We start from the raw sequence: 56,480 nt of genomic DNA on the forward strand, positions 1-56,480 counted from the left end.
ACATCGCATGCGGCATCAATGCTTCGCCCAGCGCGGTCAACTGCATCCCTTTGGTGTGACGCTCGAAAAGCGGCGCCCCGACGGACTCCTCGAGCCGCTTGATCGATCTGCTCAGCGCCGGCTGGGTCATGTTCAGCATGGCCGCGGCCCGTCCCAGGCTACCCGCGGACACGATCGTGGTGAACATCATCAGCTGCTGCAGATTGAAACTCATCGTGGCGGACCAGATTGAAAGGAGTGAAGGGGGCGAACGGGATTCCGGGCCGCCCGGCGCCTGCTAGGTGTCTTCCCTGCCAGGGACCGCGGCGCCCGCTCCTTGCGGCGACCGCCGAGCCCCGATGACGGCGAACAGCCTTGTCCGACAAGGCATCCGGGCGGAATGGGCCGCTCCGGCGATCCCACAGACTCATGCCTGAATGTAATGACTTTGAGCCTTTTTGGCAATTTTCAAACAAGGTGCCGAATCCCATACTGCGGCTCATCCCATCACCGCCAGCCTGAGTGGCGAACCGCAGAGGATTCGAGATGCAACGAAACACAAGTGGGCAGCCGACCGTTCGCGATGCCGTCGTGGACTTGATGCGGCGCCTCGAATTGACGTCCGTGTTTGCCAATCCCGGCTCGACCGAGCTACCGATGTTCCGCGACTTCCCTGAGGACTTCCGGTACGTGCTCGGGTTGCAGGAAGCAGTGGTGGTCGGTATGGCGGACGGGTATGCCCAAGCCACCGGCAATGCCGCGCTGGTCAACCTGCATTCGGCGGCCGGTGTCGGCAACGCGATGGGCAACATCTTCACGGCTTTCAAGAACCGGACGCCGCTGATCATCACGGCCGGCCAGCAGGCCCGTTCGATTCTGCCGTTCGATCCGTTTCTGTCGGCATCGCAAGCCACCGAGCTGCCGCGGCCCTATGTGAAGTGGAGCATCGAACCGGCTCGTGCCGCGGATGTTCCGCTGGCGCTCGCCCGGGCTTACCACGTGGCGATGCAGGAGCCGCGCGGCCCGGTGTTCGTGTCCGTTCCGGTCGACGACTGGGATCAGCCGGCCGAGTTCGTCGAGGCGACCCGGGTCAGCACCCGGTTCCGCCCCGATCCGGTACGGATCGCGGAGATCGGCGACGCGCTGGACGACTGCAAACGGCCGGCCATCGTCGTCGGCGCGGAACTCGATCGTGCCGATGCGTGGAGCGAGGCCATCCAGCTGGCCGAGCGCCACAACGCGCGGGTTTATGTTGCGCCGATGTCGTCACGCTGCAGCTTCCCTGAAGATCATCGGCTTTTCGCCGGCTTCCTGCCGGCGATGCGCGAAAAAATCGTTCGGATGCTGAACGGGCATGACCTGATCTTCGTCGTCGGCGCGCCGGCTTTTGCGTATCACGTCGAAGGCAGCGGCCCGCATGTGCCCGACGGCGCGGCGTTGTACCAGCTCATCGACGATCCGGCTACCGCTGCGTGGACCCCGGTCGGCACGTCGGTGGTGGCGAACATTCGCCTGGGGCTGGCGGACCTGCTCGCCCGTCCGGCGCCGCGAGGCAGGCCGCTGCCGGCGCCGCGCGAGGCGGTCGAGCGAGCCGAGCCCACGGCGGTGATGTCGGTCGCCTTTGCGTTGCAGACGCTGTCCGAGGTCCGCAACGCAGCCGATATCGTGGTCGAGGAGGCGCCCAGTTCGCGCCCCGTCATGCAACGTTATCTGCCGTTCACGCGCAGTCGGACGTTCTACACGATGGCAAGCGGCGGTCTGGGCTACGGCATGCCCGCCGCGGTGGGCGTGGCGTTGGCCAAACCCGGTAGCCGCGTGATCGGCCTCATCGGCGACGGCTCGACGATGTATTCGCCGCAAGCGATCTATAGCGCGGTCCTGCTCGATCTTCCGATCACATTCGTGATCCTCAATAACTCGCGCTACGCCGCCTTGCAGGAATTCGCGCCCGTGTTCGGCTTCGCCGCGTCGGAGCCGGTACAGGGCACCGACCTGCCAGGGCTGGATTTCGTTTCCTTGGCCAACGGCATGGGGTGCGAAGGCGTTCGAGTGAACGACGCGCTGTCGCTGAAGCCCGCGCTGGAAGACGCGTTGTCTTCGGGAAAAACACGCGTCGTCGAAATTGTCGTGGCCTGACCGCGAGTCGGTGATTCGGCAGGCCGGTTTTTCAATAATATTCCAGGAGACGGTAATGAATCAGGTAACGATGTTGATCAACGGCGAGCGTGCGATGGCTCGCGATGGCGCGACATTCGAGCGCCGCAACCCACTCGATGACACGGTTGCCTCGACGGCGCCGGCCGCGACCGTCGCCGATGCACAAGCGGCGGTGCATGCGGCGGCCGCCGCGTTTCCCGCATGGTCGGCGATGGGCCCCGGCGAACGACGCGCGCTACTGAATCGGGCCGCGGATGCGCTCGAAGAAAAAGGCGACGCTTTCGCGCTGGCCATGGCAACCGAAACGGGCGCGTCCCGCCTGTGGGCGAATTTCAATGTCAAGCTTGCGGCCGACGGGCTGCGTGAAGCGGCTGCGATGACCACGCAGATTTCGGGCGAGGTGACTCCGTCGGACGTGCCGGGCAGTCTCGCGCTCGGCGTGAGGCAGGCCGCCGGCGTCGTGCTCGGCATCGCACCGTGGAACGCGCCCGTCATCCTCGGCGTGCGTGCCATCGCGTTGCCGCTGGCGTGCGGCAATACCGTCGTGCTCAAAGGCTCCGAAACCTGCCCCGCGACCCACGGCCTCATCATCGAGTCGTTGCAGGACGCCGGACTGCCGCGCGGTGTCGTGAACTTCGTCACGAACGCGCCAGCGAATGCGGGCGACATCGTCGAAGCGATCATTGCCGAACCGGCGGTCAGACGGGTGAACTTCACGGGTTCGACGCGCGTCGGCCGCATCGTCGCGACCCGGTGCGCGAAATATCTGAAGCCTTCGGTCCTCGAACTCGGCGGAAAGGCGCCGTTTCTGGTGCTCCACGATGCCGATATCGACGCTGCCGTTCAAGGCGCGGCATTCGGGGCATTCGCCAATTCCGGCCAGATCTGCATGTCGACCGAACGCATCGTCGTCGACACGAAGATCGCCGATGAATTCGTCGCGCGACTGGCGCAAAAGGCCCGGAGCCTGCCGCTTGGCGATCCGAGAAAGGGGCCGACCGTGCTCGGCTCCGTCGTGGACATGGCGACCGTCAGGAGATGCAACGACCTGATCGACGACGCGCTGGCGAAAGGCGCGACTCTGGTATGCGGAGGGAAAGCCGAGACCACGCTCATGCCGGCCACGTTGCTCGATCACGTGACGGCGGACATGCAGATCTACCGGGAGGAATCGTTCGGGCCCGTCAAGGCGATCGTTCGTGTCAATGGCGACGAAGAGGCCGTCGCATGTGCAAACAACAACGAATATGGTCTGTCGGCGGCAGTCTTCAGCCGTGACGTCGCGCGGGCGTTGACGGTAGCGAAGCGTATCGAGTCCGGGCTTTGCCACGTCAATGGCCCGACGGTTCACGACGAGGCGCAAATGCCGTTTGGCGGGATGAAGTCCAGTGGTTTCGGGCATTTCGGCGGCAAGGCAGGAGTCGCGGAATTTACCGATTTGCGCTGGATCACCGTGCAAACGACGCCTCGTCACTATCCGTTCTGATCGTTGCCGCGGCCAGCGCGCGTGTTTCGCCGTGGAAGCGATGAGCTTCCTGACGGTGGGCGCGAACAAAATAACAACCCTATATCGTTGGAAAGCCTTCGCTCCCGGAACGACGAGCGATCGGCTCAAGGAGACTGCAATGCCTGTCGTCAATGCCGAGTCGTCGCTCGATCGCACGCGGTTCGATTTTGATCATCACGTTGGAAGGCGGATTAATCAGGACTGCAATTTTGAATTCGCCAATCCGGCCGGGGGAGCAAAATGAACGATCGAAATCCCGGTTTTCCGACCGTAGACATCGGCCGCACGCTTGATGATGGACCGTTCTCGGCGTTCCAGCGAATGGTTGTCCTGCTCGCCGCGCTCGCGATCGTGATGGATGGATTCGATGGGCAACTCATCGGATTCGCCATTCCCGGCCTGATCAAGGAATGGGGCATCACGCGCAACGCATTTGCACCCGCCGTTGCTGCGGGCCTCGTCGGCATGGGGATAGGCAGCGCATTCGCCGGGCTGTTTGCGGACAGGTTCGGTCGGCGCTGGGCAATCATCGGGAGCGTGCTGGTATTCGGCCTGGCGACGAGTTCGATCGCGCTATCGCCGGACGTCATGACCATTGCGATCCTGCGTTTCTTCGCGGGACTGGGTATCGGCGGCGCACTGCCGAGCGCGACGACCATGACGGCGGAATTTACGCCTGCTCGCCGACGAACGCTCGCCGTGACCGCAACCATCGTTTGCGTACCGCTGGGGGGCATGCTTGCCGGGTTGTTCGCGAGCGTCGTGCTGCCTCATTATGGCTGGCGCGGCCTCTTTCTGATTGGCGGCACGCTTCCCGTCGCGCTGGCGTTCCTGCTGTATTTCGTCATGCCGGAATCGCCACGTTATCTGGCCCGCCATCACGAACGTTGGAACGAACTGCGCCACCTGCTGACCCGCATGTCCCGCTCGATTCGGCCGGACGCCGTGTTCGCCGATCAGAAGGAGCAGAAGGCTGGGCAGCGTCCAGGCTTTCGTGCGCTGTTCGCCGACCATCAGGGCCGAGACACGCTTGCAATCTGGGTCGCTTTCTTCATGAACCTGGTTGCGGTCTACAGCGCATTCAGCTGGCTGCCGACGATGCTTGCAGGCGAGGGGCTCAGCCCTTCGGTGGCGGGTTCGGGTCTTACCGCCTACAACCTCGGCGGCGTACTCGGCGCAATGGGTTGCGCGGTGGCGATCGGTCGGTTCGGGTCGCGCCGGCCTTTGCTCGTGTGCTGCCTGATGGCAGCCGCGAGCGCGCTTTTGCTGCGCGGTCTCGACGTTTCCGCCCACACGATGCTGCTCGTGTTCGGCATCGGTTTGCACGGCCTCTTCGTCAACGCGGTCCAGTCGACCATGTATGCCCTTTGCGCGTACGTCTATCCGACCGAGATTCGCGCGACCGGGACCGCGTCCGCGCTCGCGTTTGGACGGCTCGGCGCGATTCTCAGCGCGTTCGCGGGGGCCTTCGTGATCACGCAGGGCGGAGCGTCTGCGTACCTGGGCATGCTGGGTGCCGCGATGGCGATGGTCTTTATCTGCCTGATGATCGTGCGTCGCCATATTCCGCCGATCAAGAGCGCCTGAGCTCGGTCTCCAGGCCGACTGAGGCGAGCGAAACCGGACGGCGGCGAGCCTCGGGCTTTTCGCATCACGATTCAATCTTCGAAGGGGCTGACACGGTGCGAAAAGCGCTTCGCGTTTTCGTGGCATCCGCAAAGGCTGATTTCTCGGCTCGCCTGATCGAGCGGTCGGCACACGTCGGCGGATGCGAGTACACGGCAACTTTCGATGTGGCAGCCTCAAAGGTCGCGGGCATGCGGTGAATAAAGGAATCGCGGCGCATGCCGATAATAGGAAAAGAGAGTAAGACCGTACCTGCAGAACGAGTGACGCAGTCGGGCGGAAGGCATCCGGGCGGCTGTATTTCGGTCGCGCAGGCTGACGGCGACGGTCAAGGCGAATAACCGGAAAACGACATGGCAAATTTCAGCGTCTGGCACTGGATTATCCTGATCCTCCTGCCGATCATCTATCTCGTTCCCGCCGCTCGCATTCTCCGAAAAGCGGGCTTCTCGGGCTGGCTTTGCTTGCTGTTGTTGGTGCCGGTGATCAATCTGGTGATGTACTGGGTCTTTTCCTTCGTCCGCTGGCCGGTTGAAGGCACCGCTACCCGCACCGGTGCATAGCGATAAGAAAAGAACAAAAATGCCAGCTACCGTCTCGGGTTGCCAACAATGAACGATGACATCGGGAACGGAACGAAGGCTGCGACGCGTCCCGCGATCGTTACGGGGCTGGCATATTTGTTCCTGACCTTCACGATGACCCTGCTTCGCGCGTATGACGCCGCGGCCCCCATTGGCAAGATTCCGCTCGACCCCGGCAGCGTGTTTCCCGTCTCGGTGCAATGGAGGTGGCACTGGATCCAGATTCCTCTGACCGTGGTTGTCGCGGTCGGGCTGTTCCGTGGTTGGCGCTGGGCAAGATGGCTCGCGCTGGCGGTGCTCGTAGTCGCTGGCGCAATATCGGCTCCCCTACGGGACGTGCGGGCAGCGCCATCATATGTGTTCGTGCTGGCATTGAATCTCGTCATCTGCGCGCTGCTCTTCTTCGCACCCAGCGCGAAGGTCTATTTCTCACGTTCGACCCGGCTCCCTCGAATATTCACGACGCGAGGAGCGATTAGTACCGGTCTGCTCGTTTTTGCGGTTTTTACGGCCCATAGCATCGGCTTTGCCGCATTGAAGAAACCGGACGCGGCGGCCATGTGGGGAAGCTCCGCGCTCTTTCTGCTACCCGCCCTGGTGTTCAGCGCCATTACCTGCTGGGACCTGCGGCGTTCTGTCCGTGAGATCGCGGCCGCATTGTTGGCCGTGACCGTCGCCCTGATAAGTGTGCAGGTCAAAGTCTTCATCGCCGGACGTGCGTGGCCCACGGGTGCTACGCTCCAGTCAGGCTTGTTTCAGAGCATGCTGCTGACAATCGTCTTGGGTATCAGCGGACTTACGTTCGCGGCATGGGCCGTACGCGCTCGAACGACTGCCGCTCGATGAGCGGCTCATTCACTTTCGAACAGCTACTTCGATAGGGCAGGGCGGAGGGCGACTTATCGCTGCGGCACGATTGCCGTTGACTCAGGTTCGCTGGAGGCGGCCGTTCGCATGCCGCCGGACCCAGCGTTGTCGCGTGCTTGATCAGTGCATGCCGTTAACTCGCAGTACGTCCCGCGCAGCGCGAACGACCGCATCTACCGTGATGTCGAATTTCTCGTACACGTCGTTGATTTTTCCGGACTCGCCGAAGCTGTGCATGCCGACGAATCGGCCTTTCGGACCGATGTATCGCTCCCATCCCAGTTCGACGGCGGCCTCGACCGCGACTCTCGCAGGAGACGCACCCAGCACGGCCTCCTGGTAATCGCGTGGCTGCTCCTCGAAGAGCAGGCGGCACGGCATCGATACAACGGTCGTCGGCACACCTTCCTTCTGCAGGATGTCGCGAGCCTGGACAGCGAGGTGAACCTCCGAGCCTGTCGCGAGCAGCGTGAGTCGGCGCGGCCCACCCTCGGCCTTCCGCAAAATGTAGGCACCCCGCGCCGACTCGTTTTCGTTGCCGGGTTCGTTGCGCAGCAGCGGGACCGGCTGTCGCGACAATGCGAGGAGCGCAGCCCTGCGGGGCTGTTCGAGAATCAGTTCCCAGCACTCTGCCGCTTCGATTGGATCGGCCGGCCGATAGACGGCGAGCTGGGGAATCGCCCGAAGTGCCGCGAGATGTTCGACGGGCTGATGAGTCGGGCCATCTTCTCCGAGGCCGATCGAATCGTGCGTCATCACGAAGATGGATCGCACCCGCATCATTGCGCTCAACCGGATCGCCGGGCGACAGTAGTCCGAAAAACAAAGGAAGGTGCCGCCGTACGGAATCAGGCCGCCATGAAGGGCGATGCCGTTCATCGCGGCGGCCATCCCATGTTCGCGGACGCCGTAGTGGAGGTACGAACCTTTGAACTGTCCCGGCTCGATCGCGATTTGATGCTTCGTCTTCGTATTGTTGGACACCGTGAGGTCCGCCGAGCCGCCGAGCAATTCCGGAATCGCGTCGACGAGACGATCAAGCACTTCACCGCTGGCCTTGCGGGTGGCCATTTCACGACCACTGGCAATAAAAGCCTGCCGTGCCGCGGCAATTGCCTGCTTCCAGTCATCCGGAAGCTTGCCCGCATTGCGCCGCTCGAATTCGGTACGCAGTGCCAGCGGCGCCCGGCTGACGCGCTCTTCCCACGCGAGTCTTGCATTGCGGCCGCGCGCCCCGATCTCCGGCCATGCTTTCAGCAGGTCGTCCGGGATTTCGAACGGCGGCGAATGCCAGTCGAGGGTCTGTCGTGCGCCCGCGATTTCATCCTCGCCCGGCGCGTCGCTATGCGCGCGCTCGGTCCCGGCCTTCGTCGGAAAGCCGAACCCGATGATCGTCCTGCATGCGATCAAGGTCGGTCTGTCATTCGTCGTTCGAGCGGTCTCGATGGCATGCCGTATCGCATCCGTGTCATGACCGTCGATTTCCAGGACGCGCCATCCGGCCGAGTGAAAGCGCTCGATCTCGTTGTCCGAGACCGCGAGCTTGGTGGCGCCGTCGATAGAGATTGAATTGTTGTCCCAAAACGCGATCAGTCTGCCCAGCCTGAGGTGGCCGGCCAAGGAAATGGCCTCGTGGCTGATGCCTTCCATCAGGCAACCGTCACCGAGAAATACGTAGGTGTAGTGATCGACAAGATCATCGCCGAAGCGCGCATTCATGATGCGCTCAGCCAACGCCATGCCGACGGATTCCGCGATGCCTTGTCCGAGGGGGCCGGTCGTCAGTTCGATTCCCTCGGCGTGCGAGTACTCCGGATGGCCGGGCGTCTTGCTGCCGACTTGCCGGAACCGCTTGAGCTCGTCCAGCGTCATGTCGGAATAGCCCGTCAGATAGAGGAGGCTGTAGAGGAGCATCGACGCGTGTCCGTTGGAAAGTACCAACCGGTCTCGATCGATCCAGTGGGGCGCGGATGCATCGAATTGCATGAACTCCTTGAACAGGACCGTCGCGACGTCGGCCAAGCCCATTGGCGCACCGGGATGACCGCTGTTGGCTTTCTGTACGGCATCCATTGAAAGGAAGCGAATGCAGTTCGCTAGCGCGCGAAGATGGGGATCGCGTGGGGACGGCACGGCCTTGGGAGCCGCCCGGGAATTTGCGGTGGGATCGCTCATCGGTTCTCCTGTGTCAGGTCGGAAAGATGAGGCCGCGGCGCAATATCCATACCTTCTTCGGCGCGACCGTCACGTCCGGTGACGTCGGGTGATGACCGTCAATCGAGGCCGATGGCGCGGCCGCCGTCGAGGAAATCCGCTGGATCGTCGCCGATTCGCCCGGTCATGGGCATCGCCCGGTGGGGTGCGTGGCGCAATGAAGGCATTGCTGCCGGACAAGTGCCGTTCAACGCGAAGCGCATCCAACGCATCAGACGCTCTCGTGGCCCGCTGATGCATATCGTCCGGCTTCGCCTCGGCCGTCCGTCACGCGACGGTCGACATCGTATTGCTCGACCCGCGCCGTACAGGGCGGCCGCGGCCGCCGAAACTTGATCGGGAAAAGCACCAGAAGCTTGCGTATTTTCTTCCGGTTATAGTGGAATCGCTGAAGGTAGACGCGGCGTTTTTTGCCGATATCGTTCAGGTAACGACCGTAGACGGGTGCCGTATGAAAAACAAAATCGACAAGACCGCAGGACCGATCTGGGGCGTGGCAGCAGGATTGCTTCTTGCTGGCGCGGGATTGAGCCTGGGTATTTTCCCGGCGGCGCTGCGCAACAGCGCAAACGACTTCATGGCGTCCGGCGCCGCGATGCTGGGCATCTTCCTCGTCGTCTATTCCACGCACGAACTGCGAAGAAAGCGCGCGCACTGAGCGTCCGCGCACCGCTGATCACGGCCCCGACTCAGCCGGCCCACGGCTCGGGGTGCGCTACGCCTTGCGGATTTCGTGGTCGTAGACGAGCTCGACGATTCGCTTCGTCGGAATACTCGCGCGCAGGCGGTCGACGCTGTCGATCGGAAACCACTTGCATTTCTCGATCTCGTTGCTCGCTTGAGGTGTCTGGTCCGGCCCGACTTCCGCGAAGAACACGTGATGGATTTTCGCGAGCCCGGTGAACTGCATCGAGTACACCAGGTCCTGGCCGGTCATGCCGGTTTCCTCGCCCAGTTCGCGATGCGCGGCTTCGAGCGGCGTTTCCCCGCGCTTGATCGTGCCGCCCGGAAGGGCCCAGCGCGACGCCGCACGCGTGACGAGCAACACTCGCGCATCGCGATAGCAGACGACGGTCGCGCGTTCCTTGATCGGAACGGCAGTCGTTTCGGGGGCTTGGTCGGGCGCGAGGGTTTGGGGCATGCCGTGATTCTAACCAGCACAAATCGATCGGCCAAGGCGCCCTGACCGGGTTTGACGATTGATTGCCGCCGATGCGCGGCCGGTACGCCGCGTGCCTGCGCGAGCGCAAGCCCGGTGGCAGGGCGGTGCGCCGGACGTCCGATGCCGTTTGGCGCGACGACCGACGTGGCCCGTCACGCGCGCCACGTCGTCATGCGGTTCGCACCGCGATTGCCGTTACTTCCTTTCCGGCAGGAACCAGTTCATCACGAGCGCGCAGATGCCGCCCGTCGCCACGCCCGATTCCAGCACGTTCTTCAGCGCATGCGGCAGGCTGTTCAGGATGTCCGGCACCTGCGACACGCCGAGGCCGAGCGCGAGCGATACCGCGATGATCAGCAGCGCGCGGCGGTCGAGGTGGACGCCCGCGAGGATGTTGATGCCCGACGCGGCCACCGCACCGAACATCACCATCGCCGCACCGCCGAGCACGGGCTCCGGCACGGCCTGCAGCACGCCGGCGACGACCGGGAACAGGCCGAGCACGACGAGCATCCCCGCGATCCAGATGCCGACGTGACGGCTCGCGACGCCGGTGATCTGGATCACGCCGTTGTTCTGCGCGAATACCGAGCTCGGGAACGTGTTGAACACGCCGGCCAGCAGCGAGTTCGCGCCGTTGACGAGCACGCCGCCCTTGATCCGCTGCATCCACACCGGCCCTTCGACCGGCTCGTTCGAGATCTTGCTGGTGGCCGTCACGTCGCCGATCGCTTCGAGCGACGTGACGAGGTAGATGATCAGCATCGGCACGAACAGCGCCCACGAGAAGCCGATGCCGAAATGCAGCGGCGTCGGCACCTGGAACAGCGCGGCCTGGTGCATGCCGGTGAAGTCGAGGCGGCCGAGGAACGCGGCCGCGAGATAGCCGATCGCGAGCGCGATGACGAGCGCGGTGCTGCGCACCCAGACGATCGGCACGCGGTTCAGCAGGATGATCGTGCCGAGCACGAGGCCGGACAGCGTCAGGTTCTCGGCGCTCGCAAAGGTGCCCTTGGCCATCGCGCCGTAGCCGCCGCCCATGCTGATCAGGCCGACCTTGATCAGCGTGAGGCCGATCAGCAGCACGACGATGCCGGTGACGAGCGGCGTGATCAGGCGCTTCACGAACGGCAGGATGCGCGACACGCCCATCTCGACGAACGACCCGGCGATCACGACGCCGAAGATCGCGGCCATCACGGTCTCGACCGGCGTGCCCTGCTTGACCATCAGGCTGCCGCCGGCGATCAGCGGGCCGACGAAGTTGAAGCTGGTGCCCTGGACGATCAGCAGGCCGGCGCCGAGCGGGCCGAAGCGCTTGCACTGGACGAACGTCGCGATGCCGGAAATCACCAGCGACATCGACACGATCAGGGTCGTATCGCGGCTGGGCACGCCGAGCGCCTGGCAGATCAGCAGGCCGGGCGTGACGATGGGCACGATGATCGCCAGCAGGTGCTGCAGCGCGGCGACGAAGGCGACCATCGGCGCCGGCCGGTCGTTCGGGCCGTAGACGAGGTCGCGGGCCGGGTCGGCGGCGTCGGCACCATGGGAGGCGGATGGGGCGGAGGAGGCGGGTTGCATGGCGAGCGGGCCGGACAAGGTGGAAAGTGCGGCATTTTAGCCGAAGGGCCCGCCGGCGCCGCCCGGCCTGGCCGCGACAGGGAGGATGCGGCGGCGCGGGCATCGCGGTGGCCGATATCGCGGACCGGCACGCGGTGCAGGCCGTATTCGATACGCTGACGCGGGTCGATCACCTGGTCGTCACGGCCGGTCGCTTCATTGCCGGCAAACTGAACGAGACCGATCCCGATCATCTGCTCGCCGCGCTGGACGAGCGCATCGCCGGGCCGGTGTACGCGATCCGCGCCGCATTGCCGCTGATACCCGCGACCGGTTCGATCGTGCTGACCGGCGGGCAACTGTCGGATCGTCCGGGCGCGCAAGGCACGGCCGTCATCGCCGCCGCCGTGCGCGGCGTCGAGGCGCTGGCGCAGTCGCTCGCGCTGGAACTGAAGCCGGTGCGCGTCAATGTCGTCGCGCCGGGCTTCGTCGAGACGCCGCTGTACGACGCGTTTGGCCCGGCAGCGCGCGATGCGATCCTCGCGGGCGCCGCCGCGGCGTTGCCGGGCGGCCGTGTCGGTCGCGCCGACGAAGTCGGGGAAGCGATCGCGTTCCTGCTGGGCAACCGTTTCATGAATGGCGAAATCCTGCACATCGACGGCGGTGGCCGGCTGGTCTGAGCGGCGTGAGGTCAACCCCCGGTCAGCTGGCGGCGCGTGCTCCATTGCCCCGCGCCGTCGTGCGTGGCGGGCGGGCATCCGGATACGCGCGCTGGCACACGGCGATGACCGTGTCACGCAGGCGGCGATGCACGGGGTCGCCGTGCATGCGCGGATGCCACAGCGCCGACACGAGGATCGCCGGCAGGCGGACCGGCACCTCGAAGCTGCGCAGCCCGAGCGCTTCGATGAGCCCCGGCGAGCACGCGTTGCCGAGGCTCGAGCGCGGCACCAGCGCGATCAGGTCGGTGCTGGCCGCGACACGCATCGCGTCCGGATAGCCCGGCACGACGACGTGCACGGCGGGGCCGGCCTCGCCGGCCGGGTCGTCGGCGGCCCCGTCGAAATCGCCCAACTGTGCGGAAATGACGTGACGGCAGGCCGCATAGCGCGCGGGCGTGATCCGCGCCGACGCGAACAGCGGATGCCCGGCGCGCGCCACCGCGACGTGCCAGTCGTGAAAGAGCATGCGCGTGTGCAGCTCGGGCGCGTCGTCGCCGCGCTTGCCGATTTCCAGATCGACGGTGCCATCGCGCAGCGCTTGCGGATCGCGGTCGAGCTTCGGGACGAAGCGGATCCGCACGTGCGGCGCGACGTCGGCCAGGGCGGCGACTACGGGGCCCGACAGCATTTCCATGAACGATGCGGCCGCGCGAATGGTGAACGTGGCCGTGAGCGTGGCGAAGTCGACGTCGGCGGTGGCCGGCCGGAGCACCGCGCGCGCGTCGCGCGCGACGGCATGCACGCGCTCGCGCAACGCGGCGGCGTGCGGCGTCGGCACGAGCTTGCGCCCGGCGCGCACGAGCAGTTGATCGCCAGTGGCGACGCGCAGCCGCGTGAGCGTGCGGCTCATCGCGGACGTGCTCAGGCCCAGCCGGCGCGCGGCGCCGGTCACGCTGCTCTCCGACAGCAGCACGTCGAGCGCGGTGACGAGGTTCAGGTCGATGTCTTCCATGCGGACAGGATACGCCACTACGAGGTTTGGCATGGCGTTCGGTGCAACGATGGATTGCATCGGGTGCGTCTGGCGCCTGTCTTGGCGCGCGCCTATAGTAGGCGCATGACGAAACACGGCAAAGGCGAAAACCATGCAATCGACTGAATCGAATCGACGAAACGCCCCCGCGATCCTGCTCGTCGCCGCGTCGCGCGGCCTCGGACTGGCAATGGCGGAGGCATTCCTGGACAAGGGCTGGCACGTGACGGGCACCGTGCGCGAAGGATCGGGGCGCACGAAGCTGCACGACCTGGCCGACCCGTTCGACGGCCGGCTCGAGATCGGCACGCTCGACATCTGCGAGCCCGCGCAACTGGCCGCGCTGCGCGAGCGCCTGTCGGGCCGGCGCTTCGACATGCTGTTCGTGAATGCGGGCACGACCAACGATCCGAACGAAACGATCGGCGAAGTGACGACCGACGAATTCGTGCGCGTGATGATCACGAATGCGCTGGCGCCGATGCGCGCGATCGAGACGCTGCAGGATCTCGTGGCCGACGACGGGCTGATCGGCGCGATGTCGTCGGGGCAGGGCAGCGTGACCAACAACGTCAGCGGGATGCGGGAGGTGTATCGCGGCAGCAAGGCCGCGCTGAACCAGTTCATGCGCAGCTTCGCGGCGCGTCAGGCCGGCACGCGCCGCGCGCTGGCGCTGATGGCGCCCGGCTGGGTCCGCACCGAACTCGGCGGGCCCGACGCGCGCCTGACCATCGAGGAGAGCGTGCCGAGCCTCGTCGACGTGCTGCTGGCGAAGCGGGCGCGGCCCGGGCTCGAATATCTCGACTATCTGGGGCGGACGGTGCCGTGGTAGCCGGGGCGGCGGCGCAAGTGCGGGGCGGGCGGCCCGGTTCCGGCTCGCCGTGAACGTGCGGCGCGATTCGGCCTGCTGTTCGCGGCCCGGTCGCGGCCCGGACGCGGCACTGCGCAGGCCGTGCCGATTCAATACAATGCGACGACGCGTCAGCGATACGATGCCGCCTCATCGCGTTTGAATCCATCCGGTTCATGGCGGATGGGGGCGTTCCCGTCGCGACTGGCTTGTGTCGAACAAGGAGCGCCGCATGAACGAACCCTATCTGCAGGTCATCGCGCATTTCTTCGCGAAACCCGGCAACGGCGACCGCGTGGTCGAACTGCTGGCCGAACTCGCGCCGGCCACGCGCACCGAGCCGAAAAACCTCGACTACGCGTATTTCCGGTCGCCGGAGAATCCCGACCACATCGTGATCCTCGAGCGTTACAGCGAGGCCGACGGCCTCGACGTACATCGGGAAACGCCGCATTTCCAGCGGATCGGTGTCGGCGCGATCATGCCGTTGCTCGAGCGTCGCGAGGTGATCCGCTACATGGTGCAGCCGGACGCCGGCACGGCGACGCCCCCGGGAGGCGCCCGATGAACCCGTTTCAATTCCGCACCGTTCCGACGCAGATCGTCGAATTCGGCGTCGCGCGCCGGCTCGGCGCGCTGTTGCGCGAACGCTTTCCGGCGCTCGGGCGGCTGTGCGTCGTCACCGATGCGTTCCTGCATCGCAGCGGCGTGCTCGCGCCCGCGCTGGCGAGCCTCGCCGCGCACGGCTGGCAGGTCACCGTGATCGACGACGTGATCGCCGATCCGCCCGAGCACGTGGTGCTCGAAGCGACCGCGCGGGCCGTCGCGGCCGATGCCGAGATCGTGCTTGGGCTGGGCGGCGGCTCGTCGATGGACGTCGCGAAGCTGATCGCGGTGCTCGCGCCGGGCCAGCAGGCGCTGGCCGACATGTACGGTGTCGACAAGGTCACGAGCGCGCGGCTGCCGCTCGTGCAGATGCCGACCACGGCCGGCACGGGCTCCGAGGTTACGGCCGTATCGATCGTCACGGTCGGCGAGGCGCGCAAGATGGGTGTCGTGTCGCCGCACCTGTTCGCGGACGTCGCGATCCTCGACGCGGAACTCACGCTCGGCCTGCCGCGCGCGGCGACCGCCGCCACCGGCATCGATGCGATGGTGCATGCGATCGAGGCGTACACGTCCGCGCGGCTGAAGAATCCGGTCTCCGACATGCTGGCGACGCACGCGCTGACGCTGCTGTCGCGCAACCTGCTGGCCGCATGCGACGACGGGCAGAACCGGCACGCGCGCGAAGCGATGCTGGTCGGCGCGATGTTCGCGGGGCAGGCATTCGCGAACGCGCCGGTCGCGGCCGTGCACGCGCTGGCCTATCCGGTGGGCGGGATCTTTCACGTGCCGCACGGGTTGTCGAACGCGCTCGTGCTGCCGCACGTGCTGCGCTTCAACGCGCTGGCCGCCGCGCCGTTGTATGCGGAACTGGCGGCGATCGTCGCGCCGTCGGCCACGGGCAGCGACGAAGCGAAAACGCACGCGCTGATCGCCGAGATCGACCGGCTGATCGTCGCGACGGGCATTCCGCGCACGCTGCGCGAGGTCGGTATCGGCGAGGACGACCTGCCGCGGATGGCGTCGGACGCGATGCTGCAAACGCGCCTGCTCGTGAACAATCCGCGCGAGGTGACCGAGGCCGACGCGCTGGCGCTCTACCGGCACGCGTGGTGACGCGGCGGGCGCGATGCCGCCCGCCGGCCGGGTGCCGTCATTTCAGGTCCCGATCCTTGCAGGTCGGCTCGAGTTCGCCGTCGAAGTACTGATACAGGTGCACGAGCAACTTGTTGGCGCCGACCTTGCGCCCGAGGTAATGCGTGCCTTCCACCGACGTGCAGGTCGAGAAGGCGAGCTGCAAGCCGCCGTCGAGCACGGCTTCCGGGTGCGCGCCCTGGCGCACGAAATGCGCGGCGCCGACGATGCCGAAGCCGCGCGTGTCCGCCGGCACCGATTTCGGCAGCGACAGTGCGTACGCGGCGATCGTGCGGTCGTCGTGCAGGCTGTCGAGAATCTGGTTGCCGGGCTTGCCGGCGGGGCCGGTGACTGTCGCGCAGCAGTGCGCGACGCCTTTGTCGTCATCGGGCAGCACTTGCAGCGACGTGCCTGCCGCGAGATGCGTATTCGGCGTGTAGTAGACGCCGTCGACAACCACGCCGACCTGCTGCGCATGCGCGGCGATGGAGACGGCGAGCGCCGGGGCGATCAGGAGCGGACGAAGCGGTCGGACGAGCATGATGGAGGCGATGATACACGCGGCGCGGGCACCGATCGCGATCAGGCCCGCGACGCGTCGGCGCCGGTGGCCACCACGTACGCCGACGCCTGCTTCGTGCCGTCCGGCTTCGTCTGCAGGTACACGCCCTGGATTTCCGGTTCGAAGCCCGGCAGCGCATTGATTCCGGCTTCGAGCGCACGGAAGTAGTCGAGCGCCGGGCCGCCCCACGCTTCGCCGGGCACCACGCAGAAGATGCCGGGCGGATAGGGCAACGCGCCTTCGGTCGCGATCCGGCCTTCGATGCGATCGAGCGTGACGAGTTCGACGTTGTTGCGGATCAGCTCGGTGTTCGCGGCCTGCGGCAGCATCGCCTGCTTCGGGAACTGCGCGCGCCGGAACATCTGTTTCTGAAGATGCTTCATGTCGTGGCTGCGGTAGAAATCGTGCATGCGCTGGCACAGCTGCCGCAGACGCATCGTGCCGTACAGCTCCGGATACGCTTCGCACAGCGACGGAATCGCTTCGCGCAGCGGCGTGTCCTGGTCGAGATGGCGCTCGAACTGCGCGAGGTGCGCGACCAGATGCTGCAGCTTGCCGGCACTCTCCGACGGCGTGAGCAGAAACAGGATCGTATACAGGTCGGCTTTCTCCGGCACGACGCCGTGCTCGCGCAGGTAGCGCGCCAGAATCGGCGCCGGCGCGCCGAACGGCGCATATTCGTGCGTGTCGCGATCGATGCCGGGCGTCGTCAGCAGCAGCTTGCACGGATCGATGAAATACTGGTCGTCCGCATAGCCTTCGAAGCCGTGCCACGTGTCGGCCGGGTGGAAGCGGAAGAAGCGCAGGTCGTCGACCATCTGCTCGGTCGGATGGTCGGCCCACGGGCGGCCGTCGACCTGCTGCGGAACGAACGGGCGAATCTGGCGGCAGGTTTTCAGCAGCAGCTTGCGCGCATCGACGCCGTGCGCGACGCAGTCGCGCCACAGGCGCCTGCCGGCCGGGCCGGCATGCATCTGCGCGTTGACGTCGAGCGCCGCGAACATCGGGTAGAACGGGCTCGTCGACGCGTGGATCATGTATGCGTTGTTGAAGCGCCGGTGATCGCAGAAGCGCTTCTGTCCTTCAATGTGGCTGTCCTTCTTGTGGATCTGCGACGTTTGCGAGAAGCCGGCCTGCTGCTTGTGTACCGATTGCGTGACGAAGATGCCGGGATCGTCGGGCCCGAGCGTCAGCATCAGCGGCGAGCAGTCCTGCATCATCGGGATGAACTGCTCGTAGCCGACCCACGCCGAATCGAACAGGATGTAGTCGCACAGATGCCCGATCCGGTCGACGATTTCGCGCGCGTTGTAGATCGTGCCGTCGTAGGTGCCGAGCTGGATCACCGCGAGCCGGAACGGGCGCGGCAGGTCGGCGCGCTCGGGCGCGACGTCGCGGATCGCGTCGCGAATGCGCGCTTCGCCGAGCGCCGCGCTGTCGACGCCGCCGATGAGGCCCCACGCGTTGCGCGCGGTCTCGAGGTAGACCGGCCGCGCGCCGGACAGCACGAGCGCGCCGAGATGCACCGACTTGTGATTGTTGCGGTCGAACAGCACGAGATCGCCGGGCGCGAGCAGCGCGCTCGTGACGACCTTGTTCGACGTCGACGTGCCGTTCAGCACGAACCAGGTTTTATCCGCGTTGTAGATGCGCGCGGCGTTGCGCTGCGCTTCCAGCGCGGGCCCTTCGTGAATCAGCAGGTCGCCGAGCCGGACGTCCGCGTTGCAGAGATCCGAGCGAAACAGCGTCTCGCCGAAGAAATCGAAGAACATCCGGCCGAGCGGATGATTCGAGAAGAACTGGCCGCCCTGATGGCCCGGGCAGTCGAATTCGACATAGCCGCGCTGCACGTAGTCGCGCATCACCTTGAAGAACGGCGGCAGCAGGTTCTCGCTGTAGATGTCGGCGGCGGCGGAAATCTGCCTGCCGTGGTAATGGCGGCCGCCGTGCCGGAGCGGGATCACGCCGCTCGCGCTCGGCAGGACCGACGGCGGCACTTCCTGGTCGGGTTCGACCGCGACGAAGAACGGAATCGCGAAGCCGGTTCGCTCGACGGTTTTCAGCACCTTTTCCGCGGTATCGATACCGACGACGACTGCCGCGATATTCGTGAAATCGGTCTGGAATACGTCGACCTGTTCGTGCGTGGTGAGAAAGGCGCCGATCAGCGCCGGCTCGACTGCGATTTTCAACAGGCTCACGCGAACTCTCCGGTAAATGACCTGAAGCGGGAGCCGCATTCGCGCCGGCGTGTGATGTCGATACGACACGCGCTGCAGCCGATTGAAACGCTCCCGCGAATGCCGAACGCCGAACGCCGAATGCGGGCTGCGCCGGCAAGCGTTGAGCAGCGCGGCACGGCCGTGATCGGACAGTGCCCGGCGCCGCCGATCGTAGCAATAAAGGCACGCGAATTCAATCAATCGCAATCATCAATGTCATTGACGAATGAGCCTGATCAATCGATCGGGAATTGTCGTGCCGCGGCGCATATAAAAATGATCCAATGTTGAAATCCTATTGGAAAGGCGCCGATGGTTTCACCGAATCGTCGGCTTTTCATCGAAAGGCGTTCATGGCATAGTCGGCTCCGAACTGGATGGCGAATCAAGCCGGAATGGCGAGCGTCCCGTGCCGCTGCCCGTGAGCTGCCGTCCGCGTGCTCGTGAGACGAACGATACCAATCGAAGCAACGCAACAGCGAGGGCAACAACGTGAACACTTCCATTGGCGGCATGCGCCGCCTCGGCATGCGTGCGCTACTGATCGACGACGAGATCGCGCAGGAAACCGCGGCCGGGCGCGCGGTTCGCACGCTGAGCGCGGAACTCGCGCAACGCGGTATCGACGTGTTGACGGCGACGTCCGCCGACGATGCCATCGTGTTGATCCGCTCCGATCCGTCGATCCAGTGCGTGCTGCTCGACTGGGATCTCGGCGTGGACGGTCACGGGCCGTCCGAAGCGGTGGTCGATGCGATCCGGCATCGCAACGGCAGCGTGCCGATCTTCCTGCTCGCCGACCGCAGCGTCGCGTCGACGGTGCCGGCCGCGGTGATGGGCAAGGTCGACGATTTCGTGTGGCTGCTCGAGGATACGGCCGACTTCATCGGCGGGCGCATCCACGCGGCGATCGAACGCTATCGCTCGACCGTCCTGCCGCCGATGTTCGGCGCGCTCGCGAAGTTCTCGCGCGTCTACGAATACTCGTGGCATACGCCCGGCCACACGGGCGGCACCGGCTTCCTGAAATCGCCGGTCGGCCGCGCGTTCTTCGAGTACTTCGGCGAATCGCTGTTCCGCTCCGACCTGTCGATCTCGGTGGGCGAACTCGGTTCGCTGCTCGATCACTCGGGCCCGATCGGCGAAAGCGAACGCTATGCGGCGCGCGTATTTGGCGCGCATCGCACGTATCACGTGACGAACGGCTCGTCGACGTCGAACCGCATCATCCTGATGGCGAGCGTGAGCCGCGACCAGATCGCGCTGTGCGACCGCAACTGCCACAAGTCGGCCGAGCATGCGATGACGATGTCGGGCGCGATTCCGACCTACCTCGTGCCGACGCGCAACCGCTACGGAATCATCGGGCCGATCGCATCGGAGCGCCTCACGCAAGTGGCGATCCGCGAGGCGATCGCATCGAACCCGCTCGCGGCGGGGCTGCCGGATCGCCAGCCGAAGCATGCGATCGTGACGAACTCGACGTATGACGGCCTCTGCTACAACGTGACGCGCGTCGAGGAGCTGCTCGGCGCGAGCGTCGACCGGCTGCACTTCGACGAAGCGTGGTACGGCTACGCGCGTTTCAATCCGATCTACCGCGACCGCCATGCGATGCACGGCGACCCGCGCGACCACCACAAGGATCGGCCGACGGTATTCGCGACGCAGTCGACGCACAAGCTGCTGACCGCGCTGTCGCAGGCGTCGTACATCCACGTGCGTGACGGCCGCAGCCCGATTCCGCATGGCCAGTTCAACGAAACGTTCATGATGCACGCGTCGACGTCGCCGAACTACGCGATCATCGCGTCGAACGACGTCGCCGCCGCGATGATGGACGGCCCCGGCGGCGCGGCGCTGACGCGCGAATCGATCGAGGAGGCCGTCGCGTTCCGGCAGATGATCGCGCGGATGAACGGCGAATTCGGCGCGAAAGGCGACTGGTTCTTCGAATGCTGGCAGCCCGACACCGTGCTCGAGGCGCGTACGGGCCGCACGCTGCCGTTCCACGAAGCGCCGCCCGAACTGCTCGCGACCGACCCGGCGTGCTGGGTGCTGCGCCCCGGCGCGCAATGGCACGGCTTCGGCAACATCGAGGACGGCTACTGCATGCTCGACCCGATCAAGGTGTCGATCGTCACGCCGGGCGTGGCGCCGGCTGGCGGCCTGATGCCGGTCGGCATCCCGGCGAGCGTCGTCACCGCGTATCTCGATGCGCGCGGGATCGTCGTCGAGAAGACGACCGATTTCACGATCCTGTTCCTGTTCTCGATCGGCATCACGAAGGGCAAGTGGGGCTCGCTCGTCAGCGCGCTGTGCGATTTCAAGCGCGACTACGATGCGAACCTGCCGCTCGACATGGCGATTCCGTCGCTCGCGAAGGAGCACGGTTCACGCTATGCGGGCATGGGGCTGAAGGATCTGGCCGACACGATGTTCGCGGCGATGGAGCAGCTCGGCACGACGCGTCTGATGTCGGACGCGTTCTCGATCCTGCCGACGCCGGAGATGAGCCCGGTGCGCGCGTACGAGCATCTCGTGCAGGGCCGCGTCGAGCAGGTCACGCTCGACGAGCTGGCCGGGCGCACGGTGGCCACCGGCGTCGTGCCTTATCCGCCGGGCATTCCGCTCCTGATGCCCGGCGAGAACGCGGGGCCGGCCGGCGGCCCGGTGCTCGGCTACCTGAAGGCGCTCGAAGCGTACGACCGGCGTTTTCCGGGCTTCGCGCACGACACGCACGGCGTGGAAGTCGAGGACGGCACGTACCGCGTGTACTGCCTGACGGCCTGAAGCTCCGAAGCCCCGAAGCCTGACCGGGCGAACGAGCGACCGGCCGCGCGGCGGCCTCACATCGAAGGATCGAACACCATGGACAACGCAGCGCATCTGGCCGATGCGGCCCCGGCGGCCGCGCAGAAGCACCGGATGAACGTCTGGCAGCTCACCATTCTCACCGCGGTCAACATGATGGGCTCCGGCATCATCCTGCTGCCGGCGAAGCTCGCGCAGGTCGGCACGATCTCGCTGCTGTCGTGGATCGTCACGGCCGGCGGCTCGCTCGCGCTGGCCTATGCGTTCGCGCGCTGCGGAATGCTGAGCCGCAAGCCGGGCGGGATGGGCGGCTACGCGGAATACGCGTTCGGCAAGGCCGGCAACTACATGGCGAACTACACGTACGGACTGTCGCTCGTGATCGCGAACGTCGCGATCGGCGTCACGGCGGTCGGCTACGGCACCGTGCTGTTCGACGCGACGCTGTCGCCGCTGCAGACGGGCCTGTGGACGATCTTCCTGCTCGTGCTGACGACGGTCGCGAACTTCGGCGGCTCGCGCATCACCGGCCGGATCGGCGCGGTCACGGTGTGGGGCGTGATCATTCCGGTCGTCGTCGTGTCGCTGGTCGGCTGGTTCTGGTTCAGCGGCGCGACCTGGGGCGCCGCGTGGAATCCGCACCACATGCCGTTCGGGCCGGCCGTCGGCGGCTCGATCGCGGTGACGCTGTGGGCGTTCCTCGGGCTCGAATCGGCGTGCGCGAACGCGGACGCCGTCGAGAATCCGGAGCGCAACGTGCCGATCGCCGTGCTCGGCGGCACGATCGCGTCGGCGATCTTCTACATCGTGTCGACCAACGTGATCGCCGGGATCGTGCCCAACGCGATCCTCGCGGCGTCGAACGCGCCGTTTGGCCTCGCGTTCGCGACGATGTTCACGCCGACCGTCGGCACGATCGTCACCGCGCTGATGGTGATCGCGTGCATCGGCTCGCTGCTCGGCTGGCAGTTCACGGTGGCGCAGGTGTTCAAGAGTTCGGCGGACGTCGGCTACTTCCTGCCGGTGTTCGCCCGCGCGACGCGCACGGGCACGCCGATCGTCGGCATGGTGATCCTGCTGATCGCACAGGTCGCGCTGGCGCTGATGACGATCAGCCCGGAGCTGAGCAGCCAGTTCCAGAAGATCGTCGATCTCGCGGTCGTCACGAACCTTGTGCCTTACGTGATGTCGATGGCCGCGCTGATCACGATCCAGAAGGTCGCGAAGGTGCCGCCGGGCAAGGCACTGCTGACGAACGCGGTCGCGATGGTCGCGACCGCATACAGCTTCTACGCGCTCTACAGCTCGGGCGAGCAGGCGCTGATGCTCGGCGGCCTGTGCGTGTTCCTCGGCTGGACGCTGTTCGGCTTCGTCAGCGCGCGCTTCTACCAGATGGAAGTCGACGCGCACGTGAAGGAGCCGGGGAAGTCGCTGCAGGCGTGACGGCCAGCGCTGGCGTTACGTCAGCAGCGGCGGCAGGGCGCGTTTCAGCAGATCGAAGACGGCACGCACGCGCGGCGGCAGCGGCCGCTGCGCGTGCACCAGCACGTTGAGCGCGAAGTCGGGCACGTCGTAGTGCGGCAGCAGGCGGACGAGCCGGCCGTGCGCGAGCGCGTCCGCGCAAGCCGGATGCTGGACCACGCCGATGCCGCCGCCCGCCGCGATCGTGTCGAACATCGGGCGCCAGTGGCTCGCGGTCATGACCGTGCGGATGCGCGCGTATTCGAGCGCACCACCGTCGCGCTGCAGCGGCACCTGTTCGTTCGCGAACATGCCTTTTACGCGGATGAACGGATGGTTCGCGAGATCGGCCTTCGTGTCGAGCGGGCCGTGCCGCTCGAGATACGACGGTGCTGCGACGAGCACGCGGCCGATTGCGCCGAGCGCATAGGCGACGAAGCCGCCGTCGCGGAGCGGGCCGATCCGGATCGAAATGTCGACGCCCTCGGTGACCGGATCGACGATCTCGTCGTTCAGCACCAGGTCGATGTGCAGTTTCGGATACGCGGTGCGGATCTGCATCAGCACGGCCGGCAGCACGACCTCGCCGAAACACTGGGGCGCCGCGAGCCGGATCGTGCCGTCGAGCGCATTCTCCGTCTTCGACACCGACGCCACGGCCAATTCGGCCGCTTCGAGCAGCGCCTTGCTGCGTTCGTAGAAGAGGCGGCCTTCCTCCGTGCACGCGAGCGTGCGCGCACTGCGCATCAGCAGCCGCGTGCCGAGATGCTTTTCGAGTTTCTCGATGCGCTCGCTGACGGCCGGCTGGCCCATGTCGAGATCCCGCGCCGCGCCGGACATCGTGCCGCGCTCCACGACTCTCACGTAGATGCGCATCGTCGCCAACAAATCCATGAAGTCGCGCCTCGTGTCTTCCGGTTCGATTTTTACCGATCGATGGATGGTACCAAAGCGGCGTCGACGCGATGGTGTGCATGAAGCCGATACTGAGTATCGGCCGGTGCGCTCACGGGGCAGCCGAAGCCGCGTGCGTTCGTCCGCGCCGTGAGCGAAAATCGGCCTTCTTCCGCGCGACCGACAGGAGACACGACATGACGCAACGGAATGAAGCGCGACGGACGCATTGCGTCGCGTGGCAGAACGTGCAGACGTGGCAGGCGGCGGAATGGTGCCGGCTCGCCGAGTCGCGCACGGGTATCGCGCTAACGGGTGCGGTGGCGGGCGCGATCGACGGCACGCCGTTTCGTATCGACTACGCGATCGCATGCGGCGCCGACTGGCTCACGCGCTCGGCGCGCGTGACGCATTGGACCGGCACGGCGCTGCCCCGGCAATGGGACATCGCATGCGACGCGGGGCAGTGGACGATCGACGGCGTCGAGGCGCCGGCGCTCGCGGGCGCGACCGATATCGATCTCGGCTTCAGTCCGTCGACCAATACGCTGCCGATCCGCCGGCTGGCGCTCGCCGTCGGCGAGTCGGCCGAGATTCGCACCGCGTGGTTGCGTTTTCCGGATATCGACATCGTGCGCGGCGAGCAGCGCTATACGCGCACGGCGCCGCACGTGTACCGCTACGAGAGCGGCACGTATGCGGCCGATATCGGAATCGACGATGTGGGCCTCGTCACCGGCTACGACGAATGGCGGCGCATCGGCGCGGCGCCGGCATCGTGACGCGTCAGCGCGCGCTGGCGACCGACAGCTTGCCCGGAATCAGCTTCAGCGTGCTGAACGCGTCGGCGATGCTCTACTGGTATGCGAGCGTCGCATCGGTGATCGGCTGCACGCCGTAGCCGGCGCGCTTGAGCGCGACTTCGAGCGTCGGTGCGTCGAGGCCGACGAGCGGCGACAGTTGCGCCGCGACTTCGGGCACGTGATCGCGCGCCCAGCGGTCGACCGCGTCGACTTCGTCGAGCAACGCGCGCAGCACCTGCGGATGCGCGGCCGCATACTTGCGCGCCGCGAGGTAGTACTGCGTGTTGCGCACGAGCCCTTCGCCGTTCGCGACCACGCGCGCGCCGAGCTGCCGCTCGGCGGCGGCGAGGTACGGACCCCGGATCACCCACGCATCGACGCTGCGCTGCACGAACGCGGCGCGCGCGTCGGCCGGCGTCAGGTAGATCGGCTGGATGTCGGCATACGTGAGGCCCGCATGCTCGAGCGCCTTCGCCAGCAGGTAGTGGACGCTCGAGCCCTTGTTGAACGCGACCTTCTTGCCGCGCGGTTGCGCGACGGTACGGATCGGCGAATCGGGCAGCACGACGATCGCCTCGCCCTGCGGCGCGGGCGGCTCGTCGCCGACGTAGACAACTCGACGCCGACGGCCTGCGCGAAGATCGGCGGGTTTCGCCGGCCGTGGCGACGCCGATCGCGCCGCCGCGCTCACTCGGTGACGAGCAGGCTTTCCTCGATTGAATCGACGCGGTCCGGATAGAACGCGAGGTGCCCGCGAATCGATTCGACGGCCGGATTCGGATGCTCGTACGTCCACACCGCGTTGGTCGAACGTTCGCCCCCGGCCGGAATCGAGTAGTACGCGCAATCGCCCTTGTACGGGCAGTAGGTCGCGTGGTCGGTGCGTTCGAGCAGCGACATGTCGGCATCCTCGCGCGGAATGTACAGCACCGCCGGATAACTGGCCTCGCGCAGCACCAGCGCGTGGCGCGTATCGGCGACGACCTTGCCGGCGACCTTCACGACCACGCGCGACGAATGCGGTTCGATCAGGATCGGGTGATCGGGGCCCGGCGATTTCACGGGACGAGAGGGCGTATCGGGGTTGATCGACATCGGGGTCCTCCAGGAACGGGGCGCACCCGCGGGTGCGCGGTGCCGGCAGGTGTGCGGCGGCGGATTCCCGCGCACCGGTGCCGGCGTTGGCCAACCGATACGATGCACCCATTCGGCGGAACGTGCAGGGGGCCGGAAGGACGCCCGCCGCCGTGAGCGCATGGCGCTGCGTCATGACGCCGGGCGGGGGCGGCGTCGGGGCGGGGCTCGCGAACGTGTCTACGGCGCTCGCATGGACATTCGATCGCTCTCGCGCGCTGCGCTTCGAACAGCGGCGCCGCGCCCTGGAAGTTGGCCCAGCGGAACCGGTACGGCGTGCCGTCGAGCACGCGTGCGGCTTCGGCCAGCGCCCGCGGGCCGCCGGCCTGGTCGCCGAGCACGCGAGCGCTTTACGCGGCCGGCGCGACCGTGCGCAGGAATGCCCGCACCGCCGGCGCCTTGTCGAAGCGCCGGTGCGCAAGCGCGAGCGCCGACATGATCGGCTTGCCGGCGATCGGCCGGTACACGACGCCCGGCAGCGACACGCAAGCGGCGAGCGCATCCGGAATCACCGCGACGCAACCGTTCACCGACACGCACGCGAGCACCGCCAGCAGGCCGCCCGGTCGCGCGGCCACGACTGGCGCGAAGCGGCCGCGGCGCGCGACTTCCAACGTGCCGAGCTCCTGTTCGGGCACCGCGAAGCGCGCGTCGGCGAGGTCGGCCGCGCGCACGGCCGCCATCGCCGCATGGCGCGAATCGGCCGGCACGGCCGCGACGAACACGTCGCGCTGCAGCGTGACGATCCGCAGGCCGCCGGGCAGCGGCAATGGCGGGCGCACGTACGCGAGGTCGAGGCGGCCCGCGTCGAGCTGGTTCGCGACGTCGTCCATCGGCACTTCGCGCAGGTTCAGCTCGATGCGCGGGTGCGTGGTGCGGAACGCGCCGACCGTGCGCTGCAGCGTGCCCGAATAGACGGCCGACGACACATAGCCGATCTCGATCCGGCCGAGCTCGCCGCGTTCGGCCAGCGCGGCGAGCTCGCGACCGCGCTGCAGATGGTCGAACGCGGCGCGCGCTTCCGCGAGATAGGCCTCGCCGGCCGCGCTCAGCGTGACCGCGCGGCGCGACCGGTGAAACAGCCGCACGCCCAGCACGCGCTCGGCTTCCTGGATCTGCCGCGTGAGCGCGGGCGGCGCCATGTCGAGCGCGTCGGCCGCGCGCGCGAAATGCAGGTGTTGCGCGACGCTCAGGAACGCGCGCACGTGACGGAATTCGAGCTGGCTCATGGTTGCAATTTTCGTCAATGAAACTGCATTGAAGTGTCAATGACAGGTAATAGCGGCCAAGCCTAGCATACGGCTCGTTCATCCTGTTCCGGAGTGGCCGATGTCCCAGTCTTCACCGGCGTCGCGCGCGAGCGCGGCGGCCGCCCCGCGCACGGGCGGCCGCCTGCCTGCCGCGACGCTCGCCGTCGCGTCCGCGACCTGTGCGCTGATCGTGCTCGACACGAACGTGGTGGCCGTCTCGCTGCCGAGCATCGCGCGCGGCTTTCACGCGAGCTTCGCCGATATCGAATGGGTCGTGAGCGCGTACATGACCGCATTCGCCGCGTGCCTGCTGCCGGCCGGCGGCCTCGCCGACCGCTTCGGGCGCAAGCGGATGCTTCTCGCGGGGCTCGCGCTCTTCTTTGTCGCGTCGCTCGGCTGCGGCATCGCACCGTCGGCCGGCTGGCTGATCGCCGCGCGCGCGGCGAAGGGCGGCGGCGCTGCGCTGCTGCTGACCGCGGCGCTCGCGGTGATCGCGAACCGCTTCCCGGACGGGCGCGAGCGGGCGCGCGCATGGGCGGTCTGGGGCATGTGCATGGGGATCGCGACGGCGATCGCGCCGCTCGTCGGCGGGGCGATCACGCAATGGATCGGATGGCGCTGGGTGTTCCTGCTGAACCTGCCCGTCTGCCTGCTGCTGGCGGCCGGCGCGCGCGTCGCGATCGACGAATCGAACGATCCGCATGCGAAACGCGTGGACGCGGCCGGCAGCCTGCTTTTCGGGGCGGCGCTCGCCTGTGCGATCGCGGCGCTGATCGGCGCGCCGTCGCACGGCTGGCTGTCGGCCGCGACGCTTGGCCGGCTCATGCTCGCGGCGGCGCTGCTGGTGGCATTCGTCGGCGCGGAGCGCTGGCAGGCGCGGCCGATGATCGATCTCGCGCTATTTCGCCAGCCGCGCTTCGTCGGCGCGGTGCTCGCAATGTTCGGTTATGCGGCGTGCGCGCAGGTGATGATGACGTTCCTGCCGCTGTACCTGCAAAACGCGTTCGGGATGTCGGCGATCGATGCCGGGCTCGGGATGCTGCCGTTCGCGTTCGCGATGATCGTCGGCCCGTCGCTCGGTGCCGCGCTCGCCGCGCGCGTGTCGTCCGGCGGCGTGCTGGCGGGCGGCCTCGCGCTGATCGGCGCGGGCAATCTCGCGACTGCGGCGCTGACGGCCAGCGGCGACTATCGGCTCGTCGCGCTCGGCATGTTCGCGACCGGGTGCGGCGCGGGCATCATGAACGGCGACACGCAGAAGGCGATCATGGCGTGCGTGCCGCCGGATCGCACGGGCATGGCGTCGGGCATCAGCACGACGACGCGCTTCTCGGCGATCGTGACGGCCGTCGGCGTGCTCGGCGCGGTGCTGGCGGCGAGTACGCATGCGCGGCTCGACGGCCTGCTGTCCGCGACGCCCGGCCTGCGCGCGTTTGCCGATGCGTCGTTCATGTCGAGCCTGCTGGCCGGCGACCTCGCGCAGGCGCTCGGCCGCGTGCCGTCGTCGGCTGCCGGCGCGCTCGCGCGGGCCGCGCCCGTCGCGTTCGCGAGCGGATTCGCCAATGCGTTGACGGTGAGCGGCGTGCTGGCCCTCGGTTCAGCCGTCGTTGCCGGCAAGTTGCTTGCGCAACCGATGCGCCGAGGCGCGTGACGTCGTGCACGATCCCGCTGTCGACGTTGGGCCGGTCAGTGCGACTTCGTCGGAATGCGATGAATGCGGGCCGCCTGCGCGACGCGAGCCGGAGGCCACGCATGACAATGCGAGGCCGGCCTGTCGCGCGTGGGCCGGGCGAGTTCGCGCGGATCGGCGATGTCCGGCGTGGTTTTCGGAGCGTCCGCATCGGCTTCGGAAGCGGCAACCGCGGCAACAGCGGCGATCGCTGCAACGGCCGGCAGCATCGCGTCGGCATCGAGCCATGCGTGCGTCGCTTCCGCGATCAGTCCGCGCAGCCATCGACCGCCTTCCGCGCACGTCCCCGATTCGTTCCACGTCATCCGGTACGCGATGTCCGGCGGCTCGGCCGGCAGCGCGACCGCGGCGAGCGGCAGCAGCTTCGCGTAGTGCCGCGCGAGCCGGTACGTGGTGGTGAGGATCAGGTCGCTGCGCACCAGCGCGTGCGCGGCGAGTTCGAAGTGCGGCAGCGTGACGACGATGCGCCGCTGCAGGCCGACGCGTTCGAGCTGCCGGTCGATCGCGCCGCACGCTTCGAGCCACGACGGCGTCGGGCACAGCTGCGGCGCCGCCGCGAACCCGGCGGCCGTCATCGCGCCGTGCCGCGCGAGCGGATGCGTCGCGCGCATCAGGCACACGACGCGGTCGTCGAACAGGTCGTCCTGCCGGAAGCGCGACCGGCGAGCGGGCCGGTTGTCGATCACGACGTCGAGTTCGCCGTCGGCCAGCGCGCGCTCGTCGTCGAACCCGTCGCCGAGCGGATGAAACACCAGTTGCGCGTTCGGCGCGCGCTCGCGGAACAGTGCGACCAGCTTCGGCACGAACAGCACGTTCAGGTAGTCGGGGCAGCCGATCCGGTAGGTGCGCACCGACGTGCGCGCGTCGAACGTCGGCTGCTGGACGCGGATGAAGTCGATCACGCGCAGCGCGTTGCGCAGCGGCTCGATCAGTCGCGCGCCGAACTCGGTCGGCACCATCCCGTAGCGGCTGCGCACCAGTAGCGGATCGCCGAGCAGCGTGCGCAGGCGCTTGAGCGCCGCGCTCGTCGCCGGCTGCGACATGTTCAGGCGTACGGCCGCACGCGACACGGTACGCTCGGTCAGCAGCACGAGCAGGATGCGCATCATCCGCGCATCGAGCACGTCGAGCGCGCCCGCGGCGTCGCCCGCGGCGCGGGCCGGACCCGGTGGACGTTATGTCTCGGATTGGTTCGCGAGTATGAGCGGCGGCTACCGCGATGGGAAATTAAATATTCGGCTGGGCGTCATTCGAAAAACGAATGCAGTGGCGGGCGGCCGCGGCGCGGGGCGGCGGCACGCATATTGCGAGTCAGCGGGTTCCATCCACATCGACATCAGCGGAGGTGTCATGCAGCGATATTCCATTCGTCACGTATCGCGAGCCGTCTTCGCCGGCATCCTGATCGCGGGCCTGGCGGCAGGCGCGGGTTGCAAGAAGAAGGACGACAACGGCGCGGCCAGTTCGGATTCGAGCGCAGCGAGCGGCATGTCGGCCGCGCCTTCGACCGCACCGTCGGGCATGCCGAGCAGCGGCGCGGCCGGCGGCAGCGGCGATGCCGGCGCGAGCCTGCCGGGCGCGGCTTCCGCGCCGAGCGGCGCGAGCGGCGGCTGACGCACGCGAGTCGTCGGAGCGGGCGGTGCGTGAGCGCGCCGTCCGCCGCGGAGGTGCCGTGCCGGCTGGCACGCGCGCCGGACGGCGTGCGCGCGTCCGTGGGCATGAAAGATTTGCAAGGACCGTTGTAGCGAATTCCGGCCCGGCGGCGATGGCGTGATGCCGATGTCCGCGGGCCGGGCAAGGAGGTGCGATGCAGAACGCGGAATCGAACCCTACCCCGGAAAAGCAGCGGGAACAGATCCAGAAGAGCCCGGTGAAGACACCGGCGGCCGGCGACATGCCCGATGCGGCGACCCAGGCCGCGCAGGTGGCGCAGCGTCCGCTGACGCCGGAGGCGGTCGCCGGGAAAATGCCGACCGGCCTGCCGGCGATCGACGTCGACGCGCACGCGGTCGACAGCGGCGACCCGGTACGCCGGGCGGCCGGCCGGATCGTCACGCTCGACAACGCGAACATGGCGATGACCGACAACACGGTCGACGTCGACGGCAAGGGCATGGAGGCGCGTACCGGCGCGTCGGAACTGCAGGACAACGTGATCTATTCGAACGCGTCGCTCGACGAAGCGGTCGATACGCCCGACGAAGGGCTCGGCGGCATCGAGAGCCGGCCGTCCGGCAACCTGCCGCAGATCGCGACGCGGCCGGGCTGGCGCGTGCGCCATGTCGGCGACGTCGAGGTCGAGCATGGCGAGCGCACGCGCGCCGAGCACGTGATCTGCCTCGAACGGATCGACGCCTGATAGCGGGCACCGATACCGACGCTCGATGCCGGTATACGACACGCGGCGGCCGATGCGATCGCACCGGCCGCCGCGTGTGTTTTCGGACCCTTGCTGCGTTACTGCGGCCCCAGCTCCTGCGCGGACGTATCGGCGTTGTTGCCCTGCGCGACGAGCACGTGAATGTCGTTCGGCGTCACGTCGCCGATGCCGCCGGACGGAATCGTCAGCAGCAGCCAGTCGGCGTTGTTGCCGATGTTGACCGGCGCGGTCTTGAGGATCGGCGACTTGCTGCCGGCCGTCGTGACGATTATCTGGTAGGTGCCGCCGTTCAGGTAGACCGAATCCTGCGTCGTCGCCGGCACGGCGTTCTGGTAGGCCGCACCCGCCATCGTCGGGCTTTGCGTGGTGATGTCGGTGCCCGGCGGCACGACGTACACGTCCACGTTCTGCGCATTCGGCGACGCGTTGAAGCTGCGCACGCGCGCCTTGTCCGACAGCAGGCCCTTGTCGTACGGATCGTCGATCACCGAGATCAGCGACGTCGTGCTCGGCAGCGCGATGGTCGTGTAGTGGTGCCCGTTCGCGGCGCTGAACGATTGGGAGGCGATGGTCGCGGTCGTGCCCGACACGTCGTAGCTCGCGGTCTGCGTGCCCGAATCGACGTCGTGATAGCGCGTCACGCCCTTGTACGCGACGCCCGACTGGTCGATCTTCGCATTCAGGTAGTAGTCGAGGTTAGGGCCGGCCGGCACCGCGTTGATGAAGCGCGCCTGCGGCTTCGAGATGCCGAGTTCGGTCCCGGCGTCGTCGCCGCCGCCGCACGCTGCGAGTACGGAAATGACCGAGCACAGGGCCACTATCGTTCGTATTGATTTCATGTCGTCCTCTCGTTCAGGAAACCTGCCTTGCGATGCGGGACCGCCGCGCGAAGGATCGTGCGGGGCGCAGCGCCGGTTGGAAGGAAGATGGCTGTCCGCCGGATGGCGGGCGCGAAAAGGGCGCAAGCGACGTGCCTGTGCGGAGAAAAAGCCGCTGAACGACGGTCGCACGGGGCTAGAAGCGCGCACGCGCCGGGCGGGCGGCGTGCGCGGGACGACACGGGGAACGTCGGGGCGGGCCGCGCGATGGGCGCGGTTGTAAAAAGGTCGCGTTGGGGCGGGCGACGCGACGCGTCAGCGGTTCACGAGCCGGGGCGGATATGCGAGCGCGAGTGCGCAGCCGACCAGCATGCACGCGGCGAAACCGTACAGCCCCGCGCTTTGCGAATGGAACGTATCGCGCAACCATCCGATGAAATAGGTGCTGCCGAACCCGCCGAGGTTCGCGATCGAGCATGCGAACGCGATCCCGCCGGCGGCGGCCGAGCCCTTCAGGAACGTCGACGGCAGCGCCCACACGACCGGCATCGCGGCGGCCGCGCCTGCGTTGATCAGCGAGAACAGCAGCACGGTGCCGAGCGTGCCGTGCGACGACGAAGCCGCGATCGCCAGCGCGACGGCCGACACCATGAACGGTACGACGATATGCCAGCGGCGCTCGCGCGCGCGATCGGAACTGGCGCCGCAGTACAGCGTCGCGAGCACGGCGGCGGCGTTCGGAATCACCATCAGCCAGCCGATGTGATACGCGTCCTTCACGCCGGTGTCGCGCAGGATCGTCGGCAGCCAGAAGCTCACCGCGTACAGGCCGAGCAGCACGCACAGGTCGATCAGGCCGAGCGCCCACACCTTCGGATCGGAGAACGCCTTGCCGAGCGCGTGGCTCTTGTTGCCGGACGGATCGGCGTCGAGATTCGCGCGCAGCACGCGCTTCTCGTCGGCGTTCAGCCATTGCGTGGATTCGATGCCGTTGGGCAGCCAGCGCAGCACCGCGAAGCCGAGCAGCACCGACGGCAGCGCTTCGAGCAGGAACAGCCACTGCCAGCCGCCGAGCCCGTGTGCGCCGTCGAACGCGCGCATGATCCAGCCGGAGATCGGGCTGCCGATCATGCTCGACAGCGGCAGGCCCACCATGAACAGCGCGACGATCCGCGCGCGCCGCGCATCGGGATACCACTGCGTCAGATAGAGCAGCACGCCCGGCAGGAAGCCGGCTTCGGCGGCGCCGAGCAGGAAGCGCACGAGGTAGAACTGCATCGGCGTGTGCACGAACATCGTCGCGCCCGACAGCAGGCCCCACGTGATCATGATCCGCGCGATCCACAGCTTCGCGCCCACCCGTTGCAACACCAGATTGCTCGGGACTTCGAACAGGATGTAGCCGGCGAAGAACAGGCCGGCGCCGAGGCCGTACACGGTGTCGCTGAACTTGAGCGCATCGAGCATCTGGAGCTTCGCGAGCCCGATGTTGATGCGGTCGAGATAGGCGGCGAAGTAACACAGGCAGAAGAGGGTGATGAGGCGCAGCGTGACCTTGCGATAGAGAGGGCCGTGGGGCGCGTCGTCGGGGGAAACGGCGGCGCTCGGGTGTGCGGTAGACATGGGAATGCCCCTGTTCGAATGTGGCGGATGAATGGGTGGCTCGATCGACGCGAGCGGACGTTCCGCTGCGCACAGGAATCTGTATATCACGTCAAATACGTAGCGTACACACTAGAAAATACCGAAGCGCACAGGCATGAATCCGGTCGCCTGGATGGAAGCGTTTCATGCGGGAAAAGGCCGCGTTTAAAAAGGGGTTTTGGACGATATGGAGCATGCGCTGAAAACGCTGCGTCGCGCGTGGCGGCATGCACGATATTCGTGCGTATGCGCTCAAAATTGAAGTGTGTGCGTGGAAGTGCGCCCCACGTATTCCATGCCTGTTCGACACCGTTGCGATCGCGCGCGGCCGGGCTGGCGCGCCGTCGCGATGGTGGGGCGTCCCAACACGGTTGGACGATCGACACCCGCAGCCGCATGCGACACCGCGAATCATGATGCACCGCAATGACGCGACCGGCCGGCCGCCGGCTGCACCGATTTGAGGGTGTACACTGCTTGTCTTTCATTTGCACGCAGGCAAGGTTCCGTACTCTCATGGCGTCTTCCAAGGATTCGTACGATTTTCACGACCAGGTCGGGCATTTGCTGCGCCGAGCGTACCAGCGGCACGTTTCGATTTTCCAGGAAGCGATTCCCGATTCGGATCTGACGGCCGCGCAGTTCGTGACGCTGTGCGCGGTCAAGGAGCGGCAGGGGTGTTCGCTGAACGACATCGTCAAGGCGACCGCGATCGATCAGGCGACGATACGCGGCGTCGTCGAGCGCCTGAAGACGCGCGCGCTGATCGAGGTGTTGCCCGATCCGAACGACGGCCGCAAGCTGATCGTGCGCGCGACCGCGGCCGGCCTCGCGCTGATCGACCGTACGGTGCCGTTCGCGCGGCAGGTGACGGAGCGCACGTATGGCACGCTCAATCCGGGCGAGCGGGTCGCGTTGCAGTTTCTGCTGCGCAAGATGATGGAAGAGGACGGCGACGCGTGACGGGTGACGCGCGGGCCGTCCTACGTCGCACCCGCCGTGACCGATGCGCGGGCCGTGTCGGCGCTCAGGAGCCGGCCGGCTTCGCTCAGTGCGGCGCGCACGGTTTCCGGCGTGAACGGCGGCGCGTAGAACCGCACGCCGGTGGCATCGAACAACGCGTTCGCGACCGCGGCCGGCCCCGGCACCGATGCCGATTCGCCCGCTCCGAGCGGCGGCTCGCCTTGCCTGGGCATCAGCACGACATCGACGTCCGGCACTTCGTCGAACGTCAGGATCGGATAGCTCGCCCATTCGCGCGACGCGACCTTGCCGTCCGCGAACCGCACGCGCTCCTTCAGCGTGCGGCTCAATACCTGAATCACGTTGCCGTGGATCTGGTGGCGCACGCCATCGGGGTTGATCATCGTGCCCGTGTCCTGGCCGACCGTCACGCGTTCGATACGGATCTCGCCCGACATGCGATCCACGCTCAGGTCGACGATCCAGGCCGACCATGCCGCACCGAAACCGGGGAAGCGGCTGTGCACGTAGCGCGCATACGCGAGCCCGCGGCCGCGCACGATCCGGGCTTCGTCGCGTTCGTTCAGCGGGCGCGGCGCGCGCGGCATCCAGCCCGCGCGCTCGGCCACGGCCTGCAGCAATTCGATCGCGCGCGTGTCCTGCAGATGGCGAATGCGGAACGCGAGCGGATCGACGCCGGTCAGCGCCGCGCATTCGTCGACGAACGCATCGTGCGCGAACGAGTTCGGCAACGCCGACACGCCGCGCAACCATGACGCCCGCACGAGCGGCGCGAGATCCTCGCAGACGAAGCGACGATGCGGGCTCGCATACGGCGATACGGCCGTGCGGTCGCCCATCTCGAACACGCGCGGCTCGGGCGCGATCGCGCCGGTCAGCAGCGCCGCGAGCAGCGGCGCGTCGTTCGACGGATAGCGCGTCGTGAAGTCGTAGCCGAGCAGGCGGCCGTCGCGCGTGACGGTGCCCGTCACCTGCATCGACTGGCCCGCGCCTTTCGGTTCCCACAGATGTTCGTCCGCGCGCGACAGTTGCACGCGCACCGGTCGGCCGACCGCGCGCGACAGCAGCAGCGCGTCGCCGCACACGTCGTCCGCGCCGTTGCGGCCGTAGCAGCCGGCCGCTTCCATCCGCACGACGTCGACATCGGCTTCGTCGCGCGCGACGAGCGTCGCGAGGTCGTGGCGCAGCGATACCGGGTTCTGCGTGCCGGACCACACGGTGATTCGCCCGTCGCCCGGCGCGCGGTAGTCGGCGAGCGCGCACGACGGGCCGATCGAGCCGTGCATCTGGAACGGCCACGCGTAGGTGCGCGACAGCGTGAGCGTGTCCGGTTCCGCTCGCGCGGCGTCGACGTCGCCTTCGTCGAGCAGCACGCGGCGTCGGGCCGGCGCGGCGGCGATCGCGGCGGCCGGCGCGTCGAGCGGCGGCAGCGCGGGAAGCGGCCGCCACGTCACGCGCAACTGGCGCGCCGCGCGGATCGCATGCTCCTCGCGTTCGGCGACGACGCCGACGAAATCGCCGATCGCGACGACGGCCACGAGCCCCGGCACGTCGGCCACCGACGCGCGATCGATTTCAACGAGCGACGTGCCGACGAACGGGCCGCTGTCGTGGCCCGCATACGGCGGCCGGACGACGCGGCCGTGCAGCATGCCTGGCACGCGCATGTCGTGCACGAACGTGAGCTGGCCTGTCGCCTTCGCGGGCAGGTCGACGCGTGGCGACGAGCGGCCGACGATCCGGTAGTGCGCGGGGTCCTTCGTGCGGGTGTTCAGGTCGAGCGTCAGCGCGATCCGCCGTGACGCGACGAGCGCGGCGAACGTGACCGCCTGTCCATCGGTTGAAATCGTTCCGTCGTCGATGTTCAGCCGTTCCACATCGACACCGAACCGCTCGGCGGCGAGCGCCAGCAGCGCGTGGCGCGCCTGCGCGGCCGCGCAGCGCAGCGGCGTCGCGGAAATCTGGATCGTCGCGCTCGCGATGGTCGGCCCCTGGTTCGGCGTCGCGGCCGTGTCGCCGAGCACCATCGTCACGCGCGCGGCCGGCACGTCGAGTTCCTCCGCGACGATCTGCGCGAGCGACGTGCGGATGCCGGTGCCGAGATCGACGTGTCCGTTGAACGCGAGCATGCGGCCGTCGTCGAGAATCGCGACGAACACTTCCGGCAGCGCCGGCACGTACGACGACAGGCTGCCCGGCTGGCCGGGCGCCGGCTTCACGGGCGGCGCGGGCGGCCGGATCACGGTCAGGCAGCCGATGCGCGCGAGCAGTTCGGAGCGGTTCACGGGGGAGGGATCCTGTCGGGGAAGGTGCGGCCGGCGCCCGGTCGCGACGGATGCCGCGTGCGTGCAGCGCACGGCGCACTCGCGACGGCGGGTGGCTGCGGCGCGGCGGCGCATGCGGTCAATCTAGGTCGCCAAAACCTCAGCGTCAATTGCGCGCGGGTGCTGGCGTAGCCATCGCTCCAGGCGCCCGAACCGCCCGAATGGCCGGCGTCATCCGCGCGACGCGGCGGCTTAGCGCGCCTGCACGGCGTCGATCGCCGCGATCGCATCGTCGAGCGGCATCACGGCCGCATATTTCTGCTGCATGTCGAAGAGGTTCGCGTCGTGCGGCGCGATCGCGCGATCGCCGACGCAATCGGCGAGCACGAGCGGGCGGAACCCGTGCGACATCGCGTCGACGACGCTCGCGCGCACGCAGCCGCTCGTCACGGCCCCCGCGACGAGCAGCGTCTGCACCGCACGCTGCGCAAGCCACGGCGCGAGCTGCGTGCCGAAGAATGCGGACGGCACCGTCTTGCGCACGACGAGTTCGCCCGGCGCGGGCGTGAGCTCGGGCACGATCGCGCTGTTCGGATGATGCTCGGTCAGCGTCGCCATGCCGGGCACTTTCAGCGAGAACACGTTGTCGTCGCTGCCGTCGTCCGCATACACGATGCGGCTGTGCGCGACCGGCCAGCCGCGTTCGCGGGCGAGCGCGAGCGCATGCGTCGTGCGCGCGATCGCCGGCGCGATGTTGCCGCCGCCGAACGTCGCGGGATCGGCGAAGCCGACCACGAAATCGACGATCAGCAGTCCAATATTGCCGTGCGGCGGCAGCGGCGTGCCGAAACCCTGCTGGCGATACACGTTCGCTTCGGCGTGACGGGAAAGATCGTTCATGGTGTCCGGTCCTCGTCTATCAGGCGGGTTGGTCGGTCACGCGGCCGTCGCGCACGACGGTCTCGCCGTCGAGTTCGACCGTGCAGCGGCGCAGCGGGATGTCGATGTGGCATGTGGTCGTGCGATTGCCGCCGCCTTCGTTGTTCGGGCCGAGCGAGAACAGGAAGTTGCCCTCGAACGCGCGCGCGTCCATTCCGATCGTCGCCTCGCGGTCGTACAGCCCGAGCGTCGACCAGCGCGCGCGCGGTTGCAGCCCCCAGCCGATATGCGAGATCGCGTAGCCCTCGGGGTCGGCGAACGTTTCCATGTAGTCGCGCAGCAGGTCGGCGTCGACGCCGCCTTCGATGCGCGTCGCGTAGCCGCCTTCGACGGTCAGCGCGATCGGGTCGCGCACGTAGTGCTTCTGCGGCAGCAGGATGTCGCCGCGATCGATCACGATCGTGCCGCGTGCGGTGCGATCGTTCGGGTAGGTCAGCGCGAAGCCGCTCGGCCAGTGATCCCAGCGGCCCGGCGCGTCGACGAAACCGTATTCGGCGGTCGGCGGAAACTCGCCGAGCGGGCACACGAGCGCGGTGCCGGCCGCCGAGCTCACGCGCATCTCGCGCGCGGCGGCGATTTTTTTCGACGCGGCGAGCACGCGCGTGCGGTCGGCCAGCGTCGGCACCATTCGCACCAGCACTTCGGGCGGCTCGACCGCGAGCAGGATCTTCGTGCCCGATTTCAGGATGTCGTGCTGTTCGGGCGAGAACAGCAGGGTCATTAGATCGAGCACGAGGTCGCTCTCGCGCAGCGCGGCGATCGCGGCCTTGTTGCCGGTCAAAGGCGTCGTGCCGAGGTACGCGAGCGGGTCGCGGCTGAACGCCTTGTCGCCGTTCACCGGCGGCAGGTCGAGCCGGTTGACGATCGCGCCCAGCGCCTGCGTCGCGATCAGCGCGCACGACAGCGTCTGCGGATGGGTGGCCGCGCTCGTCAGGATCGTGACGGTCTGGCCCGGTTCGAGGCGCGACAGCGTGAGGACCTGCTTCCACGCGTCGATCAGTTGGGTATCGCTGACTGGCATCGTCGGCTCCGGTAAAGGCGTGAAGGAAAGGGGCGGGCGCCGCGCTCAGGGCGCGAGCGGCGCGCCGAGGAAGTCGCCGAACGCGGCGTAGAAGCCCGCCGCGTTGTCCCAGGGAATCATGTGGCCGGCGTCGGGCACGCGCACGTGCCGCATCGTCGGCGTCGCGCGCTGCAGTTCGGCGACGTCGTCGTCGCGCACCACGTCGCCGCGCTCGGCCGTGATCAGCAGCGACGGCACGGCCAGTCGCGCGGCGTCCGCGTGGAAATCGTCGGTGTGGAAGCCTTCGTACGACGCGCGCACCGCGCGTTCGTCGCAGGTGTGCAGCCATTCGGCGCGCAACCGGAGTTCGGCATCGGTCCAGGTCGGGCAGAACGCGCGCATGCCTTCGGCGTCGGTGCCGGCGCGCGCGAGCGCCATCGAGTCGATGTACCACGGCAGCTTGCCCGGATAGTCGCGGCGATTCGGGCCCGACACCGGCGGATCGACGAGCACGACCGATGCGAGCCCGCGGATGTCGCGCCGGGCCGCGCGCGCGGCGATCCGCGCGCCCATCGAATGGCCGACGAGGCTCGTGTGCGGCAAATCGAGCGCGGCGACGAGCGCCGCGACGTCGTCCGCCTGCGCATCGAGGCTGTAGTCGAGCGACGGCGACGCGTCCGACAGCCCGCGGCCGCGCACGTCGAGCACGTAGGTGTCGAATGCCGCGCCGAATATCTCGCCGACGAAGCCCCACGTGATCGCGGGGCTCGTGATGCCGGGGATCAGCACGACCGCGGGGCGCGATGCGCGCGCGCCGGTCGCGCCGCCGTAGCGCAGATAGTGCTGGCGGATGCCGTTGGCGCGCACGTTCGCGCCGTACAGGAAGGTCGAGGACATGGGGAGGCTCCGAAGTGGCGGCGGCGTTCAGTACGCGCCGGACAGCAGCGCGCCGGCGCCGGGCACGACCGGTTCGAGATCGAGTTCGTGCAGCATCGCGTAGGTGGTCGCGATCGCGGCGGTGATCACCGGCTTGCCCGTCATCGCCTCGACCTTCGCGACGGCCGGCAGCGACGGCATCTGCACGCACGCGGACAGCACGATCGCGTCGGCGTCCTCGTACGGCAGCGTCTTCACGATGTCGGGCAGGCGCGCCGGATCGTGGCGGCCCACGTCGAGGTTGTCGGGGATTTCCAGCGCGCGGTATGCGAGCACGTCGAAGCCTTCGTTGCGGATGTAGTCGACCACCAGCTCGGTGAGCGGCAGCATGTACGGCGCGACGACGACGATGCGCTTCGCGCCGATCACCTTCAGCGCATCGACGAGCGCGCCCGCGCTCGTCAGCACCGGCGCCTGCGCGCCGTTGTCGGCCGTGTGCTTCGTGAGGCGCGCCTGCGACACGCGGTGGTAGCCGTGTCCCATCGCCATGATCGCGACGAGGCACGCATAGCCGAGCACGTCGACGCGCGCATCGCTCAGTTCCACCGCGCAGCGGTCGGATTCGGCATCCATCGCCGCGAGTTCTTCCTTGACGACCTTCTTCATCCGCATCCGGCTCGAGTGGTACGTGAAGCGCTCGGGGCGGATGGTTTCGCGCAGCCGCAGCATCGCCGGAATCTCGGTCTCCATCGTCGTGTTGGAACTCGGCACGATCTGGCCGATGCGGTAGGTCTTGCTCATGACGGGAGGCTCCGTGTCGGTAAGGAAGGGGCGGCACGCTGGCGCGGGATCGCCGGATGTTGGGCAAAGTCTAGTGTGTACATTTGAAAATGGCAATGGATCAAAATTGTGGTCGACATGGGTGGATTGTTTGTGCGTGCGGGTTTTAGGTGATTTATTGGTATTTACCCGAGTGCTCCGGCGGCATCAAACAATCTGCTTGTCCTGAATAAATTGAGTGTGTACGCTAAATAAATGCCATTCAATCCGCCCGTCCTCGCGCCGCGTTCGGCAATGGGCCCACGATCAGGAGATCCGCATGAGCAAACCTCGTATCGCAATCATCGGCGCCGGCCTCGGCGGCACGGCCGCTGCCGCGCTGCTGCAGCGCGGCGGTTACGACGTCGCGCTGTACGAGCAGGCGCCCGCTTTTTCGCGCCTCGGCGCGGGCATCCATCTTGGCCCGAACGTGATGAAGATCATGCGGCGCATCGGCTGCGAGGACGCATTGGAGACGATGGGTTCGCATCCGGATTACTGGTACAGCCGCGACTGGCGCACAGCCGACGTGCTGTCGCAGATCCCGCTCGGCGACTACGCGCGCAAGGCCTACGGCGCGAGCTACCTGACCGTGCATCGCGGCGATTTCCATGCGCTGATGACGCAGGCGGTGACGCCCGGCACGATCCGCTTCGGCAAGAAGCTCGCGGCGGTGGAGGACACGGGCAGCGACGTGCGCCTGACGTTTACCGATGGCAGCATCGAGACGGCCGACATCGCGATCGGTGCGGACGGCGTGAATTCGCGGATCCGCGAGCATCTGCTCGGCGCGGAGCCGCCGCGCTACACGGGCTATGTCGCGCACCGCGCGGTGTTCCCGGCGTCGCTGCTCGGCAACAAGCCGTACGACATGTGCGTGAAGTGGTGGTCGGAGGATCGTCACATGATGGTCTATTACGTGACCGAGAAGCGCGACGAGTACTACTACGTGACGGGTGTGCCGCAGGCCGAATGGCCCGAGGGCGTGTCGATGGTCGACAGCAGCCGCGACGAGATGCGCGAAGCGTTCGCCGGTTTCCACGCGGACATCCAGCATCTGATCGACGTATCGCCGTCGATCACCAAATGGCCGCTGCTCGAACGCGATCCGCTGCCGTTGTGGAGCCGCGGCCGGCTCGTGCTGCTCGGCGACGCATGCCATCCGATGAAGCCGCACATGGCGCAGGGCGCGGCGATGGCGATCGAGGATGCGGCGATGCTCGCGCGCTGTCTCGACGAAGTCGGCATCGGCGACCATGCGGGTGCGTTCGCGCTGTACGAGGCGAACCGCGCGGCGCGCGCGTCGAAGGTGCAGCTCGTGTCGCACAACAACACGTGGCTGCGCACGAACGAGGATCCGTCGTGGGTGTTCGGCTACGACGTGTTCGACGTGCCGCTCGAGGCGCCGTCGCGCGGCAACGTGGCGGCCGCGGCCTGACGCGGGCGGCGCCTGCGCCGGCCGGTGCTTTGGAGCCGCTGCGTTCGCGCGGCAATCGATGCGCCGCAACGCGCGCATTTCGGCGTGTTATATGTCAGGCGCGCCGGCGGCGCCAGCCGGCGGCTCGTGCCCGCCGCCGGCCGACGCCGGCCCGCACGCCGTATTCCGGATCCATTCATGTCCCATCCCGCTTCTCCGTCGCGGCCGCTGGCGTTTCGCGTGAACGGCACGCCGCACGCCTTCGCCGACGCCGCGCCCGACGCGCCGCTGCTGCTGGTGCTGCGCAACGACTGCGCGCTCAATGGCCCGAAATACGGTTGCGGGCTCGGGCAGTGCGGTGCGTGCACGGTGCTCGTCGACGGGCAGGCGACGCGTTCGTGCGTCGTGCCGGCCGCCGCCGCGCACGGGCGCGACGTGACGACGCTGGAAGGGCTCGGGTCGTGCGACGCGCCGCATCCGATCCAGCGCGCGTTCATCGACGAGCAGGCCGCGCAATGCGGCTACTGCCTGAACGGGATGATCATGAGCACGAAGGCGCTGCTGGACCGCAACCCCGCGCCCGACGATGCGGCGATCCGCGACGCATTGCGCTTCAACCTGTGCCGCTGCGGCACGCATCTGGAGATCATCCGCGCGGTGCATCGCGCCGCACGCTCTCTGCGAGGCGGCGATGAAGCATGACGCGGATCTGCCCGTCGACCCGGCGCGCGTGACGGAAACCGAGCCGCACGACGACGCGGCCACCGACGCATCGCGCTCGCACCGCGCGCACTACGCCTGGCCGATCGGCGATGCGCGCACGCAGGCATCGTTCGATATCGAAACCCGGACCGCACCCGACGGCCGGATCACGACCTGGCGCTATCGCGCGCAGGCGGCCGATATCGGCCCAGGCGATTCTGACGGAGCAGAAAAACGCGCCCGTCCCGTCCCTGCATCGCCATTCGTCTATCGGCACGCGCAGACGTCGATCGAACTGGCCGATGCAGGCGGCGCGATTCCCGGTCACGCGCACGTCTTTGCCCGCGAATCCTTCGTCGACGAACTCGCGGGCGCGTTACGGCGCGATCCGGTCGCGTTGCGCTTGCAGCATCTCGATGCGGAGCGGGATGCGGGGCCGCGCGAGACGATCAGGATGGTCAGCGAACGCGCCGCATGGGGCGTGCCGGCGGCGGCTCGCGCGAATGCGGCTTCACGTGTCGGCGGCCGCGGGTTTGCATTCGATGGCGCGCGCGCCGATGCGCACGCCTCCGCCTCCGATGAGGATGCCGACCGTGACGGCGACCAGAGCTGGTCCGCGTGGGTCGTCGATCTCGAGGTCGATTGCGCGACGGGCGACGTTTCGGTGCGGCGCGTGGTGGCCGGGCAGGGCAGCGGCGAGCCCGGCGACGCGTCGCTGGCCGGCCTGCCCGCATGGCAGATCGAGGCCGCGATTTCCCGCGTGATGGGCGCGCGGTTGTCCGCGCGGCCCGCGCACGACGAGACCGATGCGGGCGCGCGACCCGACGCGATCGCGCACGAGCTGTTTGCAGTCGATGCAGCGACGCATCGCGCGCACGGCGAACTTTCCGCACACGATGCGCGGCGGATCGAGCGGGCCGCCGCGCCGGCCGCCGCCGCAATCGCCAACGCGCTGTACGACGCGACGGGCGTGCGTTTTCGTGCACCGCCGTTCGATGCCGCGCACATTCGCGCGGCGCTCGCCCAGCCGGTGCCGGCCGATGCCGGCGACGGGCCGCGGTCGGCCCCGCGCCGTGCGTCCCGCTGGCGCCGCTGGCTGGCCGGCGGGGGCGCGGGCGGCGTGGTCGGCGGGCTGATCGGGCTGGCGTGCGCGGTCCTGCCGGGCCCCGCGCCGATCGCGCCTGTTGCGTCCATGGCCCCCGGCGGCGCGGACGGCGCGATGTGGAGCGCGGCGATGCTCGAACGCGGCCGCCAGGTCGCGCTCGCCGGCGATTGCGCGGTGTGCCACACGGCGCCCGGCGGCGCGACCAACGCGGGCGGGCTTGCGCTCGATACGCCGTTCGGCACGATCTACACGACGAACCTCACGCCCGACCCGGAAACCGGCATCGGCAACTGGTCGTATCCGGCGTTCGCCCGCGCGATGCGCGAAGGTATCTCGCGCGACGGCTCGCACCTGTATCCGGCGTTCCCGTACACCGCATTCGCGAAACTGAGCGAGGCCGATCTGCTCGCGCTCTATGCGTACCTGATGTCGCAACCGCCGGTGAAACACGTGCTGCCGAAGACGAAGCTGCCGTTTCCGCTCGACCAGCGGCGGCTCGTGGCCGGCTGGAACTGGCTGTTTCACGACGCGCGGCCGTTCGTGCCGGAACCCGCGCGCTCGGCGACGTGGAATCGCGGCAAGTATCTGGTCGACGGCGCCGGACACTGCGGCGCATGCCACACGCCGCGCAACGCGCTCGGTGCGGAGAAGGGCGGCCGCGCGTACCTGTCGGGCGGCGAAGCGGAAGGCTGGGTCGCGCCGCTGCTCGTCGCGTCGGCGGCTTCGCCCGTGCCGTGGACCGAAGGCGCGCTGTTCGACTATCTGCGCACGGGGTTCTCGGCCCAGCACGGCGTCGCGGCCGGGCCGATGGCGCCCGTCGTCGCGGGGCTCGCGGCGCTGCCGGTGTCCGACGTGCGGGCGATCGCGCACTATCTGGCGTCGCTGTCGCCGCCCGTCGAGGCGGCAGTCGCCGCGGACGCGGCCACCCGCCACGCGCACGGCGCGGAAACCGTCGCGACGCTCGGCCTGGAGAACGGCCGCCGCGCGTTCGACGCGGCATGCGCGGTCTGTCATGCGGAATCGGGCGGCGTCGGGCATTTCGGCGTGCGTCCGCTGATGGGGCTCAACACGAGCGTCAGCCAGGCGACGCCGGACAACCTGCTGCGCGTGCTGCATCACGGGATCGACCAGCCGGCCACCGAGGGGCTCGGCTACATGCCGGGCTTCGGCGACGCGTTCGACGACCGCCAGATGGCCGAGCTTGCCGCCTATATCCGCGCGCGCTATGCGCCGGGGCAGCCGGCGTGGCGCAACCTCGCGGAAGTATCCGCGAGCATCCGGCAGGCGGGCGCGCATTGACCGTCGCGCCGGCGTGAACAGGCGCTGGCCCCGCGGGCCGGCCGGGCAAAATGACCTGCCGGGCTGAAATGGCCACCGGCGACGGCCGTAAATCTTGCCTGATTCGGCCATCGTTTAACCATTCGAAACAATGTGTTCACCAAAAGGGGCATGATCTCCGGCGATCGAGCGGGCATACTGTCGCCTATGTTGCTCAATGCACGTCAACCGGCGTGCGCTTGCCCTCCATGTCCATTCCAGTCTCTTTTCGAACCCTGCGATGGTTGACCATTGCGGCGACTGCATGCTTGCTCGCCGCGTGTTCGACCGCTTCCGACGTGACCGCGACGTCGAACCCGAACGTATTCACCGTGACGACGCGCACGGTGGGCGTGTCGACGACGTGGGCCGACGCCCACGAGAAGGCCGTCAGCGAAGCCACCAATTACTGTTCGCAGCGCGGGATGCGCGCGAGCATGAAGCAGGAATCGCTGACCGGCGGCCGCCGCGTCGACGCGCGCTCCGAACTCGCGTTCGAGTGCCATCCGACCTTCGAGACGGCGTCGAACCCGCGCGGTTGACCGAACGGCGGCATGATCGCGCCGCCCGCGTTTTCTCTCCCCGCATGCAAACCGACCCGCGATGCCGTCCTGGCGCATCGCGGGTCGGCGCACGTCCGGCGTTGGCCGGGCGGTCAGGCCGGCTGCGCCTCGTACAGCTTCACGCACGCGGAGAAGTCGAGCGTGCCGAGCCCCTGCTGGTTCATCGACTGATATAACTGCTGCGCGAGCGCGCCCATCCAGACCGGCTGATGCGCGCCGCGCGCGGCTTCGGTCGCGAGCCCGAGATCCTTCAGCATCAGGTTCGCCGCGAAGCCGCCCGCATAGCCGCGCGCGGCCGGCGCCGTGTCGCTCACGCCCGGATACGGGTTGTACGCGTCCGAGCTCCAGCAGCGGCCGGTCGACGTGTTGATGATGCCGGCCAGCACGGTGGGCTCGATGCCGAGCGCGGCGCCCAGCGCCATCGCTTCCGCGACGCCCATCATCGAGATGCCGAGCAGCAGGTTGTTGCAGATCTTCGCGATCTGCCCGGTGCCGGTGCCGCCGCAGTGCACGACGTTCCTGCCCATGTCGAGCAGCACCGGGCGGATGCGCTCGAACAGCGCGGCGTCCGCGCCGACCATGAAGGTCAGCGTGCCGGCCTGCGCGCCGCCGGTGCCGCCCGACACCGGTGCGTCGGCGAGCGGAAAGTCGCGCTGAGCGGCGGCGTCGGCCACCGCGCGCACGGTGCCGGGATCGATCGTGCTGCAGTCGATCAGCGTCGCGCCGGCGCGTGCGCCGGCCAGCACGCCGTCGTCGCCGAGGTAGACGGCGCGCACGTGCTGCGCGGCCGGCAGCATCGTGATGATCAACGAGCCGCGCGCGGCGGCTTCACGCGGCGACGTCGCCGCCGCCGCGCCGGCGCGCACCGCGGCGTCGACCGCATGCGCGTCGAGGTCGAACACCGTCAGCGCGTGGCCGGCCTTGAGCAGGTTGGCGGCCATCGGGCCGCCCATGTTGCCGAGTCCGATGAAGGCGATTTCCATGTCCGGGCTCCGTCGGGTCAGCGCAGCGCGATCGTCGTGTTCACGCCGCCGGCCGTCGCGTCGTCGTCGAACCAGCGCGCGGTGACCGTCTTCGTCTGCGTGTAGAACTGCACGACCTGCTTGCCGTACGGGCCGAGATCGCCGAGCTTGGAGCCGCGCGAACCGGTGAAGCTGAAGTAGGGCACCGGCACCGGAATCGGGATGTTGATGCCGACCTGGCCGACGTCGATCTCGCTCTGGAACTTGCGCGCGGCGGCGCCGCTCTGCGTGAAGAGGCCCACGCCGTTGCCCATCGGGTTCGCGTTGACGAGCGCGATCGCGTCGTCGAGCGTCGCGGCTTCCATCACGACCACCACCGGCCCGAAGATTTCTTCCTGATAGATCGACATGTCGGTCGTCACGCCCGAGAAGATCGTCGGGCCGACGAAGTTGCCGTGCTCGTAGCCGGGCACCTTCACGTCGCGACCGTCGAGCAGCAGCGTCGCGCCTTCCTTCACGCCGGCGTCGATCAGCGACAGGATGCGTGCCTTCGCCGCCTTCGACACGACCGGGCCGACGTCGGTGCCGGCTTCCGCGCCCGCATTGACCTTCAGCGCTTTCGCCTTCTCGACGAGATCGGGCAGCCAGTCGCGCGCGTTGCCGACCAGCACGACGACGGAGGTCGCCATGCAGCGCTGGCCGGCCGCGCCGAAGCCCGCGCCGACGAGCGCATTGATCGACTGCTCGCGGTGCGCATCGGGCAGCACGACCGCGTGGTTCTTCGCGCCCATCATCGACTGCACGCGCTTGCCGTGCTGGCTGCCGAGGTTGTACACGTGCGTGCCGACGCGCGTCGAGCCGACGAACGAGATCGCCTTGACGTCCGGGTGCGTGCACAGGCGGTCGACCACCGTCTTGCCGCCGTGCACGACGTTCAGCACGCCTTGCGGCACGCCGGCCTCGAGCGCGAGCTCGACGAGCTGCATCGTCGACAGCGGGTCCTGCTCCGACGGCTTCAGCACGAACGTGTTGCCGCACACGATCGCCATCGGGAACATCCACAGCGGAATCATCCCGGGGAAATTGAACGGCGTGATGCCCGCGCACACGCCGATCGGCTGGCGCAGCGTGTAGGTGTCGACGCCGCCCGCGACGTTCTCCGCGAATTCGCCTTGCTGCAGCGTGCCGATCGAGCACGCGTGCTCGACCACTTCGAGGCCGCGGAAGATGTCGCCTTGCGCATCGGGCAGCGTCTTGCCTTGCTCGGCCGTCAGCGTGTGCGCGATCCGTTCGAGATTGCGGCGCACGAGATCCTGGAATTTCAGCATGATGCGCAGCCGCGCGCCGATCGGCGTCGTCTTCCAGGTCTGGAACGCGCGCTGCGCGGATGCGATCGCGGCATCGACCTCGTCGAGCGTCGCGTACGGCACGCGGCCGATCACTTCCTGCGTCGCGGGGTTCACGATGTCGCCCCATTCGGCGCTTCGCGATTCGACGAACGCGCCGTCGATCAGCAGCTTGGCGGTGGGCAGGGCAAGGGTGGTCTGGGGAACTGCGGCGTTCATGGAACTCTCTCCGGGGGAAACGGTGTGGCGATGACAAAGGGGAGCCCGCGTCCGCCGCGCGTGCAGGCGCGGCGGGCGGCAGGGCGAACTGAAGATCGAATGCCGGCCGGCGTGCTCAGGCGCGCGCCGGGCGCATCAACGCGGTACACACGAGCGCGAACACGCCGAAGCCGACGAGGTACGCGATCACGTAGTGCGGCTGGCCGCCGCCGGCCTTGAGCAGCGACGTCGCGATCATCGGCGCGAAGCCGCCGCCGATCACGCCGGCCAGCTGCACCGACAGCGAGATGCCGCTGTAGCGGATTTCCGCCGGAAACTGCTGCGCGAACAGCAGCGATTCCGGCGCATAGAGGATCGGGAACACGATGCCGAGGCCGAGCACGATCGCCCACCATGCCGTCGACGTCTGCTGCGTGCCGAGCATCGTGAAGAACGGCGCGGCGAACGCGCACATCAGCACGAGGCCGATCGCGAACATCCGGCGCTGGCCGATGCGGTCGCTCAGATGCCCGCACAGCGGCATCGTGACGAGCGACAGCGCGGCGCCGGCCGTGATCGCGTGCAGCATCTCGGCCTTCGGCAGATGCAGCTGCTGCGTCGCGTAAGCGAGCGCGAACGTGACGACCATGTAGAACCACGTGTTCTCGGCGGCGCGCGCGCCGACGATCGTCAGTACTTCGCGCGGATGGCGGCGTAGCGCGGCCGTCACCGGCGATCTCTCGGCCTTGCCTTGCTTGCGGACTTTCTCGAAGTCGGGCGATTCCGGCACCTTCGCGCGGATGAACCAGCCGAGGCCGACGAGCGCGATGCTCGCGAGGAACGGCACGCGCCAGCCCCACGACAGCATGTCGGCTTCCGGCAGCGCGGCCATCGCGACCGACGACAGGATCAAGCCGAGCCCGACGCCCGTTTGCGGCAGGCTGCCGAACAGCCCCTTGCGGCCCTTCGGCGCGTGCTCGACGGCCATCAGCACCGCGCCGCCCCATTCGCCGCCCACCGCCATCCCCTGCAGGAAGCGCATCGCGATCAGGAGCGCGGCGGCCCAGTAGCCGATGCTGTCGTACGACGGGATCAGCCCGATGATCATGCTCGGCACGCCCATCAGCAGCAGCGTGATCATCAGCATCGACTTGCGGCCGAGGCGGTCGCCGAAGTGGCCGAACACGATGCCGCCCATCGGCCGCCCGATGAAGCCGACCGCGAACGTGCCGAACGCGGCGAGCGTGCCGACGACCGGGTCCAGCGACGGGAAGAAGATGCGGTTGAACACGAGCGCGGCGGCCGTGCCGTAGAGGAAGAAGTCGTACCACTCGATCGTGGTGCCGGCCATGCTGGCCCAGCCGGCCAGCAGGTAGTGCTTCGCGGTGCGCTCGGGCGCCGGCGTCGCGATGGTCGCATGCTCATCGAGGGTGGATCGGGTCTGCATGGTGTCTCCGGTTTTATTGCCCGCGGCTCATGGTCCGCAGGTCACGGTCGAGTATAGTTATGCGCAGATTCATGATGTACCGATAAAGAAACCGGTTGGATGTGCATTTATGCATATCGACGGCCGGCCCGGAGCCCCGCTTTTTTCCCTCGCCGATGCGACATGCCACCGAGCCGGTATCCGGCAACCTGAACTGGGACGACCTGCGCTTTTTCCTCGAAGTCGCGCGCACGCAGCGCGCGAGCGGCGCCGCGAAACGGCTCGGTGTCGATTACACGACCGTCGCGCGGCGCATCCGCGCGCTGGAGGCCGCGATGGGCACGCTGCTGTTCGACAAGTCGCGCTCCGGCGGCTTCACGCTGACGGCCGAAGGGCAGCGGCTCGTCGCGTATGCGGATGCGATGGAGACGACCGTGCAATCGGCGTGCGATCAGGTCGCGAACACCGGCGAGGCGCTGTCGGGCCACGTGCGGATCGGGTCGACCGAAGGGTTCGGCTGTTTTTTCCTCGCGCCGCAGCTTGCGCGGTTTCGCTCGGCGCACCCGCACGTGACGGTGGACCTGCTGCCGGTGCCGCATTTCGTCAACCTGCCCAAGCGCGAGGCCGATCTCGCGATCACGCTCGAGCGCCCCGAGCGCGGGCCTTACGTGGTCACGAAGCTGTGCGACTACCAGTTGCGGCTCTACGCGACGCGCGACTATCTGGCGAACCACGCGCCGATCGCGTGCACGGACGATCTCGCGCGGCACGCGTTCATCAGTTACGTCGACGATCTCGCGTTCAGCAACGAACTGTTGTACCTCGATCGCGCGGTGCCCGGCGCGACGGCCGGGTTGCGCACGACGAGCGTGATCGCGCAGCTTTTCGCGGCGCTGCAGGGTGGCGGCCTCGCGATCCTGCCATGCTTCATCGCGGCCACGCAGCCGGCGCTGGTGCCCGTGCTGCCGGACGACGTGGTCGTCACGCGGTGTTTCTGGCTGACGTGCCGCGAGGATCTGCGCAAGCTGCGGCGCGTGACCGCGCTGTGGGATTACCTGCGCGCGGCGGCGGACGCGAACCGCGCGCTGCTGTCGGGGGAGTCGGGGACGCCGAGGTTCGTCGGCGAGCCGGAATAGCGGTCGACGGGCGGGGCGCGACGGCGATGCGAGGATCGATCTGGATGACAACACGGCCGGCGGCGATTCGACCGGCTATCGGGGAGAGAGCAAATGGCTTTGACGCATGCGGGCAAGGTCTTCGTGGTGTGCGTGGTCGTATTCGGCGTGGCCGCCTACTGGCTCGCGTCGCGCATGGTGCGCCGACAGACGGGCGGCCAGCGCGGCTCCGGCGGTGCGGTCGCGTTCTGGTGGCTCGTGTGTTTTTGCCTGGTGTCGCTGTTTTTTCCGTTCGCGTACTGGATCGGCGACGAGCTTTACGCATTGATGGTGTCGCCGAAATACGAGGCGACCGTCGTGTCCTACCAGTCCGGGTGGGATACCTGCGAGCGCCGCGACAGTTCGGGGCGAACCTCGTCGTATCGGTGCATCAAGTACACGTCGATCCTGGAAGCCGTGATGCCGGATGGCGAACGCATCACGCTACCCGGCAACATCCGCTCGGGCGCCGTGCCCGACATCGGCGAGAAGGTCGATGTCGTGTTGCCGCAAGGAGCCCGGCAGTGGCACGAACGGAGCGTGCGCAGTATCGGCCTGCTGGCCGGCGGCGCGGTGATGGTCGCGATCATCGGGTATTTCGTTTACCTGATCGCGGCATACGGGGCCGGGAAGAAGATCGACGGCGCGGCCCGCTTCGGCGTGGCGGCGGTGCTGAACGGGCTCGTGCCGCTCGGTGCGCTGCTGATGGAAATCGCCTTCCTGAGCGTGCCGTACCGTTACTGGGCGCACGGGAATCCGCAGCAATGGCCGGTGTGGGTGCTCGCGCTGTGCCTGCTGTTCGCGCTGGCGCTGCTGCCGTTGCTGCTCGTCTATGCGCGAACCGCATGGCGGGCGGTGGTGAGGTAACGAAGGCGCGGCATGCCTGTGCCCGCCTCGCGATCGCAGCGCGGGGGCAAGCCGCGCCGCCGGCGTTCAGCCGGGGCAACCCAGCCGATCCGCCAACTCGTTCAGATCCCTGACGTCGAAATCCCACGCCTCGTCGGCTTGCAGGTCGGTCGTCTGGCCGGGCCCGTGCTCGGTCGGCCGCGGCACGAACGCGGTCGACAGCCCGAGCCGGCGCGCGGCCGCAAGATCGCCGTTGTGCGCGGCCACCAGGCACAGCTCGGCCGGCGCGAGGCCGAGAATCTCGACCGCTTCGGTATAGACGGCCGGCGACGGCTTGTACGCACGCGCAACCTCGGCACCGAGAATCGCGTCCCACGGCAGCCCGCCGTGCTTCGCGACGTCGACCATCAGCCGGATATTGCCGTTCGACAGCGGCGCGATGATGTAGCGCTGCTTCAGCCGGTGCAACCCGGCGACCGCATCGGGCCACGGATCGAGCCGGTGCCACGCAAGATTGAGCGTGTCGATGTCGGCTTCGGGCACGTCGACGATCCCGAAACGGTCGAGCGTGCGGACGAGGTTCTCGCGATGCAGTACGTCGAGTCGCACGTAGCGGCGTCGCCCGCTGCGGATTTCTTCCATCGACGGCGAATATTCGGCGCGCCACGCGTCGGCGAACGCGAGCGGGTCGAGCGTCGGCGCGTGGCGGTCCAGGAACGCGGCCGCGGCGCGTGCGACACCGCTTCTCCAGTCGACGATCGTTCCGAAGACATCGAAAACGAGCGCCTTGATTTCGGCAGGGTTCGTCATGGTGATCCAGTGAAGGTCGTTCGATGAGGGTTCACATCGCCGTGCCGCCGGATGGCGCGGCGCCGGTTCGATCGACATTGAATCACGGATACGCAAACGCGGCCGGGCAGGCCGCGACGTGCATCGCTCGCGCGCCGGTCGCGCCGGCGGCAGCGAGCGGGGCCAGGGCGCGCGGCAGCCCGCCCGACAGCCCCGGCCGCCGCGCGTTCGCTTTTCGTGCGCTGCAGTAACCTGCCGGCGCACCGGCCGCCGCCTGCAAGCCGCGCGGCAACCGAGCGTAAACCCCTGATGCAAGCAGGCACGCCGATCGTCATAGATTGGTGTTAAATATATTTCGGCGCGCCTTGGCTCGGCGCGCAAACGGGGCGCACCCGGGGATCGGCGTAAACCCGGAGCGGAACAGGGCACGAAATATCGAAAACGAACCGGGCGCATCAGACCCGGTCGGACAGACGGCAGGATTCACTTGAATACCGAACCGCAAAGTTCTCGCTACAGCCTCGGGCTCGCCGCGGAAGTGCTCGCATCCGAGCAGAGCGTACTGAGGCTGATCACACGCAACACGCCGCTGCCGGAACTATTGGTCGAGGTTTGCCGGCGTGCCGAGGCTTTGCTCGGCGACGGCGCGTGGTGCACGATCCTGCTGCTCGATACGGACGGCGTGCACGTGCGCGTCGGCGCGGCGCCCTCGCTGCCCGCGCAGTACAGCGCGGCGATCGACGGCGCGACGATCGGCCCCGCGGCCGGCTCGTGCGGCACCGCGATGTACGAGCGCCGGATGGTCACCGTCGAGGACATCGAAACCGATCCGCTGTGGGCCGACTATCGGGCCATCGCGTTGCCGCTGGGCTTGCGCGCGTGCTGGTCGGTGCCGTTCCTCGACGAGGCGGGCGTCGTGCTCGGCGCGTTCGCCGTCTATCATCGTTGGCCGTGCCGACCAAGCGACGAGGAAACCGCGCTGTTGCGCGATATCGGCAACAGCGTCGGCCTCGCGGTGCACCAGGACCGGATCGCGCGGCAGCTCGCGCGCAGCGAGGAACATCACCGGCTCGTCGTCAACAGCCTGAGCGAGGGTATCCTCGTCGTGTCGCGCGAAGGCGTCGTGATCGCGAGCAATCCGAGCGCGAACCGGATGATACGCGTGAAGGGCGAGCTCGTCGGCCGCCGGCTGTCCACGGTGATCATGCGCAAGCTGCGCGAGGACGGCACGCCGATCGACCCGCGCGACTGGCCGAGCCGGCGCGCGCTCGAGACGGCCACGCCGATGCTCGACTACACGGTCGGCTTCGGTCTCGCGGACGGCGACATCATCTGGGTGCGCGGCAACGCGGTGCCGATCGTGAGGCCGGGCGAGACGCAGGCCGATTCGGTGCTCGTGTCGTTCAACGACATCGGCCCGGTGCGCGAAGCGCAGCAGCAGTTGCGGTATCTGGCGACCCGCGACGCGCTGACGGGCCTCTACAACCGCCGCTGGCTCGGCGAGCGCATGCGCGAACTGTTCGGCGTGCGCGATGCGGCGGCCGGGCCCGCGCGCGTCGCGATCCTGTTCATCGATCTGGTCGGCTTCAAGAAGGTCAACGACACGGCCGGCCACGACGCGGGCGACGCGCTGCTGCGCAGCGTCGCGGCGCGGCTCGCGGGCTGCGCGGACGGCCGCTACGCGCTCACGCGCGTCGGCGGCGACGAGTTCGTGATCCTCGTCGACGACTGCGACGATCCCGAGCGTCTCGCGGCGCTCGCGCGCGAGGTCATCGACGCGATCGCGAAGCCGTTCGCGATCGCGAACAACGAATACTGGCTCGGCGTATCGATCGGCATCAGCGTCGCGCCGCGCGACGGCGACGACGCCGTGACGTTGATGCGCAACGCCGATTCGGCGATGTACGACGCGAAGCAGCACGGCCGCAATCACTTCACGTTCTTCACCGCGCAGCTCAACCTGCGGCTGCAGCGCCGCTTCGCGATCGAGCAGTCGCTGCGGCGCGCGCTCGCGTCGGACATGCTGCGACTCGCGTATCAACCCGTCGTCGACGCGCGCACCGGCCGCACGGTCGGCGCCGAAGCGCTGCTGCGCTGGACGAGCCCCGAGCTCGGGCCGATGTCGCCGGCGGAATTCATTCCGGTCGCGGAAGACACGGGGCTGATCGTCGCGATCGGCCAATGGGTGCTCGAAACCGCGTGCCGGCAGGCGGCCGAGTGGCGCCGCACGATCGCGCCGGACTTGATGCTGGCCGTCAACCTGTCGCCGCGGCAGTTTCACGAAGGGCTCGTCGAATCGGTCGCCCGTTGTCTCGCGCAAACGCGGCTCGACCCGTCCGCGCTGGAACTGGAGATCACCGAAGGCGTGCTGATGAACGATACGGACACCGTGCTGCCGATGCTCGAAGCGCTCACGGACATGAACGTGCGGATCTCGGTCGACGATTTCGGCACCGGCTATTCGTCGCTCGCGTACCTGAAGCGCTTTCCGCTGCACAACCTGAAGGTCGACCGTTCGTTCGTGTCGGGCGTGCCCGATCATCACGACTCGGTCGCGATCACGCAGGCGGTCGTCGCGATGGCGCATTCGCTCGGGATGAAGGTCACGGCCGAAGGCGTCGAGACGCAGGCGCAGTCGCGGTTCCTGCAGCAGATCGGCTGCGACATGCAGCAGGGCTACCTGTTCAGCCGCCCGCTGGACGCGCACGACTACGCGCGCCGGCTCGGCGCCGCATGAGCGCGGCGCGCTCGCCGGACGTAGCGCGCTAGCGCGCGCCGAACCCGCCGGCGCCCGGCGGCGGCGGCGACGGATCGATCTCGACCCGGTTCTTGCCTGCGTGCTTCGCGCGATAGAGCGCGCGGTCGGCCGCCTCGATCAGCACGGTCGTCGGCAGGCCGGGCGTGGGCACGATGCTCGCGCCGCCGATGCTGATCGTCACGATCTGGTTGCCCGTCGACGAATGCGCGTGCCGCACGCGCAGCGCCTCGACCGCGAGCCGGATCTTCTCGCCGAGCAGCCGCGCGGCGCCCGGCGACGTGGCCGGCATCACGACCGCGAATTCCTCGCCGCCGAAGCGGGCGGCGAGATCGCCCGACTGCCCGAGGCAGCGCTCGATCGTCGATGCGATCTGCTTGAGCACGCTGTCGCCCGATACGTGTCCGTACGTGTCGTTGTACAGCTTGAAGTTGTCGACGTCGATCATCAGCAGCGAGAGTTCGCTGCGCTCGCGCGTGCCGCGCCGCCACTCGGCGGCCAGGTATTCGTCGAGATAGCGGCGGTTCGACAGCCCGGTCAGGCCGTCGGAATGCGTGAGGCGCCGCAGCTCGAGATTGGCCTCGAGCAGTTGCTGTTGCGACTGCCGCAGCGCGCGATAGGCTTCGTCGCGCTGCAGCAGGCTCATGTACGAGCGCGAGTGGTAGCGGATGCGCGCGACGAGCTCGATGCGATCGGGCAGCTTGACCAGGTAATCGTTCGCGCCGGACGCGAACGCGGCGCTCTTGATCACCGGTTCTTCCTGCGTCGACAGCACGATGATCGGTACGTCGCGCGTCGCCGGATTCGCGCGGTACGCGCGCACGAGGCTCAGCCCGTCGGTGCCCGGCATCACGAGATCCTGCAGGATCACGGTCGGGCGCGTCTCGATCGCGGCGGCCATCGCGTCGTCGGAGCGCGGGCAGTAGTGGAAATCGATGCCTTCCTCGTCGACCAGCGCGCGCCGAACGGCTTCCGCGACGATCGTCTGGTCGTCGACCAGCAGCACCATGGCCGGCGCGTCGGCGGGCGACGCGGTCGGGCCGCCCGGCGGGCGAGTCAGGTCAATCGTCATGGTCGATGCGGGTTGTTGCGGTCGTTGCAGGGACAGGCATGGGCGTCGCGCGCGGTCATCGTCTGGCTCAGATTCGCGCGAGCGCCGCCAGTTCGCCAGCGATGCGCCCGAGCGGCAGGATCGCGCGCGCCGCGCCGAGCGTGGCGGCCGCCTTCGGCATCCCGTATACGGCGCTGGTCGCCTCGTCCTGCGCGATCGTATGGTAGCCCTTCATTCGGAGCGCCTTCAGGCCGATCGCGCCGTCGCGCCCCATCCCCGTGAGCAGGACGCCGATCACGCGGCCGGGCCAGTGCTCGGTCAGGCTGTTGAAGAACACGTCGACCGACGGACGGT

At 68.0% G+C, this 56,480-nt stretch carries 50 protein-coding genes and 2 pseudogenes (1 of these 52 running past the window's edge); 25 read left to right on the forward strand and 27 right to left on the reverse strand.

Annotated elements, in window-relative coordinates; translation table 11 throughout:
* Positions 1-214 (reverse strand): LysR family transcriptional regulator (locus AC3IFE_RS21645; RefSeq protein WP_489191904.1); only part of this gene is annotated, 214 nt, incomplete at its 3' end.
* Positions 215-525: 311 nt separating this feature from the next.
* On the opposite strand from AC3IFE_RS21645, the gene mdlC reads away from it, so the two are divergent.
* The 6 genes from mdlC (at position 526) to AC3IFE_RS21675 (ending at position 6,699) form a co-directional block, all read left to right on the forward strand.
* On the forward strand, positions 526-2,115 hold the full coding sequence (gene mdlC, locus AC3IFE_RS21650) for a benzoylformate decarboxylase (protein WP_301739396.1): 1,590 nt from the start codon (positions 526-528) through the stop codon (positions 2,113-2,115).
* A 55-nt stretch (positions 2,116-2,170) separates the two neighbouring features.
* Complete coding sequence (locus tag AC3IFE_RS21655) at positions 2,171-3,622, forward strand: aldehyde dehydrogenase (protein ID WP_489191905.1); 1,452 nt, start codon at positions 2,171-2,173, stop codon at positions 3,620-3,622.
* 40 nt (positions 3,623-3,662) lie between these two features.
* Positions 3,663-3,887 carry a hypothetical protein gene (locus tag AC3IFE_RS21660; protein ID WP_489191906.1) on the forward strand — a complete coding sequence of 75 codons (225 nt, stop codon included), beginning with the start codon at positions 3,663-3,665 and terminating at the stop codon, positions 3,885-3,887.
* Complete coding sequence (locus AC3IFE_RS21665) at positions 3,884-5,230, forward strand: MFS transporter (RefSeq protein WP_489191907.1); 1,347 nt, start codon at positions 3,884-3,886, stop codon at positions 5,228-5,230. The genes AC3IFE_RS21660 and AC3IFE_RS21665 overlap by 4 nt, the downstream gene beginning before the upstream one ends.
* Before the next feature lie 392 nt (positions 5,231-5,622).
* Complete coding sequence (locus AC3IFE_RS21670) at positions 5,623-5,832, forward strand: hypothetical protein (RefSeq protein WP_089469473.1); 210 nt, start codon at positions 5,623-5,625, stop codon at positions 5,830-5,832.
* Between the two features lie 48 nt (positions 5,833-5,880).
* On the forward strand, positions 5,881-6,699 hold the full coding sequence (locus AC3IFE_RS21675; protein WP_489191908.1) for a hypothetical protein: 819 nt from the start codon (positions 5,881-5,883) through the stop codon (positions 6,697-6,699).
* A gap of 141 nt (positions 6,700-6,840) precedes the next feature.
* Here the strand turns inward: AC3IFE_RS21675 and tkt are convergent, their stop codons facing one another.
* Both tkt and AC3IFE_RS21685 read right to left on the reverse strand, forming a co-directional pair.
* Positions 6,841-8,895 (reverse strand): transketolase, encoded by a 2,055-nt coding sequence (gene tkt, locus AC3IFE_RS21680; protein ID WP_489191909.1) that lies wholly within the window; start codon positions 8,893-8,895, stop codon positions 6,841-6,843.
* A gap of 98 nt (positions 8,896-8,993) precedes the next feature.
* Positions 8,994-9,146, reverse strand: a complete 153-nt coding sequence (locus tag AC3IFE_RS21685; RefSeq protein WP_179233501.1) for a hypothetical protein — start codon at positions 9,144-9,146, stop codon at positions 8,994-8,996.
* Positions 9,147-9,385: 239 nt separating this feature from the next.
* On the opposite strand from AC3IFE_RS21685, the gene AC3IFE_RS21690 reads away from it, so the two are divergent.
* Positions 9,386-9,592: a hypothetical protein gene (locus AC3IFE_RS21690; RefSeq protein WP_089470543.1), complete on the forward strand. Its 207-nt coding sequence runs from the start codon at positions 9,386-9,388 to the stop codon at positions 9,590-9,592.
* A 57-nt stretch (positions 9,593-9,649) separates the two neighbouring features.
* On the opposite strand, the gene AC3IFE_RS21695 is transcribed toward AC3IFE_RS21690, so the two are convergent.
* On the reverse strand, positions 9,650-10,075 hold the full coding sequence (locus tag AC3IFE_RS21695; protein WP_089469476.1) for an NUDIX hydrolase: 426 nt from the start codon (positions 10,073-10,075) through the stop codon (positions 9,650-9,652).
* 216 nt (positions 10,076-10,291) lie between these two features.
* Positions 10,292-11,680: a nucleobase:cation symporter-2 family protein gene (locus tag AC3IFE_RS21700; protein ID WP_089469477.1), complete on the reverse strand. Its 1,389-nt coding sequence runs from the start codon at positions 11,678-11,680 to the stop codon at positions 10,292-10,294.
* Between the two features lie 107 nt (positions 11,681-11,787).
* On the opposite strand from AC3IFE_RS21700, the gene AC3IFE_RS21705 reads away from it, so the two are divergent.
* Positions 11,788-12,339 carry an SDR family oxidoreductase gene (locus tag AC3IFE_RS21705; RefSeq protein ID WP_489191910.1) on the forward strand — a complete coding sequence of 184 codons (552 nt, stop codon included), beginning with the start codon at positions 11,788-11,790 and terminating at the stop codon, positions 12,337-12,339.
* A 22-nt stretch (positions 12,340-12,361) separates the two neighbouring features.
* On the opposite strand, the gene AC3IFE_RS21710 is transcribed toward AC3IFE_RS21705, so the two are convergent.
* On the reverse strand, positions 12,362-13,333 hold the full coding sequence (locus AC3IFE_RS21710) for a LysR substrate-binding domain-containing protein (protein WP_489192053.1): 972 nt from the start codon (positions 13,331-13,333) through the stop codon (positions 12,362-12,364).
* Positions 13,334-13,466: 133 nt separating this feature from the next.
* Between AC3IFE_RS21710 and AC3IFE_RS21715 the strand changes: the two genes are divergently transcribed.
* From AC3IFE_RS21715 to AC3IFE_RS21725, 3 genes are all read left to right on the forward strand, one after another.
* A complete protein-coding gene (locus AC3IFE_RS21715) occupies positions 13,467-14,186 on the forward strand; it encodes an SDR family oxidoreductase (protein WP_489191911.1) in 720 nt (239 codons plus the stop codon).
* A gap of 250 nt (positions 14,187-14,436) precedes the next feature.
* A complete protein-coding gene (locus AC3IFE_RS21720) occupies positions 14,437-14,772 on the forward strand; it encodes a putative quinol monooxygenase (RefSeq protein ID WP_489191912.1) in 336 nt (111 codons plus the stop codon).
* A complete protein-coding gene (locus AC3IFE_RS21725; RefSeq protein WP_489191913.1) occupies positions 14,769-15,926 on the forward strand; it encodes an iron-containing alcohol dehydrogenase in 1,158 nt (385 codons plus the stop codon). Before AC3IFE_RS21720 ends, AC3IFE_RS21725 begins: the two co-directional genes overlap by 4 nt.
* 37 nt (positions 15,927-15,963) lie before the next feature.
* Here AC3IFE_RS21725 and AC3IFE_RS21730 read toward each other — a convergent pair whose 3' ends face one another.
* Positions 15,964-16,485, reverse strand: a complete 522-nt coding sequence (locus AC3IFE_RS21730; RefSeq protein WP_489191914.1) for a hypothetical protein — start codon at positions 16,483-16,485, stop codon at positions 15,964-15,966.
* A 41-nt stretch (positions 16,486-16,526) separates the two neighbouring features.
* Positions 16,527-18,707 (reverse strand): ornithine decarboxylase, encoded by a 2,181-nt coding sequence (locus tag AC3IFE_RS21735; protein ID WP_489191915.1) that lies wholly within the window; start codon positions 18,705-18,707, stop codon positions 16,527-16,529.
* Between the two features lie 534 nt (positions 18,708-19,241).
* Here AC3IFE_RS21735 and AC3IFE_RS21740 point away from each other — a divergent pair.
* A complete protein-coding gene (locus AC3IFE_RS21740; RefSeq protein ID WP_489192055.1) occupies positions 19,242-21,521 on the forward strand; it encodes an Orn/Lys/Arg family decarboxylase in 2,280 nt (759 codons plus the stop codon).
* 78 nt (positions 21,522-21,599) lie between these two features.
* Positions 21,600-22,985 carry a putrescine-ornithine antiporter gene (potE, locus tag AC3IFE_RS21745; protein ID WP_089469485.1) on the forward strand — a complete coding sequence of 462 codons (1,386 nt, stop codon included), beginning with the start codon at positions 21,600-21,602 and terminating at the stop codon, positions 22,983-22,985.
* Between the two features lie 15 nt (positions 22,986-23,000).
* Here the strand turns inward: potE and AC3IFE_RS21750 are convergent, their stop codons facing one another.
* Positions 23,001-23,897: a LysR family transcriptional regulator gene (locus AC3IFE_RS21750; protein WP_489191916.1), complete on the reverse strand. Its 897-nt coding sequence runs from the start codon at positions 23,895-23,897 to the stop codon at positions 23,001-23,003.
* A 197-nt stretch (positions 23,898-24,094) separates the two neighbouring features.
* Between AC3IFE_RS21750 and AC3IFE_RS21755 the strand changes: the two genes are divergently transcribed.
* On the forward strand, positions 24,095-24,679 hold the full coding sequence (locus AC3IFE_RS21755) for a putative glycolipid-binding domain-containing protein (RefSeq protein ID WP_489191917.1): 585 nt from the start codon (positions 24,095-24,097) through the stop codon (positions 24,677-24,679).
* 4 nt (positions 24,680-24,683) lie between these two features.
* On the opposite strand, the pseudogene AC3IFE_RS21760 reads toward AC3IFE_RS21755, so the two are convergent.
* The 4 genes and pseudogenes from AC3IFE_RS21760 to AC3IFE_RS21775 form a co-directional block, all read right to left on the reverse strand.
* A pseudogene (locus tag AC3IFE_RS21760) lies at positions 24,684-25,380 on the reverse strand (ABC transporter substrate-binding protein); the annotation flags it as partial.
* A gap of 7 nt (positions 25,381-25,387) precedes the next feature.
* Positions 25,388-25,795, reverse strand: coding sequence for a DUF427 domain-containing protein (locus tag AC3IFE_RS21765; RefSeq protein WP_069230921.1), 408 nt, complete (start codon positions 25,793-25,795; stop codon positions 25,388-25,390).
* 239 nt (positions 25,796-26,034) lie between these two features.
* Positions 26,035-26,175, reverse strand: a pseudogene (locus AC3IFE_RS21770) (ABC transporter substrate-binding protein); the annotation flags it as partial.
* A gap of 9 nt (positions 26,176-26,184) precedes the next feature.
* A complete protein-coding gene (locus tag AC3IFE_RS21775) occupies positions 26,185-27,063 on the reverse strand; it encodes a LysR family transcriptional regulator (RefSeq protein ID WP_089469489.1) in 879 nt (292 codons plus the stop codon).
* 100 nt (positions 27,064-27,163) lie between these two features.
* Between AC3IFE_RS21775 and AC3IFE_RS21780 the strand changes: the two genes are divergently transcribed.
* Entirely contained in the window at positions 27,164-28,732 is a 1,569-nt protein-coding gene (locus AC3IFE_RS21780; protein ID WP_489191918.1) for an MFS transporter, read from the forward strand.
* Between the two features lie 35 nt (positions 28,733-28,767).
* Here the strand turns inward: AC3IFE_RS21780 and AC3IFE_RS21785 are convergent, their stop codons facing one another.
* Entirely contained in the window at positions 28,768-29,880 is a 1,113-nt protein-coding gene (locus AC3IFE_RS21785; RefSeq protein WP_489191919.1) for a LysR family transcriptional regulator, read from the reverse strand.
* On the opposite strand from AC3IFE_RS21785, the gene AC3IFE_RS21790 reads away from it, so the two are divergent.
* Together AC3IFE_RS21790 and AC3IFE_RS21795 are read left to right on the forward strand one after the other, a co-directional pair.
* On the forward strand, positions 29,870-30,385 hold the full coding sequence (locus AC3IFE_RS21790; protein ID WP_489191920.1) for a hypothetical protein: 516 nt from the start codon (positions 29,870-29,872) through the stop codon (positions 30,383-30,385). The genes AC3IFE_RS21785 and AC3IFE_RS21790 overlap by 11 nt on opposite strands.
* Positions 30,386-30,578: 193 nt before the next feature.
* Complete coding sequence (locus AC3IFE_RS21795; protein WP_489191921.1) at positions 30,579-31,130, forward strand: DUF3005 domain-containing protein; 552 nt, start codon at positions 30,579-30,581, stop codon at positions 31,128-31,130.
* A gap of 98 nt (positions 31,131-31,228) precedes the next feature.
* Here AC3IFE_RS21795 and AC3IFE_RS21800 read toward each other — a convergent pair whose 3' ends face one another.
* A complete protein-coding gene (locus AC3IFE_RS21800) occupies positions 31,229-31,990 on the reverse strand; it encodes a DUF4397 domain-containing protein (RefSeq protein WP_089469493.1) in 762 nt (253 codons plus the stop codon).
* Between the two features lie 294 nt (positions 31,991-32,284).
* On the reverse strand, positions 32,285-33,592 hold the full coding sequence (locus AC3IFE_RS21805; RefSeq protein WP_489191922.1) for an MFS transporter: 1,308 nt from the start codon (positions 33,590-33,592) through the stop codon (positions 32,285-32,287).
* A gap of 537 nt (positions 33,593-34,129) precedes the next feature.
* Here AC3IFE_RS21805 and AC3IFE_RS21810 point away from each other — a divergent pair.
* Positions 34,130-34,576, forward strand: coding sequence for a MarR family winged helix-turn-helix transcriptional regulator (locus tag AC3IFE_RS21810; protein ID WP_489191923.1), 447 nt, complete (start codon positions 34,130-34,132; stop codon positions 34,574-34,576).
* A 20-nt stretch (positions 34,577-34,596) separates the two neighbouring features.
* On the opposite strand, the gene AC3IFE_RS21815 is transcribed toward AC3IFE_RS21810, so the two are convergent.
* The 5 genes from AC3IFE_RS21815 to AC3IFE_RS21835 form a co-directional block, all read right to left on the reverse strand.
* The gene (locus AC3IFE_RS21815; RefSeq protein WP_489191924.1) at positions 34,597-36,882 is read right to left on the reverse strand and encodes a xanthine dehydrogenase family protein molybdopterin-binding subunit; all 2,286 of its coding nucleotides are present in this window, start codon (positions 36,880-36,882) and stop codon (positions 34,597-34,599) included.
* Positions 36,883-37,113: 231 nt separating this feature from the next.
* The gene (locus tag AC3IFE_RS21820; protein ID WP_089469496.1) at positions 37,114-37,761 is read right to left on the reverse strand and encodes an isochorismatase family protein; all 648 of its coding nucleotides are present in this window, start codon (positions 37,759-37,761) and stop codon (positions 37,114-37,116) included.
* A 19-nt stretch (positions 37,762-37,780) separates the two neighbouring features.
* Positions 37,781-38,821, reverse strand: a complete 1,041-nt coding sequence (locus AC3IFE_RS21825) for a 2,5-dihydroxypyridine 5,6-dioxygenase NicX family protein (protein ID WP_301739390.1) — start codon at positions 38,819-38,821, stop codon at positions 37,781-37,783.
* A 45-nt stretch (positions 38,822-38,866) separates the two neighbouring features.
* The gene (locus AC3IFE_RS21830; protein ID WP_489191925.1) at positions 38,867-39,697 is read right to left on the reverse strand and encodes an alpha/beta fold hydrolase; all 831 of its coding nucleotides are present in this window, start codon (positions 39,695-39,697) and stop codon (positions 38,867-38,869) included.
* Between the two features lie 27 nt (positions 39,698-39,724).
* Positions 39,725-40,477 (reverse strand): maleate cis-trans isomerase family protein, encoded by a 753-nt coding sequence (locus AC3IFE_RS21835; protein ID WP_489191926.1) that lies wholly within the window; start codon positions 40,475-40,477, stop codon positions 39,725-39,727.
* 298 nt (positions 40,478-40,775) lie between these two features.
* Between AC3IFE_RS21835 and AC3IFE_RS21840 the strand changes: the two genes are divergently transcribed.
* The 4 genes from AC3IFE_RS21840 to AC3IFE_RS21855 all read left to right on the forward strand — a co-directional run bounded on the left by AC3IFE_RS21840 (position 40,776) and on the right by AC3IFE_RS21855 (position 45,578).
* Entirely contained in the window at positions 40,776-41,933 is a 1,158-nt protein-coding gene (locus AC3IFE_RS21840; protein WP_489191927.1) for an FAD-dependent monooxygenase, read from the forward strand.
* A 177-nt stretch (positions 41,934-42,110) separates the two neighbouring features.
* Positions 42,111-42,614, forward strand: coding sequence for a (2Fe-2S)-binding protein (locus tag AC3IFE_RS21845; RefSeq protein ID WP_489191928.1), 504 nt, complete (start codon positions 42,111-42,113; stop codon positions 42,612-42,614).
* Complete coding sequence (locus AC3IFE_RS21850; protein WP_489191929.1) at positions 42,604-45,018, forward strand: c-type cytochrome; 2,415 nt, start codon at positions 42,604-42,606, stop codon at positions 45,016-45,018. Before AC3IFE_RS21845 ends, AC3IFE_RS21850 begins: the two co-directional genes overlap by 11 nt.
* A gap of 227 nt (positions 45,019-45,245) precedes the next feature.
* Complete coding sequence (locus AC3IFE_RS21855) at positions 45,246-45,578, forward strand: hypothetical protein (RefSeq protein WP_089469503.1); 333 nt, start codon at positions 45,246-45,248, stop codon at positions 45,576-45,578.
* A gap of 113 nt (positions 45,579-45,691) precedes the next feature.
* Here AC3IFE_RS21855 and mmsB read toward each other — a convergent pair whose 3' ends face one another.
* The 3 genes from mmsB to AC3IFE_RS21870 form a co-directional block, all read right to left on the reverse strand.
* Positions 45,692-46,582: a 3-hydroxyisobutyrate dehydrogenase gene (gene mmsB / locus AC3IFE_RS21860; RefSeq protein WP_089469504.1), complete on the reverse strand. Its 891-nt coding sequence runs from the start codon at positions 46,580-46,582 to the stop codon at positions 45,692-45,694.
* Positions 46,583-46,599: 17 nt separating this feature from the next.
* A complete protein-coding gene (locus AC3IFE_RS21865; RefSeq protein ID WP_489191930.1) occupies positions 46,600-48,126 on the reverse strand; it encodes a CoA-acylating methylmalonate-semialdehyde dehydrogenase in 1,527 nt (508 codons plus the stop codon).
* A gap of 115 nt (positions 48,127-48,241) precedes the next feature.
* Positions 48,242-49,552 (reverse strand): MFS transporter, encoded by a 1,311-nt coding sequence (locus AC3IFE_RS21870; protein ID WP_489191931.1) that lies wholly within the window; start codon positions 49,550-49,552, stop codon positions 48,242-48,244.
* Positions 49,553-49,707: 155 nt separating this feature from the next.
* Here AC3IFE_RS21870 and AC3IFE_RS21875 point away from each other — a divergent pair, with 155 nt between their 5' ends.
* Both AC3IFE_RS21875 and AC3IFE_RS21880 read left to right on the forward strand, forming a co-directional pair.
* Entirely contained in the window at positions 49,708-50,667 is a 960-nt protein-coding gene (locus AC3IFE_RS21875) for a LysR family transcriptional regulator (protein WP_301739383.1), read from the forward strand.
* Positions 50,668-50,760: 93 nt separating this feature from the next.
* Positions 50,761-51,552, forward strand: coding sequence for a uracil permease (locus AC3IFE_RS21880; protein WP_089469508.1), 792 nt, complete (start codon positions 50,761-50,763; stop codon positions 51,550-51,552).
* Between the two features lie 66 nt (positions 51,553-51,618).
* Here the strand turns inward: AC3IFE_RS21880 and AC3IFE_RS21885 are convergent, their stop codons facing one another.
* Complete coding sequence (locus AC3IFE_RS21885; RefSeq protein WP_489191932.1) at positions 51,619-52,341, reverse strand: haloacid dehalogenase type II; 723 nt, start codon at positions 52,339-52,341, stop codon at positions 51,619-51,621.
* A gap of 466 nt (positions 52,342-52,807) precedes the next feature.
* On the opposite strand from AC3IFE_RS21885, the gene AC3IFE_RS21890 reads away from it, so the two are divergent.
* Positions 52,808-55,057, forward strand: coding sequence for a putative bifunctional diguanylate cyclase/phosphodiesterase (locus AC3IFE_RS21890; RefSeq protein WP_489191933.1), 2,250 nt, complete (start codon positions 52,808-52,810; stop codon positions 55,055-55,057).
* A gap of 28 nt (positions 55,058-55,085) precedes the next feature.
* On the opposite strand, the gene AC3IFE_RS21895 is transcribed toward AC3IFE_RS21890, so the two are convergent.
* Both AC3IFE_RS21895 and AC3IFE_RS21900 read right to left on the reverse strand, forming a co-directional pair.
* The gene (locus AC3IFE_RS21895) at positions 55,086-56,147 is read right to left on the reverse strand and encodes a diguanylate cyclase (RefSeq protein WP_489191934.1); all 1,062 of its coding nucleotides are present in this window, start codon (positions 56,145-56,147) and stop codon (positions 55,086-55,088) included.
* 67 nt (positions 56,148-56,214) lie between these two features.
* A protein-coding gene (locus AC3IFE_RS21900) for a chemotaxis response regulator protein-glutamate methylesterase (RefSeq protein ID WP_089469513.1) crosses the window boundary here: on the reverse strand, positions 56,215-56,480 show its final stretch. The gene runs 733 nt beyond the window's last position; the window shows 266 of its 999 coding nt (coding positions 734-999); its start codon lies off the right edge, out of view; its stop codon occupies positions 56,215-56,217.

The organism is Burkholderia sp. APQ4-4ca (assembly GCF_057837105.1).

Bases quoted from the DNA above. Each gene is read 5' to 3' on its own strand.
- mdlC (WP_301739396.1), top strand. From the start codon at position 526: ATGCAACGAAACACAAGTGGGCAGCCGACCGTTCGCGATGCCGTCGTG.
- AC3IFE_RS21655 (WP_489191905.1), top strand. From the start codon at position 2,171: ATGAATCAGGTAACGATGTTGATCAACGGCGAGCGTGCGATGGCTCGC.
- AC3IFE_RS21660 (WP_489191906.1), top strand. From the start codon at position 3,663: ATGAGCTTCCTGACGGTGGGCGCGAACAAAATAACAACCCTATATCGT.
- AC3IFE_RS21665 (WP_489191907.1), top strand. From the start codon at position 3,884: ATGAACGATCGAAATCCCGGTTTTCCGACCGTAGACATCGGCCGCACG.
- AC3IFE_RS21670 (WP_089469473.1), top strand. From the start codon at position 5,623: ATGGCAAATTTCAGCGTCTGGCACTGGATTATCCTGATCCTCCTGCCG.
- AC3IFE_RS21675 (WP_489191908.1), top strand. From the start codon at position 5,881: ATGAACGATGACATCGGGAACGGAACGAAGGCTGCGACGCGTCCCGCG.
- tkt (WP_489191909.1), bottom strand. From the start codon at position 8,895: ATGAGCGATCCCACCGCAAATTCCCGGGCGGCTCCCAAGGCCGTGCCG.
- AC3IFE_RS21685 (WP_179233501.1), bottom strand. From the start codon at position 9,146: ATGCGTTGGATGCGCTTCGCGTTGAACGGCACTTGTCCGGCAGCAATG.
- AC3IFE_RS21690 (WP_089470543.1), top strand. From the start codon at position 9,386: ATGAAAAACAAAATCGACAAGACCGCAGGACCGATCTGGGGCGTGGCA.
- AC3IFE_RS21695 (WP_089469476.1), bottom strand. From the start codon at position 10,075: ATGCCCCAAACCCTCGCGCCCGACCAAGCCCCCGAAACGACTGCCGTT.
- AC3IFE_RS21700 (WP_089469477.1), bottom strand. From the start codon at position 11,680: ATGCAACCCGCCTCCTCCGCCCCATCCGCCTCCCATGGTGCCGACGCC.
- AC3IFE_RS21710 (WP_489192053.1), bottom strand. From the start codon at position 13,333: ATGGAAGACATCGACCTGAACCTCGTCACCGCGCTCGACGTGCTGCTG.
- AC3IFE_RS21715 (WP_489191911.1), top strand. From the start codon at position 13,467: ATGCAATCGACTGAATCGAATCGACGAAACGCCCCCGCGATCCTGCTC.
- AC3IFE_RS21720 (WP_489191912.1), top strand. From the start codon at position 14,437: ATGAACGAACCCTATCTGCAGGTCATCGCGCATTTCTTCGCGAAACCC.
- AC3IFE_RS21725 (WP_489191913.1), top strand. From the start codon at position 14,769: ATGAACCCGTTTCAATTCCGCACCGTTCCGACGCAGATCGTCGAATTC.
- AC3IFE_RS21730 (WP_489191914.1), bottom strand. From the start codon at position 16,485: ATGCTCGTCCGACCGCTTCGTCCGCTCCTGATCGCCCCGGCGCTCGCC.
- AC3IFE_RS21740 (WP_489192055.1), top strand. From the start codon at position 19,242: ATGCGCCGCCTCGGCATGCGTGCGCTACTGATCGACGACGAGATCGCG.
- potE (WP_089469485.1), top strand. From the start codon at position 21,600: ATGGACAACGCAGCGCATCTGGCCGATGCGGCCCCGGCGGCCGCGCAG.
- AC3IFE_RS21750 (WP_489191916.1), bottom strand. From the start codon at position 23,897: ATGGATTTGTTGGCGACGATGCGCATCTACGTGAGAGTCGTGGAGCGC.
- AC3IFE_RS21755 (WP_489191917.1), top strand. From the start codon at position 24,095: ATGACGCAACGGAATGAAGCGCGACGGACGCATTGCGTCGCGTGGCAG.
- AC3IFE_RS21765 (WP_069230921.1), bottom strand. From the start codon at position 25,795: ATGTCGATCAACCCCGATACGCCCTCTCGTCCCGTGAAATCGCCGGGC.
- AC3IFE_RS21775 (WP_089469489.1), bottom strand. From the start codon at position 27,063: ATGAGCCAGCTCGAATTCCGTCACGTGCGCGCGTTCCTGAGCGTCGCG.
- AC3IFE_RS21780 (WP_489191918.1), top strand. From the start codon at position 27,164: ATGTCCCAGTCTTCACCGGCGTCGCGCGCGAGCGCGGCGGCCGCCCCG.
- AC3IFE_RS21790 (WP_489191920.1), top strand. From the start codon at position 29,870: ATGCGCATCATCCGCGCATCGAGCACGTCGAGCGCGCCCGCGGCGTCG.
- AC3IFE_RS21785 (WP_489191919.1), bottom strand. From the start codon at position 29,880: ATGATGCGCATCCTGCTCGTGCTGCTGACCGAGCGTACCGTGTCGCGT.
- AC3IFE_RS21795 (WP_489191921.1), top strand. From the start codon at position 30,579: ATGCAGAACGCGGAATCGAACCCTACCCCGGAAAAGCAGCGGGAACAG.
- AC3IFE_RS21800 (WP_089469493.1), bottom strand. From the start codon at position 31,990: ATGAAATCAATACGAACGATAGTGGCCCTGTGCTCGGTCATTTCCGTA.
- AC3IFE_RS21805 (WP_489191922.1), bottom strand. From the start codon at position 33,592: ATGTCTACCGCACACCCGAGCGCCGCCGTTTCCCCCGACGACGCGCCC.
- AC3IFE_RS21810 (WP_489191923.1), top strand. From the start codon at position 34,130: ATGGCGTCTTCCAAGGATTCGTACGATTTTCACGACCAGGTCGGGCAT.
- AC3IFE_RS21820 (WP_089469496.1), bottom strand. From the start codon at position 37,761: ATGAACGATCTTTCCCGTCACGCCGAAGCGAACGTGTATCGCCAGCAG.
- AC3IFE_RS21825 (WP_301739390.1), bottom strand. From the start codon at position 38,821: ATGCCAGTCAGCGATACCCAACTGATCGACGCGTGGAAGCAGGTCCTC.
- AC3IFE_RS21830 (WP_489191925.1), bottom strand. From the start codon at position 39,697: ATGTCCTCGACCTTCCTGTACGGCGCGAACGTGCGCGCCAACGGCATC.
- AC3IFE_RS21835 (WP_489191926.1), bottom strand. From the start codon at position 40,477: ATGAGCAAGACCTACCGCATCGGCCAGATCGTGCCGAGTTCCAACACG.
- AC3IFE_RS21840 (WP_489191927.1), top strand. From the start codon at position 40,776: ATGAGCAAACCTCGTATCGCAATCATCGGCGCCGGCCTCGGCGGCACG.
- AC3IFE_RS21845 (WP_489191928.1), top strand. From the start codon at position 42,111: ATGTCCCATCCCGCTTCTCCGTCGCGGCCGCTGGCGTTTCGCGTGAAC.
- AC3IFE_RS21850 (WP_489191929.1), top strand. From the start codon at position 42,604: ATGAAGCATGACGCGGATCTGCCCGTCGACCCGGCGCGCGTGACGGAA.
- AC3IFE_RS21855 (WP_089469503.1), top strand. From the start codon at position 45,246: ATGTCCATTCCAGTCTCTTTTCGAACCCTGCGATGGTTGACCATTGCG.
- mmsB (WP_089469504.1), bottom strand. From the start codon at position 46,582: ATGGAAATCGCCTTCATCGGACTCGGCAACATGGGCGGCCCGATGGCC.
- AC3IFE_RS21865 (WP_489191930.1), bottom strand. From the start codon at position 48,126: ATGAACGCCGCAGTTCCCCAGACCACCCTTGCCCTGCCCACCGCCAAG.
- AC3IFE_RS21870 (WP_489191931.1), bottom strand. From the start codon at position 49,552: ATGCAGACCCGATCCACCCTCGATGAGCATGCGACCATCGCGACGCCG.
- AC3IFE_RS21875 (WP_301739383.1), top strand. From the start codon at position 49,708: ATGCGACATGCCACCGAGCCGGTATCCGGCAACCTGAACTGGGACGAC.
- AC3IFE_RS21880 (WP_089469508.1), top strand. From the start codon at position 50,761: ATGGCTTTGACGCATGCGGGCAAGGTCTTCGTGGTGTGCGTGGTCGTA.
- AC3IFE_RS21885 (WP_489191932.1), bottom strand. From the start codon at position 52,341: ATGACGAACCCTGCCGAAATCAAGGCGCTCGTTTTCGATGTCTTCGGA.
- AC3IFE_RS21895 (WP_489191934.1), bottom strand. From the start codon at position 56,147: ATGACGATTGACCTGACTCGCCCGCCGGGCGGCCCGACCGCGTCGCCC.